55 protein-coding genes and 1 tRNA gene are annotated in these 57,671 nt (G+C 37.0%); 31 read left to right on the forward strand and 25 right to left on the reverse strand.

The features are described from left to right. Positions 1–512: 512 nt before the first annotated feature. Positions 513–1,184: a DUF4294 domain-containing protein gene (locus P1K33_RS13120; RefSeq protein ID WP_284653444.1), complete on the reverse strand. Its 672-nt coding sequence runs from the start codon at positions 1,182–1,184 to the stop codon at positions 513–515. An 82-nt stretch (positions 1,185–1,266) separates the two neighbouring features. Between P1K33_RS13120 and P1K33_RS13125 the strand changes: the two genes are divergently transcribed. Then, the gene (locus P1K33_RS13125) at positions 1,267–2,355 is read left to right on the forward strand and encodes a M42 family metallopeptidase (protein WP_284653445.1); all 1,089 of its coding nucleotides are present in this window, start codon (positions 1,267–1,269) and stop codon (positions 2,353–2,355) included. Positions 2,356–2,429: 74 nt separating this feature from the next. Here P1K33_RS13125 and P1K33_RS13130 read toward each other — a convergent pair whose 3' ends face one another. The 5 genes from P1K33_RS13130 to P1K33_RS13150 form a co-directional block, all read right to left on the reverse strand. After that, on the reverse strand, positions 2,430–2,915 hold the full coding sequence (locus P1K33_RS13130; RefSeq protein WP_284653446.1) for a hypothetical protein: 486 nt from the start codon (positions 2,913–2,915) through the stop codon (positions 2,430–2,432). Positions 2,916–3,151: 236 nt separating this feature from the next. Further along, positions 3,152–3,526, reverse strand: coding sequence for an ankyrin repeat domain-containing protein (locus P1K33_RS13135; protein ID WP_284653447.1), 375 nt, complete (start codon positions 3,524–3,526; stop codon positions 3,152–3,154). 149 nt (positions 3,527–3,675) lie between these two features. Further along, the gene (locus P1K33_RS13140; protein ID WP_284653448.1) at positions 3,676–4,623 is read right to left on the reverse strand and encodes a phosphoribosylaminoimidazolesuccinocarboxamide synthase; all 948 of its coding nucleotides are present in this window, start codon (positions 4,621–4,623) and stop codon (positions 3,676–3,678) included. A gap of 82 nt (positions 4,624–4,705) precedes the next feature. Beyond that, positions 4,706–5,524, reverse strand: a complete 819-nt coding sequence (locus P1K33_RS13145) for an SDR family NAD(P)-dependent oxidoreductase (RefSeq protein ID WP_284653449.1) — start codon at positions 5,522–5,524, stop codon at positions 4,706–4,708. A gap of 384 nt (positions 5,525–5,908) precedes the next feature. Then, a complete protein-coding gene (locus tag P1K33_RS13150) occupies positions 5,909–6,862 on the reverse strand; it encodes a PhoH family protein (RefSeq protein ID WP_284653450.1) in 954 nt (317 codons plus the stop codon). A gap of 123 nt (positions 6,863–6,985) precedes the next feature. On the opposite strand from P1K33_RS13150, the gene P1K33_RS13155 reads away from it, so the two are divergent. The 6 genes from P1K33_RS13155 (at position 6,986) to P1K33_RS13180 (ending at position 12,872) form a co-directional block, all read left to right on the forward strand. Then, positions 6,986–7,810, forward strand: coding sequence for an SAM hydrolase/SAM-dependent halogenase family protein (locus P1K33_RS13155; protein WP_284653451.1), 825 nt, complete (start codon positions 6,986–6,988; stop codon positions 7,808–7,810). A 254-nt stretch (positions 7,811–8,064) separates the two neighbouring features. Next, positions 8,065–8,361, forward strand: a complete 297-nt coding sequence (locus tag P1K33_RS13160; RefSeq protein ID WP_284653452.1) for a putative quinol monooxygenase — start codon at positions 8,065–8,067, stop codon at positions 8,359–8,361. A 123-nt stretch (positions 8,362–8,484) separates the two neighbouring features. After that, positions 8,485–9,210, forward strand: coding sequence for a gliding motility-associated ABC transporter permease subunit GldF (gene gldF, locus P1K33_RS13165; protein WP_284653453.1), 726 nt, complete (start codon positions 8,485–8,487; stop codon positions 9,208–9,210). Next, positions 9,210–10,892 carry a gliding motility-associated ABC transporter substrate-binding protein GldG gene (gldG, locus tag P1K33_RS13170; RefSeq protein WP_284653454.1) on the forward strand — a complete coding sequence of 561 codons (1,683 nt, stop codon included), beginning with the start codon at positions 9,210–9,212 and terminating at the stop codon, positions 10,890–10,892. Before gldF ends, gldG begins: the two co-directional genes overlap by 1 nt. A 62-nt stretch (positions 10,893–10,954) precedes the next feature. Beyond that, positions 10,955–12,073: a DNA polymerase III subunit beta gene (dnaN, locus tag P1K33_RS13175; protein ID WP_176305377.1), complete on the forward strand. Its 1,119-nt coding sequence runs from the start codon at positions 10,955–10,957 to the stop codon at positions 12,071–12,073. Positions 12,074–12,176: 103 nt separating this feature from the next. After that, positions 12,177–12,872, forward strand: a complete 696-nt coding sequence (locus tag P1K33_RS13180; protein WP_284653455.1) for a Lipl32 family lipoprotein — start codon at positions 12,177–12,179, stop codon at positions 12,870–12,872. 46 nt (positions 12,873–12,918) lie between these two features. On the opposite strand, the gene P1K33_RS13185 is transcribed toward P1K33_RS13180, so the two are convergent. Next, on the reverse strand, positions 12,919–13,749 hold the full coding sequence (locus P1K33_RS13185; protein WP_284653456.1) for a universal stress protein: 831 nt from the start codon (positions 13,747–13,749) through the stop codon (positions 12,919–12,921). Positions 13,750–13,928: 179 nt separating this feature from the next. Here P1K33_RS13185 and mnmE point away from each other — a divergent pair, with 179 nt between their 5' ends. From mnmE to P1K33_RS13200, 3 genes are all read left to right on the forward strand, one after another. Further along, positions 13,929–15,326, forward strand: a complete 1,398-nt coding sequence (gene mnmE / locus P1K33_RS13190) for a tRNA uridine-5-carboxymethylaminomethyl(34) synthesis GTPase MnmE (RefSeq protein ID WP_284653457.1) — start codon at positions 13,929–13,931, stop codon at positions 15,324–15,326. A gap of 3 nt (positions 15,327–15,329) precedes the next feature. Beyond that, positions 15,330–15,875 carry a 2'-5' RNA ligase family protein gene (locus P1K33_RS13195; protein ID WP_284653458.1) on the forward strand — a complete coding sequence of 182 codons (546 nt, stop codon included), beginning with the start codon at positions 15,330–15,332 and terminating at the stop codon, positions 15,873–15,875. Positions 15,876–16,002: 127 nt separating this feature from the next. After that, positions 16,003–17,970, forward strand: coding sequence for a PAS domain S-box protein (locus P1K33_RS13200; RefSeq protein ID WP_284653459.1), 1,968 nt, complete (start codon positions 16,003–16,005; stop codon positions 17,968–17,970). Positions 17,971–18,018: 48 nt separating this feature from the next. Here the strand turns inward: P1K33_RS13200 and P1K33_RS13205 are convergent, their stop codons facing one another. Next, the gene (locus P1K33_RS13205; protein ID WP_284653460.1) at positions 18,019–19,980 is read right to left on the reverse strand and encodes an endonuclease; all 1,962 of its coding nucleotides are present in this window, start codon (positions 19,978–19,980) and stop codon (positions 18,019–18,021) included. Positions 19,981–20,186: 206 nt separating this feature from the next. Between P1K33_RS13205 and P1K33_RS13210 the strand changes: the two genes are divergently transcribed. The 6 genes from P1K33_RS13210 (at position 20,187) to P1K33_RS13235 (ending at position 25,434) form a co-directional block, all read left to right on the forward strand. Then, positions 20,187–20,972 (forward strand): sulfite exporter TauE/SafE family protein, encoded by a 786-nt coding sequence (locus tag P1K33_RS13210; RefSeq protein WP_284653461.1) that lies wholly within the window; start codon positions 20,187–20,189, stop codon positions 20,970–20,972. Between the two features lie 63 nt (positions 20,973–21,035). After that, a complete protein-coding gene (locus P1K33_RS13215) occupies positions 21,036–22,448 on the forward strand; it encodes an MBL fold metallo-hydrolase (protein WP_284653462.1) in 1,413 nt (470 codons plus the stop codon). A gap of 82 nt (positions 22,449–22,530) precedes the next feature. Next, positions 22,531–23,283, forward strand: a complete 753-nt coding sequence (locus P1K33_RS13220; protein ID WP_284653463.1) for a DUF4369 domain-containing protein — start codon at positions 22,531–22,533, stop codon at positions 23,281–23,283. Positions 23,284–23,321: 38 nt separating this feature from the next. Then, complete coding sequence (locus tag P1K33_RS13225) at positions 23,322–23,693, forward strand: TlpA family protein disulfide reductase (RefSeq protein ID WP_350028984.1); 372 nt, start codon at positions 23,322–23,324, stop codon at positions 23,691–23,693. Positions 23,694–23,843: 150 nt separating this feature from the next. Next, positions 23,844–23,925: transfer RNA gene (locus tag P1K33_RS13230), tRNA-Tyr, on the forward strand. Positions 23,926–24,198: 273 nt separating this feature from the next. Further along, positions 24,199–25,434: a site-specific integrase gene (locus tag P1K33_RS13235; protein WP_284653464.1), complete on the forward strand. Its 1,236-nt coding sequence runs from the start codon at positions 24,199–24,201 to the stop codon at positions 25,432–25,434. 79 nt (positions 25,435–25,513) lie between these two features. On the opposite strand, the gene P1K33_RS13240 is transcribed toward P1K33_RS13235, so the two are convergent. From P1K33_RS13240 to P1K33_RS13280, 9 genes are all read right to left on the reverse strand, one after another. Next, complete coding sequence (locus P1K33_RS13240) at positions 25,514–26,437, reverse strand: type 1 glutamine amidotransferase domain-containing protein (RefSeq protein ID WP_284653465.1); 924 nt, start codon at positions 26,435–26,437, stop codon at positions 25,514–25,516. Positions 26,438–26,520: 83 nt separating this feature from the next. After that, positions 26,521–27,522 (reverse strand): bestrophin family protein, encoded by a 1,002-nt coding sequence (locus P1K33_RS13245; protein WP_284653466.1) that lies wholly within the window; start codon positions 27,520–27,522, stop codon positions 26,521–26,523. A 42-nt stretch (positions 27,523–27,564) separates the two neighbouring features. After that, a complete protein-coding gene (locus P1K33_RS13250) occupies positions 27,565–28,035 on the reverse strand; it encodes a nuclear transport factor 2 family protein (protein WP_284653467.1) in 471 nt (156 codons plus the stop codon). 20 nt (positions 28,036–28,055) lie between these two features. After that, entirely contained in the window at positions 28,056–28,895 is an 840-nt protein-coding gene (locus tag P1K33_RS13255) for an oxidoreductase (protein ID WP_284653468.1), read from the reverse strand. Positions 28,896–28,908: 13 nt separating this feature from the next. Further along, the gene (locus P1K33_RS13260) at positions 28,909–29,559 is read right to left on the reverse strand and encodes a putative quinol monooxygenase (protein ID WP_284653469.1); all 651 of its coding nucleotides are present in this window, start codon (positions 29,557–29,559) and stop codon (positions 28,909–28,911) included. Positions 29,560–29,571: 12 nt separating this feature from the next. After that, positions 29,572–30,216 (reverse strand): SDR family NAD(P)-dependent oxidoreductase, encoded by a 645-nt coding sequence (locus tag P1K33_RS13265; protein WP_284653470.1) that lies wholly within the window; start codon positions 30,214–30,216, stop codon positions 29,572–29,574. A gap of 210 nt (positions 30,217–30,426) precedes the next feature. Then, positions 30,427–31,353 (reverse strand): AraC family transcriptional regulator, encoded by a 927-nt coding sequence (locus P1K33_RS13270; protein ID WP_284653471.1) that lies wholly within the window; start codon positions 31,351–31,353, stop codon positions 30,427–30,429. 133 nt (positions 31,354–31,486) lie between these two features. Then, complete coding sequence (locus P1K33_RS13275) at positions 31,487–32,302, reverse strand: SDR family oxidoreductase (protein WP_284653472.1); 816 nt, start codon at positions 32,300–32,302, stop codon at positions 31,487–31,489. A gap of 46 nt (positions 32,303–32,348) precedes the next feature. Then, on the reverse strand, positions 32,349–32,741 hold the full coding sequence (locus P1K33_RS13280; protein ID WP_284653473.1) for a GlcG/HbpS family heme-binding protein: 393 nt from the start codon (positions 32,739–32,741) through the stop codon (positions 32,349–32,351). A gap of 351 nt (positions 32,742–33,092) precedes the next feature. Here P1K33_RS13280 and P1K33_RS13285 point away from each other — a divergent pair, with 351 nt between their 5' ends. From P1K33_RS13285 to P1K33_RS13295, 3 genes are read left to right on the forward strand one after another with little or no spacing between them, the layout of a single operon-like run. Beyond that, positions 33,093–33,899: an SDR family oxidoreductase gene (locus P1K33_RS13285; protein ID WP_284653474.1), complete on the forward strand. Its 807-nt coding sequence runs from the start codon at positions 33,093–33,095 to the stop codon at positions 33,897–33,899. A gap of 39 nt (positions 33,900–33,938) precedes the next feature. Further along, positions 33,939–34,853: a helix-turn-helix domain-containing protein gene (locus P1K33_RS13290; RefSeq protein WP_284653475.1), complete on the forward strand. Its 915-nt coding sequence runs from the start codon at positions 33,939–33,941 to the stop codon at positions 34,851–34,853. 44 nt (positions 34,854–34,897) lie between these two features. After that, positions 34,898–35,824, forward strand: coding sequence for an AraC family transcriptional regulator (locus P1K33_RS13295; protein ID WP_284653476.1), 927 nt, complete (start codon positions 34,898–34,900; stop codon positions 35,822–35,824). A 33-nt stretch (positions 35,825–35,857) separates the two neighbouring features. Here the strand turns inward: P1K33_RS13295 and P1K33_RS13300 are convergent, their stop codons facing one another. Both P1K33_RS13300 and P1K33_RS13305 read right to left on the reverse strand, forming a co-directional pair. After that, positions 35,858–37,054, reverse strand: a complete 1,197-nt coding sequence (locus P1K33_RS13300) for an MFS transporter (protein ID WP_284653477.1) — start codon at positions 37,052–37,054, stop codon at positions 35,858–35,860. 88 nt (positions 37,055–37,142) lie between these two features. After that, the gene (locus P1K33_RS13305; protein ID WP_284653478.1) at positions 37,143–37,682 is read right to left on the reverse strand and encodes a VOC family protein; all 540 of its coding nucleotides are present in this window, start codon (positions 37,680–37,682) and stop codon (positions 37,143–37,145) included. 208 nt (positions 37,683–37,890) lie between these two features. Here P1K33_RS13305 and P1K33_RS13310 point away from each other — a divergent pair, with 208 nt between their 5' ends. Then, positions 37,891–38,223, forward strand: a complete 333-nt coding sequence (locus P1K33_RS13310) for a nuclear transport factor 2 family protein (RefSeq protein WP_284653479.1) — start codon at positions 37,891–37,893, stop codon at positions 38,221–38,223. A gap of 165 nt (positions 38,224–38,388) precedes the next feature. Here P1K33_RS13310 and P1K33_RS13315 read toward each other — a convergent pair whose 3' ends face one another. Beyond that, the gene (locus P1K33_RS13315; protein WP_284653480.1) at positions 38,389–38,754 is read right to left on the reverse strand and encodes a winged helix-turn-helix transcriptional regulator; all 366 of its coding nucleotides are present in this window, start codon (positions 38,752–38,754) and stop codon (positions 38,389–38,391) included. 135 nt (positions 38,755–38,889) lie between these two features. Here P1K33_RS13315 and P1K33_RS13320 point away from each other — a divergent pair, with 135 nt between their 5' ends. From P1K33_RS13320 to P1K33_RS13340, 5 genes are all read left to right on the forward strand, one after another. Then, positions 38,890–39,672 (forward strand): SDR family oxidoreductase, encoded by a 783-nt coding sequence (locus P1K33_RS13320; RefSeq protein ID WP_284653481.1) that lies wholly within the window; start codon positions 38,890–38,892, stop codon positions 39,670–39,672. Positions 39,673–39,693: 21 nt separating this feature from the next. After that, positions 39,694–40,017 carry a nuclear transport factor 2 family protein gene (locus P1K33_RS13325; RefSeq protein ID WP_284653482.1) on the forward strand — a complete coding sequence of 108 codons (324 nt, stop codon included), beginning with the start codon at positions 39,694–39,696 and terminating at the stop codon, positions 40,015–40,017. Positions 40,018–40,210: 193 nt separating this feature from the next. Further along, positions 40,211–41,086, forward strand: coding sequence for a helix-turn-helix transcriptional regulator (locus P1K33_RS13330; protein ID WP_284653483.1), 876 nt, complete (start codon positions 40,211–40,213; stop codon positions 41,084–41,086). Between the two features lie 200 nt (positions 41,087–41,286). Continuing rightward, a complete protein-coding gene (locus tag P1K33_RS13335) occupies positions 41,287–42,789 on the forward strand; it encodes a MauE/DoxX family redox-associated membrane protein (RefSeq protein ID WP_284653484.1) in 1,503 nt (500 codons plus the stop codon). 76 nt (positions 42,790–42,865) lie between these two features. Beyond that, the gene (locus tag P1K33_RS13340; protein WP_284653485.1) at positions 42,866–43,141 is read left to right on the forward strand and encodes a DUF6520 family protein; all 276 of its coding nucleotides are present in this window, start codon (positions 42,866–42,868) and stop codon (positions 43,139–43,141) included. Between the two features lie 65 nt (positions 43,142–43,206). Here the strand turns inward: P1K33_RS13340 and P1K33_RS13345 are convergent, their stop codons facing one another. The 3 genes from P1K33_RS13345 to P1K33_RS13355 are packed head-to-tail and all read right to left on the reverse strand — an operon-like array spanning position 43,207 to position 50,301. After that, positions 43,207–45,828, reverse strand: a complete 2,622-nt coding sequence (locus tag P1K33_RS13345; RefSeq protein WP_284653486.1) for an alpha/beta hydrolase family protein — start codon at positions 45,826–45,828, stop codon at positions 43,207–43,209. Continuing rightward, positions 45,815–47,215 (reverse strand): RagB/SusD family nutrient uptake outer membrane protein, encoded by a 1,401-nt coding sequence (locus P1K33_RS13350; RefSeq protein ID WP_284653487.1) that lies wholly within the window; start codon positions 47,213–47,215, stop codon positions 45,815–45,817. Before P1K33_RS13350 ends, P1K33_RS13345 begins: the two co-directional genes overlap by 14 nt. Before the next feature lie 11 nt (positions 47,216–47,226). Further along, on the reverse strand, positions 47,227–50,301 hold the full coding sequence (locus tag P1K33_RS13355) for a SusC/RagA family TonB-linked outer membrane protein (protein WP_284653488.1): 3,075 nt from the start codon (positions 50,299–50,301) through the stop codon (positions 47,227–47,229). Between the two features lie 499 nt (positions 50,302–50,800). Between P1K33_RS13355 and P1K33_RS13360 the strand changes: the two genes are divergently transcribed. The 6 genes from P1K33_RS13360 (at position 50,801) to P1K33_RS13385 (ending at position 55,484) form a co-directional block, all read left to right on the forward strand. Next, a complete protein-coding gene (locus P1K33_RS13360) occupies positions 50,801–51,049 on the forward strand; it encodes a helix-turn-helix domain-containing protein (protein WP_284653489.1) in 249 nt (82 codons plus the stop codon). Positions 51,050–51,255: 206 nt separating this feature from the next. Beyond that, positions 51,256–52,116, forward strand: a complete 861-nt coding sequence (locus P1K33_RS13365; protein ID WP_284653490.1) for a DUF4238 domain-containing protein — start codon at positions 51,256–51,258, stop codon at positions 52,114–52,116. Positions 52,117–52,278: 162 nt separating this feature from the next. Beyond that, the gene (locus P1K33_RS13370) at positions 52,279–53,241 is read left to right on the forward strand and encodes a hypothetical protein (protein ID WP_284653491.1); all 963 of its coding nucleotides are present in this window, start codon (positions 52,279–52,281) and stop codon (positions 53,239–53,241) included. Then, a complete protein-coding gene (locus P1K33_RS13375) occupies positions 53,238–53,729 on the forward strand; it encodes a hypothetical protein (RefSeq protein WP_284653492.1) in 492 nt (163 codons plus the stop codon). The genes P1K33_RS13370 and P1K33_RS13375 overlap by 4 nt, the downstream gene beginning before the upstream one ends. A gap of 157 nt (positions 53,730–53,886) precedes the next feature. Then, positions 53,887–54,720, forward strand: coding sequence for a hypothetical protein (locus P1K33_RS13380; RefSeq protein WP_284653493.1), 834 nt, complete (start codon positions 53,887–53,889; stop codon positions 54,718–54,720). Positions 54,721–54,899: 179 nt separating this feature from the next. Then, positions 54,900–55,484: a hypothetical protein gene (locus P1K33_RS13385; RefSeq protein WP_284653494.1), complete on the forward strand. Its 585-nt coding sequence runs from the start codon at positions 54,900–54,902 to the stop codon at positions 55,482–55,484. A 162-nt stretch (positions 55,485–55,646) separates the two neighbouring features. On the opposite strand, the gene P1K33_RS13390 is transcribed toward P1K33_RS13385, so the two are convergent. Then, entirely contained in the window at positions 55,647–56,312 is a 666-nt protein-coding gene (locus tag P1K33_RS13390) for an RloB family protein (RefSeq protein ID WP_284653495.1), read from the reverse strand. Further along, positions 56,312–57,655: an AAA family ATPase gene (locus P1K33_RS13395; protein ID WP_284653496.1), complete on the reverse strand. Its 1,344-nt coding sequence runs from the start codon at positions 57,653–57,655 to the stop codon at positions 56,312–56,314. Before P1K33_RS13395 ends, P1K33_RS13390 begins: the two co-directional genes overlap by 1 nt. Positions 57,656–57,671: the final 16 nt, after the last annotated feature.

Raw genomic sequence — 57,671 nt, forward strand, 5'->3', positions numbered from 1 at the left:
TCTTTTATTTGTTTTAAATATCACTATTTAAAACGGCTGTCAATTCAATATGTCTATGAACGTATTCTTCTATTCTTTTCGCCAATCTTTCGGTTAGCGGGTGCAAAAGTAACTATTCTTTTTAAACCAACAAGTAATTTTTAAAATATTTTTAAATTTATTTTTTAAAGACTTGATTTTCAAAAAATCAGGGTTGCTAAGATAATTGCTTTTATCTAAACCCACAAATTTTTTATGGCTTATCGTTTATTTTTTTATCAACAAAACTTAAGAACTGCGCTTTAATGCGGGTGCAAAAGTAATACTCTTTTTGGCATTCGCAAATGTTTCACAACTCTTTTTTGGAAGTTTTTTGCAACTTGTTGGTTCTACGGTTTTTGCAACGGAAAGTTTTTTTGATGGTCATCAGGAGTTCAATACAAATCCTGTTTAGCCCCGATTAAAGCGGCACCAAGTAGAGCGGAAAGCGGGAAAATGACCAACTGAAGAAGCCCGAAGATTCGCTCTAAAAATTATTTTTTCAATGCCTTTTTTTCCCAATAATCGGTAAGTTCATCAATATCAACCGGATTGGCTGGTTTTTGACGAACCAGTCTACCTCGATTAAAAGCCCTTTCAAGAATAGATTCTATCAGGAAGTCTTCGTTAACCTCATAAGGAGCATATTTTGTTTTGAGGTTAATATCAAAAAGTTTTGCGGTGTTGTTAGACCAAAAAGCTTTCCAACCGCTTTTGTAATCTTTAATAAGGTCAAAAGTGGTGTGGCCGGTTTGTCTGTGGATGAGCTTGACTAAAATTTGCCCTTGTTTTCTGGAGAGTTTCTTTAATTGTCCTGTGAATTCATTTTCCATGTAGTCTTCGACAATCTTGAAGTATTTCTTTTTCTCCTTATTGGTTTTCATTTTATCCATGTTTTTATTCAGCAACGTCAATCTGTCGGCTGCTGTTTTGGCAAAAGGATATACTTTATAGACTCTGTTTTGAAGTAACAGAAATTGTTTTTTGTCTTCGGCGCTGAGCTTGTCTCTGTAAACAACAACCTCTTCAAGCAAAATAGGATCTTTTACTAAAGTATCGTTTTCATCATTTACAACTTCCTTTTTGGGAATGGAATCTGTGGTAATCTGTGCATTTAAACCAGTTGCAAACAGGAACACAAAAACTAAAAAAAACAACTTTCTCATAGACAATATTTATTAGGGTAAAAATAATAGAATATCCTTAACAACTGTAATGCCAAATTTATATTTTAGCAAAAAAATATTTATGGCAACTAAATCTATACTTACCAAGTCATCGCTTACGTTTTTAGAAAACTATTTGAATAATGCTTCTCCAACAGGATATGAATCTAGCGGACAAAAGCTTTGGATGGATTATCTAAAACCTTATGTGAATACTTTTATCACGGATACTTACGGTACGGCTGTTGGTGTTATTAATCCCGATGCACCTTATAAAGTAGTTATTGAAGGCCATTCGGATGAGATTTCCTGGTATGTGAATTATATTACTGACAATGGTCTTATCTATGTAATAAGAAATGGTGGTTCTGACCATCAGATAGCGCCATCCAAAAGAGTTAACATTCACACTAATAATGGAATAGTCAAAGGCGTATTTGGCTGGCCTGCCATTCATACCCGTAATCGCGGGAAGGAAGAATCAGCTACTTTGCACAATATATTTATTGATTGTGGCTGTTCGAACAAGAAAGAAGTAGAAGAATTGGGAATTCATGTAGGCTGTGTCATTACCTACCCTGATGAATTCATGATCTTGAACGGCAACAAATTTGTATGTCGTGCCATCGACAATCGAATGGGTGGCTTTATGATTGCTGAAGTGGCTCGATTATTAAAGGAAAACAAAAAGAAATTACCTTTCGGTTTATATATTACCAATTCAGTTCAAGAGGAAGTTGGTCTTCGCGGTGCCGAAATGATAACAAAAACCATCAAACCGAATGTGGCCATTGTCACTGATGTTTGCCACGATACAAGTACACCGATGATTGATAAAAAAATCGAAGGTGATCTGGAAATGGGCAAAGGACCTGTAATTGCTTATGCTCCGGCGGTTCACAATACCTTGAGAGATTTGATCGTCAATACGGCTCAGGATAAAAAGATTCCTTTTCAGCGTCATGCTACTTCAAGAGTAACCGGTACTGACACTGATGCCTTTGCCTATAGTAATGGTGGTGTGGCTTCGGCCTTGATTTCACTTCCGTTGCGCTATATGCATACCACTGTTGAAATGGTACATCGCGAAGATGTGGAAAATGTCATCAAACTGATTTATGAAAGTTTGCTGAAAATAGAAAACAACGATTCTTTCTCTTACTTCAAATAATAGTAACCAAAAAAAAGCATCCCGATTAAGGATGCTTTTTCATTTTACATTGCTGTAAAAAATTAACCTAAAACCTATAATTTTAAATCGATTGTAACTGCCATATTGTTGTTACAAGCTTTATTGTTTTGCACTGAACCATTGATTTTTTTGAAATCCAATGGATAGAATTCAGTATCAACACTGCTTTCAATTACCTGGTTGCTTTCGGCGATTCTGTCTTCCAAAGACATTTCCAATGAAATTGGCTGATATGCATCTTCGCCACAAGTTTCAGTAATTAACTTGTTTTCGTTAACCAAATCCTGTGCTGTTTTGGCGTAGTTTGATTGAATTACTGTATTCGGATTAAAAATAGCAGCCTCGTCTCCTGTGTTTTCAAAAGTGATTTTTGAAATTTCGTTTTTTACAAAAGTCAACTGACTTTGTTGCTGAGCGTTTTCTACACTTACTGTAGCTAAATCCTGTTGAACTAAATCCTGAGCGTTTAATTCGTTTCCTGCTTTACCATTTGTGAAATTTAAAACAGCTAGTCCTAAAAAAATGATTGTTGTTTTCATGATGATTGATTTTTTTTTGATGATGATTTTTGGTATTTTCTCCGCTGCGCTCCGAACAATTCGGCTAAAGCCTCGGGTTGTTATTAATATCCTATGCAAATATATGGCTAAAAACTAGTATCTTGTATTGCATAGTACTTAAATTTAACATAATTTTAACTTTTAAACTATTCTAATTGCTTGATTTGGAGGAAAAAGCGTCGTTTACAAAGCAAACGACGCTTTGTTTTTGTTTACTAAACTTGTTTTAGAAATGCTACTGCTTCATTTGCTTTTGAGATTTCAGCATATTTTAAAGCTGTAAAACCTCTGTCATCTTTAGTTTCAGGTCTTGCTCCTTTTTCTAATAAAAGTTTAATGATTTCAACTTTATTATAACGAGCGGCAAGCATTAGTGGTGTAGTTCCGTTTTTGGACTCATTTACATCCGCACCATACTCGATGAATTTTTTAACTGTTTCTAAATCTCCTTTGGCAATAGCGTTACAAAGAGGAGTTGTGTCATACGCTACAACTTCAGTAGGATAAGAAGTTGTTGAAACGTTAGTTGCCAAAGCAACGTTACCAAAAGCTACTAGAGCTAAGCCTGCAAAAATGATTGTTTTTTTCATGATGAATGATTTAAAAGTTATTGATTGCGTATATGACGCCTTAACCCTAACTTTCGTTGCACCAAAAAGTTAACTATAACAAAAATTTAACATTTGGCACAAAAAAACCACGCCTAAACGTGGTTCATAATCTTATGTTTACTGTTCATTTACGATTTCAAAAAACTCAGGACATTTTGCTCAATTCTCTCATTGATATTAGAGATATCGGCTTTTACAAATTTCTCTCCTATGATATTTTCATATAATTCAATATAACGTTCCGAAACCGATTCAATATATTCTTCAGTCATATCCGGTATCTGTTGTCCTTCTTTTCCCTGGAAACCATTCTCGATCAACCAGCGGCGTACAAATTCTTTTGACAACTGCTTTTGTTCTTCTCCTTTGTCTTGTCTTTCTTGATATCCATCAGCATAGAAATAACGCGAGGAATCCGGTGTGTGGATTTCATCAATCAAAACGATTACACCATCTTTGGTTTTGCCGAATTCATATTTGGTATCGACCAAAATCAAACCTCTGCCAGCGGCAATTTCTGTTCCGCGTTGGTACAACGCTCTGGTGTATTTTTCCAAAACCAAATAATCAGCCTCAGAAACAATTCCTTTTTCCAAAATAGCCTCTCGGGAAATATCTTCATCGTGCGAACCATTATCGGCTTTGGTTGTTGGCGTAATGATTGGCGTTGGGAATTTGTCATTTTCCTTTAAGCCTTCAGGCATTGCAACGCCACAAAGCGATCTTCTTCCGGCTGCATATTCACGGGCAGCATGTCCTGAAAGATAACCACGAATTACCATTTCCACTTTAAAAGGTTCGCACAAATGTCCGACAGCCACATTGGGATCCGGTGTGGCAATAAGCCAATTCGGAACAATGTCTGATGTCAGATGCATGAATTTGGTTGCGATTTGGTTTAGGATTTGTCCTTTGTATGGGATGCCTTTTGGCATAACAACGTCAAAAGCCGAAAGCCTGTCTGTAGCAATCATGACCAATAAATCGTCATTGATATTGTAGACTTCGCGTACTTTACCGTGGTAAACAGATTTTTGATTTGGAAAATGGAAATCAGTAGTAGTTAGTGTGTTCATCTTGTTTTTACGTCCTGAACGACTTTAAATAGTTAGTTGTGTGGCGCAAAAATAGTGTGTTTTGAACACAAATACAATTATTTTATTTGGTAAGAACTTTTCTCCTGATGACCACGTTAAACATGCGATACCCTAAAATTTTGTTCAGGTAGCGCATAAAGTTAGCATCAAAACCAATCGTATATTTCCTGAAATTTTTGGATGGATGCTCGGCAATACCATAGATTTTTTCCACTATGTCATTGGTCAGGCTTGAATTTTTGGACGTTTTCTTTTCCAGAATTTCAGAAATCTTATCCATCATATTATTGTAGGATTGTATCTCTGACGGTTTGCCTCTCATTACATTTTTCTGAAAATTGGTATTGGCATTCCCAAACTGAACGGTGCAGACACTGATATTAAACTCCATCAATTCATAGGACATGCACTCTGAAAAACTCTCTACGGCGTGTTTGGTAGAATGGTAAAAGCTGCCCAAAGGCAAATTAACCAATCCGGCAATCGAAGAAATATTGATAAACTGACCTTTCTTTTGTTTTCTGAAATGCGGAATAAAGGCACGACAGATTTTAACCACACCAAGCCAGTTGATGTTCACTATAGAATCAATCTCGGCATCCTCGGAGAGCTCAACAAAACTGCGGTAACCTACTCCGGCATTATTGACAATCACATCGATAGATTGATGATCGGCAAGAATAAGGTCTCTGGCGCTTTCTATGCTTTCCTGGGAAGTAACATCCAATTTATAACAATGAACATTGGGCACGTCATCAAAAACAGTTGTATGGGTATCACAAATCAAAGTGGCAATCACTTTCCAGCCTTTGGCAGAAAAATGTTTGGCGATAATGGAACCCAATCCGCCCGATGCTCCGGTTATAAGTATGGTTTTCAAATTCTTATGCTAAAAATTCATATTAAATGCGGCGCAAATAAACACAAAAATTTATAACAATTTCAAATTTTATTCATTCAATGCTATCTATCCTAAAAAAGATTGGAGCGAAAAGCAGGAATTACATTGCTGTAACCACCAAGCCATTCGCTCCAAATTATTGGTTTTGAAATTTTATTTCCTTTTGATACTCTTTTTAAATAGATAAATAAAAATCATAATTACTAAAACCGGGACTGCAATTACTAACGATATAAACCATACCGGATAAATGTTGGTATGCCAATCCGGAACAACAGAAAAAGCATAATCCCAATTCACAGAATAAATAAAGGCAATAATGATTGCTAAAATTATTCCTAAAACCAGTAGCAGTTTTCTCATCTAGTAATCGTTGTTCTCAATACTCTTATAGGCATCAATTACTTTTTTCACCAAACGGTGACGTACAATGTCTTTGTCATCCAGATAAATGATTCCGATGCCTTCAACATCTTTTAACACCAAAATGGCTTCCTTCAATCCTGAAATTGTACGACGCGGCAAATCTACCTGTCCGGGATCACCAGTGATGATGAACTTGGCATTTTTACCCATACGCGTCAGGAACATTTTCATTTGGGAATGCGTTGTATTCTGTGCTTCATCCAAAATCACAAAGGCATTATCCAACGTTCGCCCACGCATAAAAGCCAATGGCGCAATTTGTATGATGCCTTTCAGCAGATAATCTTCCAAAGTTTGTGGCGGAATCATATCGCGCAAAGCATCATATAAAGGCTGCATGTACGGATCGAGTTTTTCCTTCATATCGCCTGGCAGGAAACCCAGATTTTCACCGGCTTCCACTGCAGGACGTGTTAAAATGATTCTTTTTACTTGTTTTTCCTTCAGTGCTTTTACTGCCAAAGCTACACCAGTATAGGTTTTTCCTGTTCCAGCCGGACCAACGGCAAAAACCATGTCATTTTTATTGACATAATCTACCAGTTTTTGTTGATTAGGAGTCATCGCCTTAATCAGCTTTCCTCCAATACCGTGTACAAGGATTTTATCACTGTCGGGCATGCGTTGCTCTTCCTGCGAATTGCTATGTATGACACGATCAATGACATTGTCATCAATATTGTTATAACGTGTAAAATGCAACATTAATCGGTTAAAGCGGTTTTCGAACTCATCTAACTCTTCTTTCTCTCCGAAAGCTTTAAGTGTGGTGCCTCGGGCTACGATTTTGAGTTTAGGGTAATATCTTTTAATAGTTTCAAGATGGGCATCCTGAGCGCCCCAAAATTCTTTGGGTGCGATGTCGTGTAATTCAATGATACGTTCGTTCAAATGCGGTAGTATTAAATTAAAATAATTCGCTATATATTGTTAGCTTTGTATCCAAATTTAATCAAATAAAAGAATAGGTTTTATTATTTTTGAGCCCAATTTCAACCAAGTTATAAACAATCTATGTCAATAATTACCTTAACCACCGATTACGGATTAAAAGACCACTTTGTCGGTGCTTTAAAAGGTAAGTTATTATCGGAATTCCCTGAAGCAGTTATCATCGATATATCCCACAATATTGATGCCTTTAATATAGCTGAAGCAGCCTACATCATTGATGCCGCTTATGGAAGTTTCCCAAAAGGAACCGTTCACCTGATTGGTGTTGACATCGAATTGACTGCCGAAAACCAGCACATTGCGATGCAATGGAACGACCAATACTTTGTTTGTGCCGATAATGGCATCCTGAGCATGTTAATTCAAAAGATTGTTCCGCAAAAATTGGTCGCCATTAACATACACGACCGATTGCCAAGCGATGCTACTGATTTAGATGTGTTTGTCAAAGTGGCTTGTCATTTGGCCAAAGGCGGTCTGCTTAATGTTATAGGTAAAGAAATAAATGCCATTAAGGAAGTAACCGAAGTGCAGGCTGTTGTTAAGGACAACCAAATAAAAGGATATGTGATATACAGCGACCATTTTGGCAATGCGGTAACCAATATTTCCAAGAAATTATTTTTGGAAATGGGTAAAGGCCGTCCCTATGAGATTGTGTTCAAAGGCCAAACCATTAAAACGATTCTTCCTAAATACTCAGATATTGTGGTGTCTGAAAAATATTCCTGGAAAGATTATGAAGGTGAAAAACTGGCGATATTCAACGAAGCAGGATTTTTGGAGATTGCCATTTTCAGAAGTAATCCTGATACCGTAGGTTCGGCGAGTTCACTTTTAGGATTGCAATACCGAGATATTGTAACCATAGATTTTAAAAATTAGAAAAGACATGTTCATCAGAATAGTAAAAATGAGCTTTCACATTTGATATTAAGAGGAGGAAGCCCTGTGGGCTTCAGGTATTATGAGCTTTAGCTCATTCTTTAAAAAAACAATATATAAAAATGGCTGTATGTTCATCAGAATAGTAAAAATGAGCTTTCACATTTGATATTAAGAGGAGGAAGCCCTGTGGGCTTCAGGTATTATGAGCTTTAGCTCATTCTTTAAAAAAAACAATATATAAAAATGGCTGTATGTTCATCAGAATAGTAAAAATGAGCTTTCACGAAGAAAATATTCCGGCGTTCCTGGAAAATTTCGACAGCATCAAAGAAAAAATACGCGGTGCCGAAGGCAATCGTTTTCTGGAACTTTATCAGGACAAATACAATCCGTGCATTTTCTTTACGTATAGCTTTTGGGAAACCGAAGAAGATTTGGAGAATTACAGGCGTTCGGCTTTGTTTGATGATGTTTGGACCTTTACCAAAAAACTATTCAATGACAAACCCGAAGCGTGGAGTGTCGATAAGTTAGTTTCACTAACTTAAATTATGACCCGAGCACGAAGTGCGAATCGTATGGAGTGAAACGGAATAAATTATTAATTATGAATTATGAGTTGTAAGTTTGGCGTCAAATAACCAAATTACCGCATTAACAAATAAACACAAATGAAATCAATCGCATTACGAGAAATAAAATCCTTTTTTGGTTCGCCCATCGGATATTTGGTGATTGCCATTTTTCTTTTGCTCAATGGACTGTTCCTTTGGGTTTTCGACGGAGAATACAATATATTACAAAGCGGGTTTGCCGATTTGAGTCCGTTTTTCACTTTGGCACCATGGATATTGATTTTCCTGATTCCGGCGGTAACAATGCGCAGTTTTTCGGATGAGAAAAAACAAGGCACCATTGAACTTTTGCTGACCAAACCTTTATCCGTTTGGCAAATCGTAAGCGGTAAGTTCTTAGGCTCATTCCTACTGATTGTAATTGCATTGATTCCAACATTAGTTTATGTTTATGTAATCTCAAGCCTTGGTTCACCCGAAGGCAATATTGATATGGGAAGCACATTGGGTTCTTATTTTGGCCTATTGTTTTTAGTCGCTTCCTACACCGCTATCGGCATCTTTACTTCTACCCTTTCCGAAAACCAAATCGTAGCTTTCCTAGTTTCCGTATTTCTTTGTTTCTTATTCTATTACGGTTTTGATGGCGCTTCAGGATATGTAAAAGGTTTTGAAGATATTATCGCTAAAATCGGAATGGATTATCATTTCAAAAGCATGTCACGCGGCGTATTGGACACTCGTGATATCTTATATTTTGTGAGTGTGGCCTTTTTGTTTTTGTCGTTTACCGTGTATAAATTAAAATCCCTGAAATCGTAATGAGTGCACCAAAAAATAACTTCAAAAAAATAGCCCTTACCATTGCTTTTGTAGTGATGCTGAACTTTGCCGGTCATTTTGCTTTCAAACGATTTGACCTGACTGCCGACAAACGTTATACGCTTTCTGAAACTTCCTCAACCATTGTGAGCGAAGTCAAAGAACCCCTTTATATTGATGTGTTCCTGGAAGGAGAATTTCCGGGAGAATTCAAAAAACTGCAAACGGAAACCCAACAGTTATTGGAAGAATTCAAAGCCGAAAACCCTAATATCATCTTCCAGTTTGTCAATCCGTTGGAAGACGAAGAACAAAGAGACGCCACGCTGCAATCGTTTATCGAACGCGGTTTGACTCCGGTCAATGTAACTGTCAATGACAAAGGCCAGCAAACGCAGGAAGTGGTTTTCCCATGGGCTGTGGCGACTTGTGGCGACCGCTCGGTAAAAGTGCCATTGCTCAAAAATATGCTGGGCGCTTCCACTGCCGAGAAAGTCGTGAGTTCGGTGCAACATTTGGAATATGCTTTTGCCAATGCGATTAATACTGTGGCTAAAGCCAAACAAAAGAAAGTTGTAATTATGAACGGTAACGGCGAATTGGAAGATCGCTATATCGCTGATTTTATCCGTTCAGTAAAAGACAATTATTACATCGGCCCATTTACTTTGGATTCCGTTGCCAAAAGTCCGAATGAGACTTTGAAATACCTGAAAAAATACGATTTGGCAGTGATTGCGAAACCAACAGAAGCTTTTACCGATGCCGAAAAACAAGTGTTGGACCAGTTCATCATCAACGGCGGAAAAACCATTTGGCTGGTAGACCAGGTCAATATGGACATGGACAGTTTATACAACGAAACAGGTTCCTCTTTGGCGTTTCCAAGAGATTTAGGCTTGAACGATATGTTCTTCAAATATGGCGTTCGTTTGCGCCCTGATTTGATTTTTGATTTGCAAAACACACCTATTGCTTTGGCAACGGGCGAGCAAGGAAGCGCCACGCAATACACGCAATATCCTTGGTTTTATTCGCCAATGATTTATCCAACGCTAAACAATCCGATTGTGACCAATCTGGACGGAATCAAATTTGAATTTGCCAGCCCAATTGAGCCATTAGGCAACGACATTAAGAAAACAGTTTTACTCCATTCTTCCCAATACTCCAAACTCATCGGAACTCCGGCACAAGTGAGCCTGAACATGGTTTCGCTTCGTCCTGAACCCAAAGAATTTGTGACCAAAGGTGATTTCCCTGTAGCGGTTTTATTGGAAGGCCAATTCCATTCGATGTATGAAAACCGCGTATTGCCGTTTAAAGACAACACGTTCCAAAATACCGGAAAGAGTAATAAAATGATTGTTATTTCGGATGGTGATGTGATTAAAAACCAATTGGACAAAAACGGCCAACCGCTCGAATTGGGTTATGACAAATGGACCAATAATCTGTATGCCAATAAAGAGTTTATGATGAATTGCGTTAATTATTTGTTGGATGACAACGGACTTATTAACATTCGCAGCAAGGAAGTCGATTTGCCAATTTTGGACAAACAAAAAGTATATGACAACTACACCTATTCGCAGGTCGTAACTGTAGCAGTTCCAATCGTTATCCTATTGTTATTTGGTGTAGTCTTTACCATTTTGCGCAAGCGCAAATACAGCAAGTAATGTTAATAAAAAACTTTTTGAAATCTGTTAGTTTAAGATATATTTGTAAAAAATAAAACGAAATGAAGTTCATAGTATCGAGTTCATACTTATTAAAACAACTACAAGTTTTAGGTAGTGTTATCAACAGCAGCAATACCTTGCCTATTTTAGATAATTTCCTTTTTGAATTAGACAATAAAACCCTAACCGTTTCGGCTTCCGATTTAGAGACCACCATGTCGGCTACCTTGGAAATCGATTCTACCAGCAAAGGCAGCGTAGCTGTTCCTGCGAAATTGTTATTAGACATTCTGAAAACTTTCCCTGAACAACCGTTGACTTTCACCGTGGAGGAAAACAGCACCATTGAAATTAGTTCAAACTCAGGAAAATATGCGATTGCTTATGCTCCGGGTGAAGAATTTCCAAAATCGGTAAGCCTAGACAATCCTTCATCTACAGTAGTTCCTTCAGAAGTATTGGCCACTGCCATCAGCAAAACGATTTTTGCCGCCGGAAACGACGATTTGCGTCCGGTAATGAGTGGTGTGTTTTTTCAATTCTCTCCGGAAGGTTTGATTTTTGTAGCTACCGATGCCCACAAATTAGTGAAATACGCACGTACCGATGTGAAAGCCTCTCAGGTAGCGGATTTCATTATGCCAAAGAAACCTTTGAACATTTTAAAAAGTATTTTAGGAACGTCAGAATCTGATGTGACTATTGAATATAATGACTCTAACGCGACTTTCTCTTTTGACAGTTACGTATTGACTTGTCGTTTGATTGATGGAAAATACCCGAACTATGAAGCGGTAATTCCAAAAGAAAATCCAAACAAATTGATGATTAACAGAGTTTTATTATTGAACTCTGTGCGTCGTGTTGCGATTTTCTCTAACAAAACCACACACCAAATCCGTTTGAAAATTGCCGGTGCCGAATTGAACATTTCAGCCGAAGATATCGATTACTCAAACAAAGCCGAAGAACGTTTGACTTGTGATTACCAAGGTGACGATATGCAGATTGGTTTCAACTCAAGATTCTTATCGGAGATGTTGACCAACTTACAATCGGACGAAATCATGTTGGAAATGTCCATGCCAAACCGCGCCGGAATCTTAACACCAATTGATGGTTTAGATGAAGGAGAAACCGTTACCATGCTGGTGATGCCGGTGATGTTAAACAACTAATATAAACTAACCTTTATACCAAAAACCGTCTCGTTTTAAAAAACAGGCGGTTTTTTATTTTTTTATATATTTGTTTTAAACCAACCATTAAAACAATTATTTTATGAAAAAAAATGTACTCGCAGGATTAGTATGCCTTGCTTTAGGAATGTCGGCTACAGCCCAAAAACTGGATAAGTTTGGAGCCGATTTAGCAAAAAAATCAGTAATGGGAAAAGAAATCAGGGTTCCTTATACTGACATGACCAGTTATTTTGGATTTATCAAACCGGGATCAAAACCTGATGAAGTAAAAGGTGGTAAGAAAATGTATTACATCTATGTTTGGATTCCTGTAGCCGCTCCGGAAATTGGTATCCGAATGATTTCTCCCGTTCCGGACGGAAGTAAAGCAACAGATAAAGACTATGTTTCTGCCGATTATACTGCCAATGCTGCCGATACTAAAAGTTTCTTCGACACTTGGGTAACTTTTGAAAGAGCCGAAGGTATTTTCAAAATTGAAGATGTAGCTGCAAAAGCGAAAACTGCCACATGGACAAAAATTGAATCCAATGATGATTCGGGAGAAATGCCAGCGCAACCTTCGGGAAGCAAATACAATTCGCTGATGAGAATTACAAGCGATACTTCAAATCCGACAAAATCATTAGTGATGGGATTATACCGTATTGGATTCACAACTTACAAAACCGGTGAAGTTCAAGGAAGCTTCCTGGCACAAATGGGCGCTCCGATAAAATTACCGGGCGTTTCCGTAGCGGTTAAACCGGAAGACATTGTAGCCAATAAAAAATAATTACATTAGACTGATAATAAAAAAAGCCCTCAGTTGAGGGCTTTTTTTATTCGTGTAAAACCAACATCGGTGTTTTCAGGTGATAGGATAATTTTTGAGTCGTAGTCGTCGTAAATAATTCCGCAAAGAAGTTTCTTTTATAAGTCAGCAACGCCAACAAATCAATACTTTGGCTTACTAAGAAATCTTCAATCGTTGCTTTTACATCCTCATCAGGAATAATAAAAAACTCAATTTCTTCGTCTTCAAAATGGGATTGCCAACGTTTGATTGTTTCTTCTGTAACATCTGATGACATCGTTTTGACATACAGGCATTTTACTTTGGCCCGGAATTTTTTAGCATAAGACAATACTTTATTCAATGCTTCTATGTCTTTTTCTCTGAAACGGGTTGTAAAGGCTATGGTTTCAATTTTATCAAATTGGGCTTCAGCCGGAACGCTCAGCACCGGAACTCCCACATGGGTAATCACGGAACCGGTATTGGTTCCCAAAAAAGTATCAAACCAACCTTCAGCACCATTGGTTCCCATAACAACCATATTTACACCTTCTTCCGCTACAACTTTTTTGATGTTATACAACAAATCGCCATCCATCAAAAGATGATTCAATACGATATGATCCAGATTTCTTTCTATTGCAATGGCCCTCAACTGAGGCAATTTTTCTTTGAAATGATCAAAATTGGAGAGTTCAATAGTGTCATAAATAGTAGCGTAATTATAAGGTAAAGCCTGAGTGTCAACAACCGGCAAATCAAAAGTATGTAACAAGACCAATTCGGCCTTTAACAGCTTTGCCATTTCCAAGGCATAAACAAATGCATTATCTGAAGTCTCGGAAAAATCTAATGGAACCAGTATCTTTTTCATGATGATACATTTTAATATTTTATCAAATTTACAACTATAAATTTTGAATTAAAATGATAATGGTCAGATTATGAAATATTTAACCAAAGTTTTAAAAAAAATAATACTTGCTAAGTTTTCTTAACTTTGCCACCCGAGACCTTTAGGTCGAATTGTACAAAGTAAAAAAAAAAATTAAAATGATTTCACAGGAAACGATTGTTGCTTTAGCTTCGCCTTCGGGTGCCGGTGCCATAGCTGTAATCCGAATTTCAGGCGCAGCAGCCATTACCATAGCCGAACAGGTATTCCAATCCGTTTCCGGGAAAGCCATCAGCAAGCAAAAAACACATACCATTCATCTCGGGCATATCGTTGATGAAGGCAAGGTTTATGACCAGGTATTGCTTTCTATCTTTAAAAATCCAAATTCCTATACCGGTGAAGACGTGATTGAGATTTCCTGTCACGGCTCGACTTATATCCAACAACAGATTATTCAATTATTGCTGCGCAAAGGCTGCAGAATGGCCCAAGCCGGAGAATTTACCTTACGCGCGTTTTTGAATGGCAAACTCGATTTATCACAGGCCGAAGCGGTTGCCGATTTGATTTCGTCTGATAACGAAGCCAGCCACCAAATTGCGATGCAGCAAATGCGTGGCGGTTTTAGCAATGAAATAGCCAAACTGCGTGAGGAACTGTTGAATTTTGCTTCGCTCATCGAACTCGAATTGGACTTTGCGGAAGAAGATGTGGAATTTGCAGACCGTACGCAATTCAGGGAATTGTTGAGCCGAATTGAGTTTGTCTTAAAACGATTAATCGATTCTTTTGCCGTGGGCAATGTCATTAAAAACGGTATTCCTGTGGCGATTGTGGGCGAACCCAATGTGGGAAAATCAACTTTGTTGAATGCCTTATTAAACGAAGAACGCGCCATTGTTTCAGATATAGCCGGAACAACACGTGATACGATTGAAGACGAATTGGTCATCAACGGGATTGGCTTCCGGTTTATTGATACCGCCGGAATCCGCGAAACCAAAGATGTGGTGGAAAGCATAGGTATCAAAAAAACCTTTGAGAAAATCGAACAGGCACAAGTGGTAATTTATCTTATCGACAGTTCACAATTGACGCTCGACAATGAAAACATCAAAGCGATTCAAATCGAATTGGAGAAAATAAAAAATCAGTTTCCTTTGAAAGCGCTTATCGTTATTGGTAACAAAGCCGATAAACTTTCCGCGGCACAAACTTCAAATCTTAAAACCCAAATCCCGAATATCCTTTTGCTTTCTGCCAAAGAAAAAGAAGGCATTGACGATTTGAAAAACCAATTGTTGTCATTCGTCAATACCGGTGCGCTGCGCAATAACGAAACCATTGTGACCAACACGCGTCATTATGATTCGCTGTTAAAAGCCTTGGAGGAAATCCAAAAAGTACAGTTCGGATTACAGTCCGGTCTGTCTTCCGATTTGATGGCCATTGATATTAAACAGGCGTTGTATTACTTTGGTGAAATTACCGGTGAAGTGACCAATGATGAGCTTTTAGGAAATATCTTTGCCAACTTCTGTATTGGGAAATAAATCATGCCAAAGTATTCTGTAGCCATCGTTCCATCTGAAGAAATAGTGGTATTGGTTGCTCATATCAAACAGGAACTTTCGGAGAAAATCGGTTGGTTCAACAGTAAAAATTCACAGGCTCACATTACGATTCTGGAATTTGAAGCCAACGAAAAAGACATAGAAAAAATCACCAATCCCATCAAAACATTATGTGATACGCTAAAGCCGATAGAAGTAAGCTTTAACCATTATGATGCTTTTCCCAATGGCGCCTTCTTTATTGCGCCAACGGACAAATCCAGAATCGAATTGAAATCGATCATGAAACAGGTAGAAAGCGTAACCAAACACGTGAAAAACGCCTACAGAAGCCATGAGCCACATATCTCTATCGGTCGGAGACTGGATGAAGCCAAGTTAAAAACAGCCATCGAAACATTTACCGATATCAATTTCTCTTTCGAATGCGATGCAATTGCCCTCAGGGTTTTTAATGAAAACCGAAAGCAATTTGCTGTAATTGAAAAATTCCCTTTTAACGACAATCCGAATGAATCCTACGAATAGGAAAAGTTATTCTGACAACCTTATAATTATTTAAAATAGTAGGCTTATATTTGCAAATTAATAGTGCAAAATGCGAATTTTGGTGCTTTTACAGAACGCAACTCACACACATTCAAACGAATTCTTCATGAATTTCAATAGAAATTTGATAAAAATATCACGCTGGTTTTTGACCAGGCCAAACCTCACAGGCTTTCTGGTCTTTCTAATCCTGATTACCATCCTGAGTTTTGTAGTAAAACTGAGGTATGAAGTGATCAAAGAGAATGAGCATCGGGAAATGTCGAATATCATCAACGTTGTCAGGCAAAATTTTGAACAGGTTCTCAAAAACAGTTATACTACGACGCTGACTTTGGCTATGTCCATCAATGACAAAGGCGAACCTGAAAATTTCGAGAAAATCTCGGCACAATTACTCGACAAAAACACTTCGATAGACGCCGTTCAATTGGTTCCTAATGGTGTCATCAAATATGTTTATCCTTATGAGGAAAATAAGGCCGCACTCAATTTTGACATCCTGCATACGCCGGGCATAAAGGAAGAAGCGGAGAAATCGATTCAATCCAAATTAATCTATTTCGCCGGTCCGTTAAAGCTCAGACAAGGCGGCATTGGCGTAGTCGGAAGATTGCCGGTTTTTAAGGACAATAAGTTCTGGGGATTTTCAGCGGTTATCATTCGCATCGAAACTTTGATCAAAGCAAGCGGAATTAAGAGCATTGATGACTCGAAATACTACTTCCAGTTCTCAAAAATCAATCCGACGACCCAAAAGGAAGAATTTTTTCTTCCGGGTGAAACAGACCTAACAAACAAACATTTCCAGACGGTTACCATTATTGATGGCGATTGGAAACTGTATTTGGTTTCAAGGGACAAAAGCGATGTTTTCAAGCAGCTTTATACTTCAATGACCTTAGGCTTTTTATTGTGCCTGATTTCGGTGCTATGGGTTGTTTCAATAATGAAAAAACCGGCGAAACTGCAACTCCTAATTGATAAGCAAACCCAAAAAATTGTCAAACGCGAAACGGAATTCAGAGCCATTTTTAATCAGGCACCTGTTGGAATCGCCAAATTAGACACCAATACCGGTCATTTAATTACCGTCAATAAAGAATATGCGCGAATCGTTGGCTATACCGAAGAAGAACTTTTGAGTATGAATTTCCAATCGATAACACATCCCGATGATTTGCCTGCCGATTTGGAGAATTTGGAGAAACTTCAAAAAGGATTGTCGTCAGAGTTTTGGCTGGAGAAAAGATACATCCATAAATCGGGACACATTGTTTGGGTCAATCTGATTGTGGCTATCTTGGGAAAGATGGGCGATAAAATTGAAAACCACATCGCCATTGTGGAAGACATCACCGATAAAAAAAGAGCCGAAGAAGAATTGAAGCAATCCTTCGAATTGGTTTCAGAACAGAATAAAAGGTTATTGAATTTTTCATTCATTGTGTCACACAACCTCAGATCACACACCAGCAATATCGAATTGATTTCAACACTGCTCGAAACGGTAAAGACAAAAGAAGAACAAGACGAAATGGTTGATTTGCTGAAACAGGTTTCCAAATCACTCGATGAAACCTTGAGGAATCTGAATGAAGTGGTGAATATCCGAACCAATATCAACCTGACCATTGAGCAACTGAATCTCAGCCATTACATAGAAAAAATCAGGACACTCTTGAACCGACAAATCATCAATAAAGACGCAGTGATTGAAAATTTGGTTCCCGACCATATTGAGATTAATTACAATGCAGCTTATCTCGAAAGCATCATTTATAATTTTATGTCCAATGCCGTTCGTTACAGTCATCCCGACCGAAAACCAATCGTAACGATTTCCTATGATGAGCAGAGAAAAGCGATGATTATCTCAGACAACGGTATCGGCATTGACCTGAAAAGATATGGTGATAATTTATTCGGCATGTACAAAACGTTCAATAATAACCCGGATGCCAAAGGAATTGGATTGTTTATCACCAAAAATCAAATCGATGCGATGGGCGGCAAAATTGAAACCGAAAGTACGCTCAACGAAGGCACAACCTTTACCATTTACTTCAAATAAAAAAGCCAATCAATGACTTGACTGGCTTACTTTATATGTTGTTTTTAATTATCTGATCACAATCTTCTTGACCTCTGATTGACCATTGCTGGTGATTTTGGCCAAATAAATTCCGGAACCCACACTCGGAACAATATGAGTTTCGCCTACAAACTGTTGTTCAAAAACTTTCATTCCCAAAGTATTGTATAGCTCAATCTTCGCCTCATTTGCTACACCTGAAACCGTAAAGTATTCATTCGCCGGATTAGGGTAAATGCTATAATTCACTACTTGGTTTTGATTGTTGGACAAAGCTGCAAACCATTGTTCACCGGCATGGCTTCCCCAAATATAATCGGCTAACGCCGGATAATCAATAAATGGGTTTCGGTTCACCTGCCAGGTGTAGATATAGTTGTTTCGGTTCATTTCAAAATCATCTCTTGGATCGGTTTGGTTCCACGTCAATAACGACGCTAAATCTCCCAATTGCCCAACCGTTGTATCCGGAAGATCACCGTTTACGACACTCAGCGCGTTGTAACGAACCGCCATATAAAAAACAGCTCTGGCCACATCTCCTTTCCATGAACCTTGCGTTCCAACCGGGCCATTATAACCGGTTAAGCCGTAATCCCTGTTGCTTCTGGTGGTGTTTTCCGGTCCGTCTTCAGCACGGATATGGTGTGCATCGGCATGACCCGCTGTGATGTCATCTGCACTGGTCGGTAACCAAACATTAATTCCGTCAGGCGTATCCTCAGTAGCATCGGCAAATCCACCACGGGATTGCGGATAAATGTGTTCCCTGTTCCATAAACCTACACTGCTGGAAGTCGTTTGGAAATCCAATTTAGCTCTGGGCGTTTCCACATACATCAACCAAACCTGATTGCTGTTGAGCGGATTTTGATCGGCCACTTTCAAGATATCGGTAACGTCGCCATAATTATGGGCATGGACGACTGCCGGATTAGCGATAATGTTTTGCAACGCCTGCTTCAATGCCGCTCCGGATAATCCTTCCAACGAATCATAATAACCTACCGGAGCCGTACTGGTTACATTTCCAAAGGTAGGATTCAAAGGTGTGCCAAAAGGCAAGGTGGTAAAATCGTTATCCACAACCCTAATTTCGATATTGTCATTTCTTCTGTTATAACCCGATGGCAAACTGCCAAATTTTATTTTCAGGATTTCATCACCTTCATTCAATACATCATCAACCAAAGTAATCGTTGTGCTAAAGGTATTCGTTCCCGAAGGAATAAAAACGGTAGTGTTACCGGTAAAATCGGCTGTATTAAATGAACTATTGTTTAAAGTAAATGTGAAAGTCAAATCACTCGTCACATTGGTTTGCGTGGTGAAAGTAATTGGAAAACTAGTGCCTTCGTTTTTGTGTGCGGTATTGACTGTGATGGTAATGCCGTTAAAAACAAAACCGCTTCCGTCATTATTGGCTCCGGGCGTTGGTGCTTTTACTTCCCAGTTACCATCTGCTTTTCTTTGGATCGATTGTGTTGTCCCAAGACTGTTTACATTCTCATTTTCCTGCGATGTTAAGCCCAATAAGGTTTGCAGAGAAGTAGCTGGTGTTGCATTGTTTGAATGAACCAAAGCGTCAATCAGATTGGTTGTTGTGGCCACAGTTCCAACAGGAAAATCAGCCGTTGAACCTAAATACAGACCAACACCATCGGGTCCGTTTTGGATAATGCTATTGGTGAAAATTTTCTCAGGAACCGGTGATACCAGATTATTCCCAATCAGAACTATCCCATTGACATCGGTGGTCAAACCATTGAGGCTAATGTTGTAATAACTTTTATCGACAGCAGAACCTGATCCGTTGAAGAAAACCAATACATAGCCATTAAGGGAGAAATTAGGGGTTGCCGATTTTAATTCGATAAATTCTTTATCATCAGTACTTGGTGTATCAGAATCGAACTCATTGATAAGCACCTGAGATTGCACTATTGATGTGGACGCCATCAACAGACAGAAAAATAATTTTTTGAGCATTAATTGAAATTTTGACCAAATTTATTGATATGCAGCTTATTAAAATTACAATTCAATTTATTTATGATTGTTTAACCAACTTTGAAATGAATTTTAAGGAAAAACCTTTAAATACCACGTCTTAATTAAAGAATTTTAGCACATAAAAAATGTAGTTTCAATTTGACATAAATGCACTATTTTTACCCTAATTATCATTTTAAATAATGCTCGAAATTTTAGGATTTGTTGGTGCCTTATTTATCGGCATCGTTTTGGGAATTACCGGTGGCGGTGGTTCAATATTAACCGTACCGGTTTTGGTCTATTTAATGCATTTGGATTTTGTCATCGCCAGTGCTTATTCCTTATTCATCGTTGGAACAACCTCTGCTTTTGGAAGTTTTCAGAATTTCAAAAAAGGTTCCGTCGATTTTAAAACGGCACTGAAATTTGCCATTCCGTCCGTGATTGGTGTTTACATCGCCCGAAAATTCATTGTTCCGAATATTCCCGATCCGATATTTTATTTTGCTTCACTGCAATTGACAAAAGGGACCTTTTTGATGTTGATTTTTGCCGTAGTCATGTTGCTGGCGGCCATTTCGATGCTGAAGGAAGGCAAAGTCATCGTAAAAGTGGAACCTCAGAATAAATTTTGGCTAATCCTGCAATTGTTTTTCGTTGGCGTACTCATTGGAACAATTGGTGCCGGTGGCGGTTTCCTGATTATTCCGGCCTTGATGAAATTGGCCAAATTACCCATCCGAAAAGCCATTGGCACTTCGTTATTGATCATCACCATTAATTCACTGATTGGTTTCTTAGGAGATGTTGAAACCACTTTAATGGATTGGCCTTTCCTGTTGTCATTTACAGCATTATCGGTTATTGGAATTTTTATCGGGCTTTATATCCAAAAATACATCAACGAAAAAAGACTTAAGAAAATATTTGGCTTCTTTGTTTTAGCCATGGCCATATTCATCATTTACAAGGAGGTATTTTCATAAAGAATTCTAAATTCAGGTTGATTCTACCATCTAATCTTTAAATTTGCACAAACCAATTCAATTATGAAAATCGAACAAATATATACCGGATGCATTGCCCAGGCAGCTTATTATCTTGAGAGCAATGGTGAAGCAGCTATTTTTGATCCGCTTCGCGAAGTTCAGCCTTACTTAGACAAAGCGGCTAAAGACAACGCCAAAATCAAATACATATTTGAAACCCATTTCCACGCTGATTTTGTTTCAGGACATTTGGATTTGGCTCAAAAAAGCGGCGGAAAAATTGTATATGGTCCAACAGCCGCACCTGAATTTGACGCCATTATTGCCGAAGACAATCAGGAGTTTAAAGTGGGGAACTATACTATAAAAGCCATTCACACACCAGGTCATACTTTAGAGAGCACTTGTTATCTTTTGACCGATGAAAACGGAAAACAACACGGCATAATCACTGGTGACACTTTGTTCATTGGTGATGTTGGCCGTCCTGATTTGGCACAGGCTTTGACAGAAGAATTGACTCAGGAAAAACTGGCGGCTTATCTATATGATTCGTTGCGCAACAAAATCATGCCGTTGAGTGATGATTTGATAGTCTATCCAAGTCATGGTGCCGGAAGTGCCTGTGGTAAAAACATGAGCAAAGAAACTACCGATACTTTGGGCAACCAAAAACGAACCAATTATGCTTTGAGAGCTAATATGACCAAGGAAGAATTCACCAAGGAATTATTGGATGGTTTGGGACTTCCACCCGCTTATTTTCCTCAGAATGTAATGATGAATATCAAAGGTTATGAAAGCCTTGATACCGTGATTGAAAAAAGCAACATTGCGCTTTCGCCTAAGGAATTTGAAGCGGTTGCCAATCAGGGTGATGTTGTCGTTTTAGATGTACGTCACGAAAATGATTTTGTAAGCGCCCATATTCCGAATTCTATCTTTATCGGGATTCAGGGAAATTTTGCACCATGGGTAGGTTCCTTATTAAGAGATGTCAATCAGAAACTATTATTGGTCATTCCACAAGGAAGAGAAGAAGAAACCATCACCCGATTATCACGCGTTGGCTTTGACCACGTTTTGGGGTATCTGAATGGCGGTATCGAAGCCTGGACAAATGCCGGTTTTGAAACTGACAGCATTAAATCAATCTCACCGGAAGAATTTTCAAAACAGTTGACTTCAGACAGCATCGTTGTTGATTCCAGAAAACTGGGTGAATACCAAGCTGAGCATGTAGAAAATGCCCTTAACATTCCTTTGGACACCGTGAATGAAAATTTTCAAAGTGTACCCAAAGGTGCTGAGTTCTTTTTGCATTGCGCCGGCGGTTATCGTTCTGTTATCATGGCATCTATATTAAAATCAAGAGGCATCCACAACCTCATCAATGTGGAAAAAGGAATGAACGGAATTAAGCAAACCAATGTCACTTGTACCCAATTTGTTTGTCCTTCAACCAAAAAATAATTAGATAAAAAAAACAAAAAATTCACAGTATCCTATTGCAATTTAAATACATTTGCAATCGTTAAAAATTTAAACCAAAAAAATGAAAAAAGTAATTCTTTTAGTAGCCGTAGCAGTAGTGTTGTTCGCTTGTAATAACCTGGCTGAAGGCGAATATGTTATCACAGGTCACATCAAAGGCATGAAAACCGGGTTGGTTTTCTTAGAAAAACAAAGCCCAATGGGAATGGGGAATATGGCCATTGACACTGTAAAAATTGAAGACGGAAAATTTGAAATCAAAGGAAAAACAGGTGAACCTGAAATCCACTTCATCCAAATTGACAAAGTAAACGGTAAAATTCCTTTAATCTTAGAAGGTGGAGAAATTGCTGTTGAAGTAGATAAAGACACGCTGTTCAAATCAAAAATAACAGGAACTTACAGTAACGATGAGTTTACCAAGTTCAATGAAGAGTCAAATAAGATTCAGAAAAAAATGCAGAAGGAAGCTATGGCTTTCCAGGTAAAAAACAAAGCCATCATTGAGCAGGCACAAAAAACTAAAGATACAGCAACTTTCAGCAAATTGAGAGCTGAATATGATATCATTCAAAAACCACTTAATGATTTTACTTTTGCTTATCCAAAAACACATCCAAAATCATTTATCAGCGTATTGATTACCCAAATGATGATGGGCAATCCTAAATTCACGCCAAAAGAAATTGAGGACACTTACAATTCTTTGGATGAATCATTGAAAAAAACAAAGCCGGCTAAGACCATCAAAGAAAACATTGATGCCTTAAAAAAAAAGCCAGCGACCAACCAGCCCTCAGAGTTAATCAAATAGCACCTAATTTTAGCGCCTCAACTCCCGAAGGGAAAAAGGTGTCTTTAAAAGAAAGCTTAGGCAAAGTAACACTGATTGATTTTTGGGCATCGTGGTGTCCGCCATGCCGAAAAGCCAATCCGGAAGTAGTAGCACTCTACAAAGAGTTTCACGGCAAAGGATTTAATATTATAAGCTTTTCATTAGACACCGATGCAGCGAAATGGAAGGAAGCCATTGCCAAAGACCAATTAACCTGGACACAGGTTTCTAATTTGGCCGAAATGGAAGAAGATCCTGTTGTAAAACAATATGGCGTAAAATTGATTCCGACGACTTATTTGCTGGATGCTTCAGGCAAAATTGTGGGCATAGATTTACCTCACGAGGAAATGAAAGCCAAAATCAGCGCCCTTTTAAACGCAAAATAAGCCAAACACCCATAAAAACAAAAGAATCTCCTTCGGGAGATTTTTTTATTTCATTTAAAACCAACCCCTTAAAAAAAGGTACTGAATTAAGTGTCTTTTTTATTTGTGAACCTCAAAAGTGTTTTTATATTTGCAATCGCTAAAGGCAATGGGGAGATACTCAAGCGGCCAACGAGGGCGGACTGTAAATCCGCTGATTACATCTTCGCAGGTTCGAATCCTGCTCTCCCCACAAAATAAAAAGCAAAAAGTCTCAAAACCCTGCAAATCTTAGGATGTGCAGGGTTTTTGTTTTTCTGTTACCTCCAAATTATTCATTCAATCTTAAATCTTAAGGGGCAAAATCGAGACCCTAAAAAATATCCAAACCTAGGGTCTCGCTAAATCTTCTTAAGACTTGCAAACACTGTACTTTCAGCCAGTTCAACAACCCGTTCAAAAGCTGTACATCTTGTTTGTTATTACTCAGGAATTTAAATTGAATAATAATTAAAAGGTCACCAACATGAAAACAAAAATCACTTTACACTTCTATGCCAAAAGCACCAAAATGAACTCTGACGGCAAACTACCAATCTATGTCAGGCTAACTGTCAATGGTCAAAGATTAGAATTTAGCTCGAAAAAATTCATAGAAAAATCTAAATGGTCACCAGAACTCGCCAAAATGAAAGGGCAAACCGATGAGGCTCGTTCAATAAATAGCTATCTCGATATGATGAGATCAAAAGTTTTGGGAGCGGAACTCCAACTGATACATAAGCATGAAGAACTTTCTATCGAAAATTTCCAATCAATACTACTTGATAAGGACAATAAAGCAAGGATGCTAATTCCAATCTTTCAGGACCATAATAACAGGATGAAAGAATTACTTGGCAAGCAGTACGCTCCTGGAACATTACAACGTTTTGAAGTAACACTGAACCACATAAAAAACTTCTTAATTTGGAAGCATAACATTTCAGACATACGGATCGATAAGTTTGATTTTGCCATGGTTACTGATTTCGAATTTTACCTCCGAAGCGTTAAAAACTGCTCAAACAATACAGCCGTGAAGTATGTTCGAAACTTCCGCAAAATCATCAATATCTGTCTGAACAATGATTGGATAGAAAAGAACCCTTTTAGTAAATACGAAGGCAAAGTTTATGAAGTTGATAAAGAGTTTTTAACCGAAGAAGAAATCCAAAAAATTTATGTTAAAAAGTTCATGAACGCTCGTTTAGAACAAGTAAGAGACATCTTCATTTTCTGCTGCTTTACCGGCTTAGCATATATTGATGTTCAACAACTCCGAAAAGACCATTTAGGAATTGGCATTGATGGCAACAAATGGATTTTCAAAAATCGACAAAAAACAGATACACGTTCAAAGATTCCTTTACTTCCTATTGCAGAGGAATTAATTCAAAAATATGCAGAACATCCAAAATGCTTAAATGAAGATAGAATACTTCCTGTTCTTAGCAATCAAAAAATGAATAGCTACCTAAAGGAAATCGGAGATGTCTGTGGCATCAATAAAGAAATTACATTCCATATGGCACGGCACACATTTGCAACCTCTGTGACACTAACTAATGGAGTTCCGATTGAGAGTGTCAGCAAAATGCTTGGCCATAAAAGTTTAAGGACTACACAGCACTATGCGAAAATTGTTGATAAGAGGGTAAGCGATGATATGGCAATTCTTAAGGAAAAATTATCCAACAATTTGCTCGCCAAAAGTTCCTAAAACCCAAACATCAAATAAAAAAGCATTGCGGAATAAACCTGCAATGCTTTCATTATGAAAAGTGTTTTTTTATATGGGCTCACTTTTTAGAAGCTGTCAATGCTTCTACTAACGCTTCTGCCAATGCGTGATCAGAAGCCGGATTCTGTCCTGTAATTAGCTCTCTGTCTTTTACAACAAACGGCTTCCAGTTTTCTTTTCCATGCGTTGTTTTCCCACCAGCCAATTTCAAAGCGTCGGCAACATAAAACTGTAATTTGGCATCACTGTCTTTTAAAGCATCGTCTTCTTCAGAATTGGAGAAAATGGTCATATTATAACCTGAATAAATCCAGTTTTTCCCTAAGCTTTCAATTTCCGCTTTATTATTTGATATCAAAGCTTTTTTGTAAGCGGCTGAATCGTCAAGGGCAGCAATCAAAGCAACTGGACCATGACAAAGCAAGGCAGTAATAATGTTTTGCTCATGGGCATATCTAAGAATTTTTCCTAGATCTTCACTTTGCATCAAGTCTGTCATTGGTGCTCTTCCTCCTGGAACAAATACAGCACTATACTTTTTAAGATCTGAATTTGCCACATCAGCAAGTTTCAAAGGTTTGTTTAAACTTTCATGTGTACGGACAAATTCTAATGATTTGTCAAGTTTAGCCTTGTCATCCTGAAAAAATGCTGCACTATTGGAACTTTCATCCATTGTAGGCACTACTCCACCTGGAGTCGCTACTTCTATTTTGTAACCTGCTGCTATCAGGGCTTGGGCCGGAACCGCCAACTCATCTAGGAAGTATCCCGTTTTGATAGTCGTTTTGTTGCTCATTTCAAGCTCATTTTTTGCTGAAAGAACAACAAGAACTACTTTCTCGTCTTTTGATTGCAGTGAATCTGTTTCCGTTTCGTCTTTGGAGTTTTCTGTCGATTCAGAATTTTTGCAACCAAATACAACCGTTAATGCTAAAAAAAGCATTGATTGTGTGTAGTGTTTTAATTTTAAAGTTTTCATAATTAGATTTTTTAATTGTTTTTTTTTTTTGAGATTTATATAATGACCTGCTTTTATTAAAATACAGATTCGGATTTCTAAGACTACATTAAGATATTGTTGACTGGTTGTAATGGTGGAGGAATATCTTTCTCCTCAAGCATTTCTCTCAAATCTATTTCAATAGTCCTGCTCATGGCAGTTATCGGTATGTCATTAGCGCCACCTTCAAATGGATTCTCGGTGCTTTCTCCAACATTTTCAAGTACAAGGAAAATCCAGCCTATTATCACGCTAAAAGGAATTGTCAACCAAATACCGTAGGTCCCAAGATTATTAAATTCCTTTAATATCCCCAGTGGTGTCATAATGATGAAAAGGTGGATAAAAAACACGCTGATACTAGCAAATTGTCGTGGGTATGGAAAATTTTTAATCCTTTCATTACGCCCTTGCTGATCGTAAAATTCTTTTAACACGGTAACCATTTCAACATATTTTATAGTTTCAATACTGTTTTCGGCATTCAGTCTTCCGATGTGTTCCGATTGTAAACGAATAATCTGGGCAGCAGGATTGGCCACCTTGGCAATTTGGGATAGTTCATCGGCAGGCAATAATCCTTCTAGATTATACTGTAGTGTTTCATCCCACTCCTGAACATTGTATTTCTTTGCATACTCTTTATAATTTGCCCGTACACGCACATTTTCCCATGCTCTTTGTTGACGCAGCTGAAAGCGTAAGGCTGTTAGCCATGCAATATGTCTGTATATTAAAGTCTTTTGTATGCTATGCGAATTCACAGCATCTTTCTTTATAAAATCTTTAGCCATGATACCCCAGGAACGACTGCTATTTACAATTGCTCCCCAAATTTGCCTTGCTTCCCAGGATCTTGCATAGGTTGCGTTATTTCGAAAGCCTGTTATAAATACTGCCGCTGTACCAATTAGGGTTACAGGTGCCCACGGAATATACAACCAGTCCAATCCGCACAATTTGTAAAGCAATACAGGAATTGAGGCAACTATAAAGAGATAATAAATACTGCGTCTTGACCAAATAAGAAATTCGGATAAAGAGTAACGTCTTCCAGCGTGCATAATCTTAAGTTTTTAGTTAGTTGTATATCAAATTCTGAGAAATTAATTTCCCGAAAGTCGCTGCATTACATCTGCAAACTGGATTCCATCAAGGAATGCATCAACCTTAACAATTTTTCCATTCTTCATTTGCATGAACCATGCATAGGACATGTTATATGGCTTGCCGTCTTTTGCTGTAGCCTTTCCGTCTATAAGGGCAATTACTACATCATTTTCTGCATACAAGGCTCTAACAGTTGGAACGATTTTTTGCGAAAGCCTTTCATTAAGAGGATTGATAACTTCATCCAGGAACTGTTTTTTACCATTGTAAGTTTTTGATAGTGGTGCACTTCCATTGATGGTCCATACCATATCATCTGTAAGAAGTTCGAAGAAGCTTCCTTCTGCCTTAGCCCAGCGATCAAAACCTGCCTTAATGATTCTTTTATTTTCAGCCTGTGTCTGTGCAGTTACATTCATTCCGAAGCTTGCCAATAAAGCAAAAACTGCCATTTTAATTGTTTTCATAATAATAGATTTTCTAATAGTTAATTGTTTGAAAAGCCTGTTAGTAAAGTGATGTATTTCATTTTCTCAATTTCCGCCTGCATATCAGCGAGCTTCTTCGTAACCCTGTTATAAGCATCCTGACCAAGCAATAGTCGAAGTGGTGGATTTTCCATTTCACTGATTTCCAAAATGATTTGTGCAGCTCGTTCAGGATCACCTGGCTGATTGCCGTTATTCCCTTTTAATATATTCTTAAAGTTGCCCGCCGTGGCATCGTAGTCAGTGATGCTTTTTTTCGCTACGGCCAGCGAGCTATCTAAAAAATTAGTTCTAAACGCCCCCGGCTCGATAATCGTAACCTTGATGCCAAGATCTTTTACTTCATGGTATAAGGCTTCTGAAAAACCTTCAACCGCATATTTAGCGGCATTGTAGATTCCAAAACCTGCAGAACTTACCAAACCTGAAGCTGATGATAGATTTATAATATGACCGCTTCCGGCTTTACGCATTACAGGTAACACATAACGCGTCATTCTGATGGTAGCTTCAACGTTAATCGACAGTACTTTAGCAATTTCATCTTCAGATGCCTCTTCAATTGCACCAACAAATCCAAATCCTGCATTGTTGATAAGTATATCAATTGTGCCATACTTTTCAGAAACATAACTTACCGCTTTCTCTACGTTTTCTTCATTCGTCAAATCAAGGCTGATTACTTCCAACAAAGGGTTTTTGATAACATTTTTATCAAATGTGTCAGCATCTCTCGTGGTGGCAATAACAGTTTGATTTTTTGAGAGAAGATATCTCACGGCTGCAAAACCAATACCTTGCGATGCACCGGTAATAAGCCATACTTTATTGTTTTTCATAATATGTTTTTATTTAATGTTCTTTGCTTATGTCAGTAGCGAACAGAATGGAATCTAAAACAGTTCCTTTAAGTAACGATCCAACCTTGTTTACTAGTTCAATTGTGGTTTGCTGCGTATTATGATGATCTAAATCTTCTTGCTTTTCCCAACGTTCGTATAGTACAAATAGATTATCATCACCTATAACTTTGTGGAAATGAAACTCCACGTTGCCACGCTCTTGTCTAACTATTGGAACAAATTTTTCAAATAATTCAACTAGTTTTTCACCATTCCCAGGGCTCACCTCAAATGGTACGATAAGTGTGGTCAATGCTCTATGTTCCTGCTTTTTCAAGTCTTCTTTTAAAGGCCATAAATCAACTAGGTAATTCATTTCAATAGGATCGGTCAGATCATTTGCCTGAAGGTCAAAAGCGGCAGTTGTATAAGGTTGCTTGAAATGATTTTCTAAAGATGCTTGATCCTGCCAGCGCTCAAATAAGTAGAAAGAATTCGGCTGATTATTTGCCTCATAAAGCTCCATTTTTAAATTTCCACTTTCCGTCCAAGCTCCATGAACATCATCAAGCAATGCTGATTTCGCTTTATCCTGGCTTTCTGCTTTTGCGGCAACTTTTACAAATAGTGTTACCGAATTGTGTTTATTTTGTGTTTCCATGATATTGATTTTTTATTGATGAAATTCTACTGATGTTCTCTCACTATATAGTTTCCAAAATAAGTCTGCAAGAATTAGAGGTGAATGGGTTTCACTGTCAGACAAAATAAATCCTGCTACAGTAAGTAGTCCTACATAAATATCGTCTTGTTTCAGACGGTCATGTAATTGCAATGCCAGACTTCTGATTCCGGCCTTACCTATTGATAGAGAACCGTACTCAGCACTTGGTGTGATTGCCAAGCCACCACCAGTTAATAGGAAAGCACCTTTTTTCTGTTTTAGTCCTTCACGTGTAAGTTGTAACGAATGCAATGCATTGGCAACATTGATCGTAAATTCCTGCGTAAGGCTTTCAGAGGTTTCTTCTAAAATATCTTTTGCTTTTAAAACAGCCGCATTGTAGAAAACTGCATCAAACCCCGAATTGATTTCGGATAATGATGTAATAGCACTAGTAAGCTGTTCTGCACTACCTGCGTCGGCTGTCGCGTAATTCACTTCAATACCTTGATGATTCAATTCCGATTTTATTTTTTCAAGATTTTCTTGATTTCTGCTGATGAGATTAATTGTAAATTCCTTTGAAGCAAATTTTTTAGCAACTCCAAGACTTAAACCTGGACCTGCTCCGATTATTAAAATTGACTTTTTCATTTTTTTAGTATTTTATGTTTATCAATAAGATTTAACTATCCTATTTTGTTGATACAAAGTTCCATACAAAGCAGTCCTCAACTTTTACGAATTGCAAAGCCAGTATTATGAATATCAAAGATTTCGATAGATTCCGTTAATTTTCAGTAGGGAGCAAAAAAAATCCCCTGTCTGCGACAGGGGGATTTTTTATAATAAAGAGTAAAGCATTTAAAAGCTTCTCCTGAATTCTGCAGGTGTAAAACCTGTATTTTTTTTAAAGAATTGACTAAAGTTCGGTTGTTCAGCAAACCCAATACTGTAACTGATATCCTGAAGGCTCCAGTCAGTCTGTACCAAAAGGGCTTTCGCTTCATCAAGTATTCGGTTACGGATATGTGTGCTAGCATTTTGGCCTGTGTGTTTTTTCAAAACAGCATTCAGGTAATTGGGGTGCATTTGAAGGTCATTGGCAAATTCCTTCGCTGTTTTGATCCTTATAGGAGTCGTATAATTGATACCGGAAGTTTCCTTTTCCAGAAGATTGAAAAAATGATGTATGTGTGAGTAATCTTCTGTTACCTCATCTGGTTTTGGATATCGTGCAACCTTCATGCTCTCCACCATCAGCAATTGCAAAAAAGCCTGCATGGCATCTTCTTTATAATCGCCATTATCAGTATCCAATTCTTCTGCCTGCATCCTTTCAAAATACTGACTGATACGAGGCACTTCGTCTTCAGTCAGGCGGATGACGCTTTTGGATTTGTCGGAAAACAGTCCAAATTTATCAATGATTGCCTTGAGTTGTAAATGATGATTAATGAATGATTTTTTGAATAACACATAAAAGCCGCCCGATTCAGCCTCTGAAAGGTTCTTCCATGAAATAATATCATTAGGATGAATAAACAGCAATGTTGGTTCCTCTATATAGTAAGTATTAAGGCCCATAGTAAACACCCCTTGTCCCTTTGTAATCAACATAGCTTTATAAAACTCCCTGCGATTTGGCGACAGATAACTTCGGCATTCATGTTGCTCACGGTTAAAAACCCTAATGTTCCAGTCTTCAAAAAATCCACGAAAAACAGGAATCATATCAGGTAAATCCCTGAGCGTATTAATTTCTTTGCTATCGAGTGTTTCTGTAATCATTCTCATTTTTGTTTGGTTTTGTAAAGTTAGAAAAAGAAATTATATTTTAAAATAGATAGGACTTGAATATAAAATCATACGGACGACTTTAAAAATCGCCCGTATTGATTGTCACGGTTAAACCAAATCTGGATTAAATTCTGTTTTCCCAAGCTTTCAATTGGTGCTCTTTCAACATGTCTTCTACAAACTGCGGAACTACATTTCTAAATTTCCCTTCGTCTGATGGTACAATTTCAATAATGGCATCAATCATTTCCTGTGGATCCAATCTTCCTTCCGGTGTGCCTAATAGTGAATCGAAATTGGCTTTCATGTCAGCACGTTTAGTGAAGTTTACTTCGTCATCCAACCAACGGAAGGCATTTTCGGCCATAGTTTCATTGAAACCGGTTAAATAAGCACCCGGGTTAACAGTTTGGATTTTGATTCCGTATGGATTTAATTCATCTGCCAAAGCTTCTGCTACCGCTTCTAAAGCATGTTTGGTTGAAACGTAGATTCCGTAACCTGATGGAGTGAATAATCCACCCATTGAAGAGGTAAATACGATTTTCCCTTTTTTACCTTCTCTGATCCATTTGGCTGCAAATAATTGCGACATATGCAATGGTGCAAACAAGTTAGTTTCAAAGTTGGCACGAACTAGGTCAAGAGGAATTTCGAATGCCGGCCCACTTTCGCCAATACCCGCATTACTAAAGAAAATGTCAATGTCGCGTTTCACTGCGTTGGCCACATCATACTTGTCAAGGATGTCAAGCTTTACAACCTCAATGTTGTCCTGTAAGCCTGCAGCTTCTACTTTTTTGCGCATTTCAGTCAACTGCGGAGCAATCTGCACACCGGCAATAATTTTGTGTCCTAGTCTAGCTAAACCAAAGGCTGCTCCTTCACCAAATCCGGAAGCTGCTCCGGTAATTAAAATTGTTTTTTTTGTTGTACTCATGATTTCTAATTTTTAATTGTTTTTAAAATGATATTTAGTTAAATTGTTATACTTCACTTCCTGCGGTTGCGATTTCAAAATCCTGGTCAGGACTTCCTCCTGATACACCTATGTACGCGACAATTTCATCTCCTGATTTTACAGGAACACCACCTTTAAATCCTACAAGTCCTCCATTGGTATTTACCATTCCGTACGTCTTGTTTTCAGGGTTAAGGAATTCGCCTACGGCTTCAGAATTCATACGGAACAGCATCGCTGTTTTAGCTTTTCCCATTGCAATATCAATAGACCCCAGGTATGCATCATCCATTCTTACGAATGCTTTAATATGACCTGCTGTGTCAAGAACTGTAATATTGGCATTTACGCCAATTTCATTTGCTTTACTAATCGCTTGATCTAAGGATTTGAAAGCTTGTTTTTGTGTAATTTCCATGATGATTATTTTTTTAAGATTACTATTTGATAAATGTTATTGTTTTTATCTGAAGCAAAGTTGCGACGAAACCAAGAGGTAGGTTGTAGTAATAACAAAGGCATGATTATGAAAATCAAAGATTAGAACATAAAAACATATATGTTATTGATTATCAATCTGGTAAATTTTCAAAATTTTAATCCACTGGTCGTTGAAAAGAAAAAACCAACGTTATAGCTCTGAAAATCATCAAAATATTTTTATCCGACTCACAGTCGAATCGTCATTTTGGTTACAATCAAACTCAATACGGCAACCTGAAACTTGATAATTAACTTCAAATTTGTAGTATCATTAAACAGAATAAAAATGCAAAAGACAGTTTTCATCACAGGAGCATCAGCAGGGCTGGGAAAAGCAACTGCCAAATTATTTCAAGCAAAAGGCTGGAATGTGATTGCAACTATGAGAAATCCGGATAAAGAAACCGAACTGAACCAGCTTCAAAATGTAACCTTATTACAATTGGACGTTTCCAATACTAATCAGATAGACCAAGTTGTTAATGATACCTTACACAATCATTCTGTAGATGTTGTTGTAAATAATGCAGGATATGGGCTAATTGGTGTGCTTGAAGCATTGTCGGATGACCAAATTATTCGGCAGGTCAATACCAATTTATTAGGAGTGATTAGGGTCACTAAAGCATTCATACCCTATTTCCGTGAAAAGCAGAATGGTGTTTTCATTAATATTTCCTCTATGCTGGGCTTATGGGGCTATCCAACTTGTTCTGTTTATTCTGCTACTAAATTTGCCATAGATGGTTTTTCAGAAAGTTTAGCCTATGAACTTGCTGCCTTTGGAATTCAGGTAAAGATCATTGCACCTGGAGGGATAAAAACTGATTTTGCAGGTCGCTCCTTAGAGGGTGCCGAGCACAACGCCTACTCTAAATTGGAAAAAAAGGTAATGGAAGGTTACACACCTGAAATGATCGAAAAATTCGCCTCGCCTGAAAGCATTGCAACTGTAATATATAATGCTGCGGTAGATGGAAATAGTCGACTTCGTTACGTTGTAGGAAAGGATGCAGAACCTGAATTTCAGGAAATAGAAGAATTGGGAGGTGAAGCACATTTCAATAAGCTAAAAAATAGATTCATTCTCTAAAATTTTCATTGCAAAAATGAAAAGGATAATTTTGTAACTATGAAAAAAGATACTAAAATAGCAAGGTTTGACTCCTTATCTGAACTAAATAAAGTGCTTGGGCTCCCAAAGCCTCTGCATCCTTTAGTTAATTTAGCAAACTATGCCGATATAACTACCCCTTTTGACGAGCAGCCTGAAACATTTCAGCTCAACTTTTATAAAATATCGTACAAATTCAATCTCAGCGGCAAAATAGGATACGGACAGAACAGTTATGATTTTGCCGAAGGTAGAATGGCCTTTATAGCTCCAAATCAAATATTGTCGCGAGGAAGTGCCGATCAGGATGTGTCTGGGCATACCTTATTAATCCATCCCGATTTTATCCGCAATTATCCTTTGGGGAAAAAAATCAAAACTTTCGGATTCTTTTCCTATTCGGCTAATGAGGCGCTGTACATTTCCGAAAAAGAGAAGCAGACTATCTTCTCTGTTTTTGAAAACATCAAAGCAGAATTAAGCAACAATATTGACGATTTTAGCCAAGATGTTTTGATTGCCCATTTTGAGGTTTTGCTCCATTATAGTAATAGGTTTTATAAGCGCCAGTTCATTACCCGTAAAGCAGTGAACCATGATTTGCTTACAAAAATGGAATCGCTTTTAGACACTCATTTTGAACACGAAACATCATCGCAGGAAGGATTGCCAACGGTTGAATTGCTGGCAGACCATCTGAACGTGTCACCTAGATATCTAAGCGACATGCTTCGGTCGCTTACCGGTCAAAATGCGCAACAGCACATTCATGACAAATTGATTGAAAAAGCAAAAGAATATTTATCGACAACCAGTTGGTCCGTTTCAGAAATTGCATACCGTTTAGGTTTTGAACATTCCCAATCGTTCAGCAGGCTTTTTAAGAAGAAAACCAAACTCACCCCAATTGAATTTAAAAACTCATTAAATTAATTATGAGCCTATTGCAGTGATTGTTAAACTAATAAAGATGGCTTATGAGAAGCAATAATGCGAGCAAAAAAATTGAGATGCTGAGTGATATTCAGGATATTGTACCTGTGTTGCAGGTTGGCTTCGATAATTGCCCTGTTAAAGTAGTTGACCGTCAAAAATTCCCATGTAAAAACTACCTATCTCCAAACCGGCGACAATTTTATATGATTATTATGTTTACTGGTAGCAAAGGAATATTTACCCTTGGTCTCAATACATATTACATAGACAAATCAATGATCTTTTTCGTTCACCCAAATGATATAATTTCCTGGCAAAATATGCAGGAAACACAATCTGGATATTACGTATTGTTTAAAAAAGACTACATCGAAAAACACCCTACCTTTAAATCTACCATCGAAAAGTTGGGTGTATACAGTGATAAAACGAAAAGGGGAATAATTGTAGAAGACGAATATTTGCCTCGGCTTAATAGTATTTGGAAAGATTTAGAAGAGGAAGAATCGCGCGAAGTAAGTTTTGCTAATGAATCCATTCAAGCGTATCTGCAATTAATAGTAATTGAAAGTTGCCGCATTGCAAAATTTTCTGAACCTGATGCCGTTACCGAAGATTTTACGCATATCCATCGTTTCTTTAATCTATTGGAAGAAGAAACAGCCAATATTAATTATGAAAATCCCATTAGATTAAAGACCGCAAAAGAATTTGCCCACTCCTTAGCAGTGCATCCCAATCACCTAAATAGCTTGGTTAAAAAACATACAGGACAAAACCTTAGCACGCACATAAAAAATCGCATTCTTGAAGAATCTAAAGTGATGTTATTGCAGACGATGTGGTCATTACAGGAAATCAGTTACGCTGTTGGATTTGCCGATCAGCCGAACTTCAATTTCTTTTTTAAGAAGAATACGGGGATTACGCCTCATGAATTCAGAAGGGCAAATTCATCCGTCAATTAAAAATGAATTGATGTTATTAATTATTTCAGATGTTTACTTTTCAAACTTTCGAGAGTTATTGAATTTGTAAACGAATAACATAATAACAAATGAAGCCAAAACCAAAAACAGGTAACTTATACTTAAATTCCTTTCATCTTTGGCTGGTATGAAATATACCATCATATAAGACAGGAAGGAAACAATTACAAACACCACTCCGCCTACCAGCCCGCCGGCTATACCCGCATTTTGGGGAAACTGCCCGAGGTTAAAGGTAAAGTAATTGTTAAAAGTATAACCCGCACAAACATGTACTATAAATGCAAAGAATATCAGACTGTATACTGTCTCTACAAAGGTAATACTAACCAACATAATAACCACAAAAAGTAATTGTATGATTAGATTGATGATTATCTTTTTGAGGAAAGGCCTGTTGATGGTCAGCTTTCCCAAAAGGCCACCCAACATCCAGGCAAAGCCGAGAATCAAGGAACAGTATCCTATAATCACAGGAGAGAAATTAAAATGATGTTCAATTATAAACGGTCCGGTAAGGTTGTAAACCATCACCATCGAATAAGCTAAGCCAAGCATAATCAAACCTAATGTAAAACTTGCGGTGGTTAACATCCGATAGTACACGCCCGCAATTTTCCGTAAATTAAATTCTGCAGCGACCGGTAGTGTTTCACCACTGAAAATGTATTCTAAAATGGCGAGTGCACCCGCAATTGCTGCCAAAAAATAAAAGTTGAAGTTCCAGCCAAAACCAGTTTGCAGGAAACCTCCAATAAAAGGCGCTATGATTGGTCCTGCCGACCAGATTATGGTAAAAATACTAAGATAATTTCGCAGTTGTTCACCTTCATATAAATCTACAAAGTAGGCACGTTTTGCTACAACGATTGTGGCTACGGTGAGACCGTGAATCGCGCGCATCAAGAAGATAACATAGATGTTTTGTGTAGTGGCAACCACAACGCAAGAAATAGCAAACAGAACCAGCGCGGCCAATCCAATTTTGAATCGTCCAAAGCTGTCAAGGATAGCGCCGATAAAAAGTTGGGAAAGCCCATAACTAATCAGAAATATCGTAAGGGTCATTTGAACCTGTAAGCTTGTAACGTTCAGGTCTGCTCCCATTTGAGGAAGAGAAGGAATATAAATGTCGGTGGCAAAACCCGATAAAGGGATAATGGCAAATGCCAGGAATCTTGCAATATTTTGCTTAGTCTGTGGGCTCATAGAATTCAAAATTAGTATTTATAACTGTAGTATTTTGAAAAAGTAAAGCCCTTGGCGATACCAAGAGCTTTGAAACTTTAATGTGAAATTATTTTTTTACCACTTCAGAAAGCTCAATCATATTTCCCCAAGGGTCTTGAAAGAATGCCAGCTTACGTCCAATTGCAGGAAGATAAAATGTTTCACCAATAATGGTTACGCCTCTTTTTTTCAATTCAGCAACTGTTTTATCTACACTTGCCACATCCATACAAATATGGTGAAATCCGGCTTTTTCAAGGCTTTTGCCTAAGTCATCAAATACAATTGGTTCACTTAGTTTTCCACCTGCCAGAATCTCAACCCAAAAGTCGTTGGTATTGGCTGGTGCCAAATAGGCCAGCTTTTCATCAGCATATGGCCATTCGTGAATAATACGAAAATCCAATTTTTCTGTATACCATTTAATGGCAGCATCATAATCTGGTACTCTGATACCAACATGGTTTCCGTTCAATTCAGCCAAAGGGCTTTTAGGGTTTAACGCCGGCATTTTAAATCCAGTGTCGTGTTTGTGGTTTTGTGCGCTTGCTGCAACAGCAAAAAATAAACCTAATGCGATGATTGTGTTTTTGAATAAATTTTTCATGATTTCTAAAATTTTAAATTAGTAATTGATTTTGATAGGACAAAATTCCGCCGAAACACAATCTTTTTTTATACGAATACCACAGTCTTCATTATGAAAATCAAAGATTGGGCATAATTTGTCATTTTGGATACAGACAAACTCACTTCAGCAACATCATTTCCACAGGTAAAAACTAAGTTTGTATCAAAATAATACATACTTATAAATGGATATAAAATCATTTTTGGCGGATTGGTTGGAACTAAGTAATAATTATAATACAGAGAAGTACCTGGAAAAATACCATGAAGATGCAGTCCTTGATGATCCCTCAGTAGGTAAAACCTTTGCCGGGCATGAAGGAATTCGCGATTACTATACTACCTATTTTATAGAATATAAAACACATACCAAATTACTAGCATTAACTATCTCAGGCGAGACTGCCGATATGGAGGTCGAATTTACTGGTGATTTTCCCGGAGGACAGATTGGTGGAACTTTTAGTTTTACGTTTGAAAATGGCAAGATTTCAAAAGTAGTTGCTGAATTGAAATAATTCTTAAAGATTTACTTAAATAAAATCAGCAAAGTTTCCAGAAAACAATTTCGGGAACTGTTGCTATCTTATTGTGTAAAAAGAAAAATTTTCATTACGATTGGGCTGGGCAGAAAGTTTGTTGAACAGAATGACGATAAAAAAGTGATAACTAGTTCTTACATATCAAGGATTCGATTCTATACGTTTTAAGATAACCGACCTTAAACGCGCTTCATGCTCATCTCCCCAACCACCGATGGCTGCAATTACCGGAATCAGCGTTTTACCAAAATCCGTCAGGCTATACTCCACTTTAGGAGGCACAACCGGGTAAATTACCTTTGAAACCAATTCATGGTCTTCCAGTTCCTTCAATTGAATATTTAAAACCCTGCGGGAAGCATCCGGTATTTTGCGTTGCAATTCGCTTGGTCTTTGAAATCCTTCATTAATAAACCAAAGCAAACGTATCTTCCATTTGCCATAGAGCACTTCACCTATTAGATCAAGGCCACAATTTAAGTTCGGTTTTGTTTTTCTCTCATACATACTACAAAAGTAAACCTATCTACCAATCCCTGCAATAGGGGAAAAATTTATCCCTATGTGAATCGTAACTCCTTACTTGTGAGAAACTTACATACTTCAGAAATTTGTACCTAACAATTTTAAAACGAATACGAGATGGATTATCAAAACGAATTATCAGGCAAAATTGCCTTAGTAACAGGAGGTACAAAAGGAGCTGGAAAGGCAATTGCAGAAAGACTATTACAGGCTGGAGCAACGGTTATTATTACCGCAAGGAATGCCCCAGAAAAAGAAAACAGCAAACTGCATTTCATTCCGGCCGACTTGAGTAAGGCAGAAGGAACACAAAAAGTAATCAGCGAAGTGCTATCGGCTTACGGAAGGCTTGACATTTTGGTGAACAATCTTGGTTCTTCAACAACACCTGCCGGTGGCTTTACTGCATTATCTGATGAAGATTGGGAATCGACCTTACAGGTTAATTTACTTGCTCCAGTACGATTGGACAGAGGATTTTTACCGCAAATGTTAGATCGAAAAAGCGGTGTCATTATTCACATCGCTTCTATCCAGGGTATATTACCATTGTACGACTCTACTTTGCCTTATGCAGCTGCAAAAGCAGGATTGAGAAATTACAGTAAAAGTTTATCAAATGAAGTTACGCCCAAAGGCATCCGCGTGCTAACTGTTTCTCCAGGATGGATCAATACTGGAGCATCAAAAGCCTGGTTGGCTGAGATTGCAAGAAACGCCAATAATACTGTAGAAGAGGCACAACAAGGTGTAATGGATGCATTAGGCGGAATACCTTACGGCAGACCTGCTGAGCCGGAAGAAGTAGCTGAATTGGTTGGTTTTCTTGTTTCTCCGAGAGCCAATTATTTATCAGGAACTGAATATGTAATCGATGGCGGTACAGTACCAACAATTTAATAATCTTTAAAAATAATAACAATGAACTTACCAAAAGTATTAACAGACTTGATTAAAGCACAGAACGAATTTGATGCTGTGACCTATGCCAATTTGTTTTCAGAAACTGCCGTAGTCTTTGACGAAGGTAAAACGCATAAGGGAAGACTTGAAATAGAGCGCTGGATTGATCACTCAAACAAGAATTATCAAGCTGTCATGAAACCATTGGAATATACCGAAAACGGCAGAACAAGCGTTTTATTAGCAGAATGCTCGGGCACATTTCCCGGAAGCCCAATTACATTAAAATTTCACTTTGATATCGTTGATGGACAAATTCAGCATTTAAAAATAACAGGATAAAAAATTAAGTAATATTCTTTACATAAAAAGCATTGCAAGTAAATTGCAGTGCTTTTTTTATTAAAAAAACTTCTAAAATCAGAGTGTTTAATTCCCGAATCACACACTACACTGTTTGATTCGGGAATTCTTCTTATATAGTTTTGCTGCTTTATTCTTTCACTGCATGCAAAGCCAATCCTACCCACAACGGATGAAAAACATTTACCAGATGCTATTCGAATTAGCAACTGGTAACTTAGCATACAGAATAGAACCAACAGAAAAGGATGATGAAATCGATGAACTAAGCAGCGTACTTAATATCCTGGGGTTGACACTTCAAAATACTATTGAAAAATCAGGCTATGTTATCCCCTACTACAATTATCAAAGCGTTATCCAAAATACATTTATACTGAGCAAGGATTATAATATCAAAAGCTTTAATGCATCAGTCATTTCAAATCTCGGTTACAGTACGGACACTTTAAAAGAAAAGACGTTTGATGAATTAATAACACCTCAATCATCAGATATTTGGCAAAGCATAAAACAAGAAATTCTAAACTATAAAGAATATCATTCCACAGCACAATTAGTTTTAATAACCGGCAATAAAAAGCTGCTCCCATTACACTTCACAATATCTAAATTACTTCAGAGTGATGAAATTCTGATAACTTCAGTTACAACCGTACTTCAGGATTCACTCGTTGATAGTTTTAGTTCAAACAATAAACCAACACCACGTCCAAAGGATTCAGTCATCATCCAAAATGTGTATAACTACATCATTAACAATCTTGAAGAGCCACTTCCCTCTGTCAAAGCTTTAGCCAAAATGTTTGGGTCAAACGAATTCAAATTAAAAGAAGGATTCCGACATTTTTTCAATACAAGCATTTACCAGCTCTACAACGAAGAACGCCTTAAAAAAGCGCACAATCTAATTCAACAAACTGATTTATCCTTAAAAGAAATCGCCTTCATGAGCGGTTTCAACTCCTACCTCAACTTTTACAAAGCCTTCAAAAAAAGATACAATTACGCTCCCAGCGAACTCAGCAGGGTAATCGTTTTAGAATAGCCAAATTACTGATTTGCATATTGTTAACATTTTATATTATAGAATTTTACCCTTGTAATAAAACTAGAGCTCCCCTCCTGTTTTAGGAGGGGTGTCCCGATAAATGGGTACGAGGTTGTCAAACTCAGCTTCTCAGTCACTCAGCCTCTAAAAACAAAACCTTAGTGCCTTAGCACCTCAAAACCTTAGCGCCTTTAATTATGAAACTATCATCTGCCTTCAAAAAAAATCTCATTTACACAGTTGCATTATTGCACATCCTATTGTTCTCCTACGCAGCATTCAGTAAATTATCCGATTATGAAACTTTCACTATCCAACTGGGACAATCTCCTTTACTTAGCGCTTTCGCCGGTTGGGTTTCTTGGTTCATTCCATTATTGGAAATTCTGCTTGCAATTTTATTAATGTTCAATCGAACTCGCTTTTTTGCTTTAGTAAGTTCGTTCGGACTGATGATGATGTTCTCAGCCTATATCTATATAATCTTGCATTACAGCGAATTTGTTCCCTGCTCTTGCGGAGGCATTCTGGAAAAAATGACTTGGAATGAACATCTGGTATTTAATCTTTGCTTTTGCTTCTTATCTGCTTTCGCAATCATTGTGTCTTTAGCACAATTACCTCAACAGAATAAAGTTTGGAAAACAAGATATAAGATAATCTTGTTACTCTCAACAAGCGTTTTCGCCATTGGTATTGTACTATTGCTATTCCTAAAATCAGAACAGATCATCCATCAGGAAAACAATTTTGTCCGTCGTTATCCACCACACCTTTATAATAAATCAGGACAACTAAATTTAAAATATGACGGCTACTATTTTGCCGGTAGGGTAAATGATACAATCTATCTTGGAAACTATACAGCACCGCTTTCAATAGTGGCCATAAACAACAACTTGAAAATTATTGGTAATTACAAAATTCAACTCGACAATTATGAGTTGCCTTATCGAGCCGCTTTGATTCGCATTTCTCCACCATACTTCTTTCTAACCGATGGCACTGTTCCATGCATTTTCAGAGGTAGAATATCCAATTGGAGAGCAAATGAAATTCCGGGTATAAAAACGCACTTCTCAGTCTTTGAAACCATTGACTCCACGACAGCGGCTATCAGAAGTCGAAACCCAAAAAACAACGAAAGTATTCTCGGCCAACTAAAATTTTCTGCCGACACAACGATAGCATTTTGGAACCATACACTTTTACAAAAACAAATCGATGGTGTTTTTGATTCTGACGGAATGCTAAGGTATAACCCCGAGAATCAAAAACTGGTCTACTCCTACTTTTATCGAAATCAATTTATAGTAGCAGATAAGAATCTACAACTTTCTTATCGTGGTAATACGATCGACACCACTAAAACAGCTAAAATCAAAATAGCCACATTAAGCAATGGCGATAGGAAACTAGCAGGATCTCCTTTAATGGTCAATAAACTAATTAGCACTTCGGAAAATAATTTATTTGTCTATTCAAATCTTAAAGGACGCTATGAATCCAACAAACTATGGAGGCAAACCTCTGTAATTGATGTCTATGACCTAAAAACAAAAAATTACAACTATAGCTTCTATGTCTATCACATCAACGGTAAAAAACCTCAGGAGATGTTCGCTACTAAGAACAAAGTGTATTTCATATTTGATAATACTATAGTAGCATATCAAATAGATCGTTCAGTTAGACGATAGCTTAAAAGAATCAGGAATAAGATCGAACACCTGTAGAAAAAAGTAGATCAAAATAAAAACTTTAAATTTTGAACGTATGAAAAATTTAAAAATGGTTTTGTCTGTAGTACTTTTTGGTGCTGCGGCATTCGGAGCCTTTGCCACTACTGCATCTAATAATGCAGCAAAGTCAAAAGCGGTAGCAACAGTACCGGGCTACATCAAACAAGGACCAACTTGTGTGTTTAAAAACAACTGTTCTGATGTGCAAACATTGGTACTTTGCACAGAAACACAAACGGGTGGTGCGCAAATTTTCGGTATGACCGATGCTACGCATTGTGCTATCGAATTGTGGAGACGTGCTAACTAAAAAGTAAAGCAGTCAAAAAAAGCAGTTCTCTTTTAAGGGAACTGCTTTTCATTAAAAACGGTCTACTACTCCATGCCCTTCTTAATCCATTGTGGTGCAGGAATATCTTTTAAATAAGAAGCAAGCCACTCTTCATACCTATGGGTAAAATCTATATTGCTATTCCTTTTGCTTAAAGCATGTCCACTCTCAGGATAAACAAGCATAATAACCTTTTTCTCTAAACGACGCAGGGCATTATAAAATCCTATCGTCTGGTAATAATGAACTTGTCTGTCTAACTCACCAGTCCAAATTAGCAATGGTGAAGTAATATTTTGTGCATGTATCACAGGAGAATTTCTCAAATAGGCATCCATATCTTCATATAGCGATTTGCCCATTCTCCATTGCTGGTCTTCATACCTCCAAATTTCAGGCCTGCCACTATTCCATCCAATAGAAAGATAACTTCCAATTAAATCAGAAACTCCCGCTCCGGCTACTATAGTAGCAAAGAAATTTTTAGTCTGCGTAGCTATGTAACTGACTTGATAACCTGCAAAAGAGTGACCTGTTAAAGCTATTTTATCAGGTTGAACTAATCCTATATCAATAACCACATTTGTAGCCGACACTACACAATCTGCAGCACTCATTCCCACGTTACCTAATTCAAAAGACAAATCCGGTTGTAAAACAAAATAACCTTGTGTAGTGAGATTACTGATATTAAAGCCGGCACCATTAAGTAAACTTGGATTAACATAACGGTGTACTTGGTCACTCAATCTTTCATAAATGTAAACCACCATAGGATATTTTTTCAAAGGGTCATAATTAGCAGGATAATATAACGCCGCTTGGAGATTTTTGTTTTTTGAATTCCTGTAACTGATAAGTATTGACTTACCCCAATGATAGTTCTTTTGGTGTGTATTGCTCATGACAACCAAATTGGTTTGCCCATTTTCTTTTCCCATGGCCATAATACTAGGCGGAGAATTATAATCTTGCTCCATATAGTACAAGGTTTTACTTTCATTAGTAAATGCAAGTGAAGTAATACTCTTATCACTAAAAACCAAAGGTTTTTCTTTTCCATCCCAGTAATAATATCCTGATTCCTTTGTTAGTTTTCCGGAAGCTTTCAAATAAACTCCTTTTTCCATAGCAAGTTCCGGAAACGTAAACCCATCAAAATTCATAAACCTGTCCGGTTGTCCCGATTGGTTAGCAATACGAAACACTATCTGTTTCTCTCGGCCTTTAGTCAGTCGTTTGGCTTGCAGATTTTTAAGGTTAACAGACCATAAATCATATTCATCATAAATAATAACTGTATCGTCATTAGTCGTCCATCCGGCTATGCCAAAAGCAGGTTTTGCTCCTGCATAATCATACGCTTCATCATAAATCAAGTGCGGAATATTGACACTTATATTAACATGCTTTCCGGTGGCCAATTCATATACCCACCAATGTTCTGCATTACGATAGACAATATACTTACCTCCATAGGAAGCTGAGATTTCCTCCATATCACAGATATAATTCTTTAAAAACAGCGTCCGTTTACCGGTATTCAAATTGGTACAATACCAATCTGTTTTACTCAACATGGTAAACTGTGGTTTTTGTCCCATCGGATTATAAGTAATCGCATACTGTTGGTCACCACTCAGCAATAGCTTTGGTTGGTCATTAGAAGTTAGTTGTCTAACCTCTCCAGTCTTGGGATACCATACAGCACATTTAGCCTGCAAGTCCCAACGACCCGATAATTGAACCTGAGGATAAGTCCAGGCATCATTTCCATTCCATTGTTGTACTATAGGTTTTTCGGCAGTATTTGGGGTACTTTCAGTTAGGTAAAAGAATACCCGCTGCCCATCATCCGATATCGTAAACCGAGTCCAAATCGGTGGCTCAATATTGCTTCCTTTGTCAATAGAAGCTACAGTATTAGCATCAAAACTGTAAATATTATTCTGTTTTAATTGATACAAATGCAAATTCTTACCATTACGACTATCAAGTGTGTCTTTATATTTTTTCACAAAGGCAAAAGCCTGTCCTTTCCGTTGCCAAACAATATTTTCGAAGGTAGCTTCACCATCAGTAACTAGCTTCTGAAAATGCTCCCGCTTCCCGTCAAAGGGACAGTAATACAAAGAGGCCTTTTCCTTAGCTATAGTATAAACCATACCGGTACTCGATGGATTAAGAAAAAATCCGGTTACATTATCAATGGTTTCTGTTGCAGAACCATCAAGACGCTCAATAGAAAGTTGATGAGAATCAGTCAGTGTAATCAAGGTTAATCCATCACTCGAAAAAGCATATTGAGTTGCTCCTCTCATTTGTCTCTTCAAACCGGTTTTAAGATTCACTACTTCCAATACATTTTCCGGTATCATACAAGCAAACCATGAATCCTTAGCAAACTTACCATCATAACCCTTTGGAAAAGAATGAGTCTTAGTAGCATTTTTATTCCTAACAAATAAAGTATCATTTCCACTCTCATAAGCTAAGTGATAACTCACCCAATCCCCTTTCGCAGATACCGCTTGCATTTCCATAGTACTCCACAAATGGTAATCAGCTTCAGTAAGATTCTTTTGGTTCGTAACCTGCCCCATTACGGAGCAGGAAACAACCAAAAAAAATAAAATAAATGAATTCTTTATTCTAGTAACCGGCATTTTGTGGGGCAAGATTAGGGTTAATCAATAATTCCGATTGAGGCACCGGCCAGTATTGGTCAGTACTGTTCCATCCCGGTTTCACCGTTGATAAAGTAGCATCCAATTTTCCGGTGCGCTGCAAATCAAAAAACCGAAATCCGGTTTCAGTAAACAATTCAAATCGACGCTCATGAAGCACAGCATCAACTATTTCAGAACCGGTAACAGCCGTAGTATTTCCTAGTCCGGCATTGTTCCTTATAAAATTCAAATCCTCTTTGGCACCTATCAAGTCACCCTGTCTGGCTCTCGCTTCCGCTCTAATCAAATATTGCTCAACCAGTCGCAGCATTACCGAATATTCACTGGTTGCACTCGAACCATTATCCTGCTTGTATTTATAAGCATGATACCAGGTAGTAGTGCCATCGGTGATAGAATTGATCCAATGAGTTCTGCGTTGGTCTCCAACTTCAAAGCTATTGTACAAGTTTGGACTAAGCGCAACACTTGGCGGTGGTCCGGCAGTAAAAATAAATAGTGCGCCTTCCTGAGCATTAGCATAGCCACCACCGGCAGAAAACTGCCAAATAGTACTACTGCAATCCTTTAAAAATACCTTGTCTAAATCGGCTTCCCACACATATACTCCGGTTTGGTTCAATACAGCCGATGCGGCATTACTTGCTTCCGCCCATTGCTCAGTATACAAATACAGTCGCGCCAATAATGCCATCGCCGCAAATTGATTCGGTCTTATCCTTTCATAACTAACATAACTCTCTGGCAACAAAGTAGAAGCTTCCTCCAAATCAATAATACATTTTTCATAAACTGCTGTTATAGACAATCTATTCACAGTACTGTTTTGCTGATAGTCAGTGGTAGTTATATAAGGACAGCCACCATAAACACCTACCAAGTAGGAATGCAATAACGCACGAACAAACAACGCCTCGCCAATAAGTTGATTCTTTTGAGCCGTGGTAAGCGCTGTCGAATTAGTCACGCCTTTAATCACAGCATTAGCAGCATAAATTTGATTATAAGTCGTTGTCCACAACTCCAGCACATAGCCATTGGTAGCGGTCAAACCATTATTATAAAAAGGTTCCGCCGTATAAGCTCCGGTTTCATAACAAACCAATTCGTCACTGTATTGCCCCAGTAAATTAGTTAACCCAAGAGGCTTTCCAGTCAACAAACCGGCATCTCTCATTTTAGCATAAATATTCTTCATTGCAGCCGTAGCTGTCGTGTTGCTTTCAAACACAGCATCACTGGTCAGTTGCGAATTAGGTTCGTCAACATCCACAAAATTGTCGCATGATGATGCAATGCACAACAATAAGCTCCACACAGTCAGTGGCCATACAAATCGGATAGTATTTCGTTTATTTTTCATGTCTTTCTTTTTTAAAATTTAAACTCGGCTCCAAAGCTGATGATACGCAACGGAGGCAGATAATTAAAACTTCTGAATTCGGGATCACCATCTTTATACGGCGTAATGGTCAATAGGTTTTGAGCCTGTAAAGTCAGTTTACATTGCAAACCTTTCACATAGTTGGGCACCATATAGGAAAGCGCAATATTCTTAAGCCTGATATAAGAAGCATCACTCACAGCGGCATCGCTATTGGCATACCTTCCATAAGCATTCACAGCATCACCGTTTAATCCGGTCGTGTAAATTTGAGTGGTAGCATTATCACCGGCTTGTTCCCAACCTCCAATAACAGAGGCAGGCTGATTACCAAAAGCACCCGGAGCAGAATACTGCGTAGCGGCATTCCAATTCAATTGCTTTACAAATTGGAAAAGAAAGTCCAGTTGAAAGTTTTTATAACGCACTTGGTTTTGAAGCCCTCCATAATATTCCGGACTAAAATCCCTTACCGTTTGGGCATCATCTGCAAAAGACAATTCACCATCGCCATTAACATCCTCAAACTCATAAATACCCGTCTGCGGATTCACACCGGTAAAATGATACAGCTTTTGAATGTTGATAGACTCCCCTATCACATATTGATTTTGATAGGTACTCGTAGCAAGCCCCGGAAAAGCAACCAACTTGTTTTTTGGCAAAGTGATATTAAAATTAGTAGTCCAACCAAACGAGTCCTTTTGAACATTCACGGTGCGTAAAGTAAACTCCAATCCTGTGTTTTGAACCGTAGCAGCTAAGTTCGATTGCATCGAAGTAAATCCGGTGGTAGCTGGTAACGGCATCCCTATTAACTGATTCGAAGAACGATTGCGGTACCAACTCACAGTAGTAAATATTCTGTCTTTCAAAAAACCTAACTCCACAGCCGCCTCAATCTTGCGGTTGCTTTCCCAACTGAAATTAGGATTAAACAATCTAATCGGTGTCAACCCCACAGTACCATCATAAACACCGGTGGAAGATTGATAGGTGTCTAAGTATTGGTAGTCCCCTATTTGGTCATTACCGGTTACACCATAACTACCTCGCAGCTTCCCAAAGCTAAGAAACTTGGTATTTTCCTTAATTCCCTTTTCTTCACTGAATAACCAAGCAGCACCCACAGCACCAAAATTGGCAAACTGCTTTCCTGGTCCAAATCGACTCGAGCCATCACGACGACCGGTCAGATTAACAAAATACTTATCCTGCCATGATAGATTAACTCTCCCAAAGAAAGCCTGATAACGATACTCCGTTTCATCATCATAAAACGTTCTGCTATAACTGGCCGAAGCCAAGTTATACAGCAAACTGTTACTCGTAAAACCCGACCCATATTGCAGCATCCTGTCACTCACTTGATTTTGAAAAGTACTGCCAACCAATACATCAATCTTGCCTTTATTAAACTGGCGTTGCCAGTTCAACTGTGGCTCCACTATCCAAGACTGTCTGCTCGAAGTAGTAAAAAAGATAGCCGAATACTCTGCTCCGGCTTCATATATCGGGTCATAAATAGTCGAAGGATCACTTCGGCTTTCATTATGTCGCAAATCAGTAAAGCCAAGACTAGTCTTAGCAGTAAACCCGTAAGGCAATCGATAAGAGAATGTACTATTGGCAACTAAACTATTCGTTTTAGTCAAAGCCTCAGCATTCAAAGCCGCTAACGGATTTTCCCAAGTACTGTTTTCCCAGTTCAGATTACCCTCAGCATCATACAATGCCGGAGCATTTGGCGCTAGGTTTCGCGAAATACGCGTCAAGTCCGAAGCCGGTTGGTAGTTGTCTTGAACATCATAACTACCCGAGAACACAACTTTAAATCGCTTATCCTCACTTTCATGGTCCAAACTCACATGGGCACTCCCTTTCTTATAATCAAAGTCTCCCGGAAAAACAGTACTTTGGGTATAAGTATTCCCACTCACCAGAAAGTGTGTCTGTGCAGAGCCTCCCGAAACCGAGGCTTGCATAGTCCTAATTTCTGCAGTACCACCGGTTAGTTTTTCCTGCCAATCAGTATAGCGATTTGCATCCCATGTACCATTAACATCAAAGGCATTAAAAGGGTAATCAGTAATACCATCATTAGCAAACGCTTGTTGGCGTATGGCTATATATTGTTGAGTATTCAGTAAATCAAGCTTTCGGGTGATTTGTCCCGTTCCGGTACTGGCACTCGCAGTAAATTGGGTTTTCCCGGCCTTGCCTTTTTTAGTGGTAATCAGCACAACCCCATTAGCGCCACGCGAACCATAAATAGCCGTGGCATCAGCATCTTTTAATATCTCTATGCTTTCAATATCACTCGGATTTATAGTGTTCAGCGGACTCGTAGCAGTAGGCAAAGTAGTCGATGTCTGTCTATCACCTATAACATCCGAAGCAAAAGGCACGCCATCTATAACATATAATGGTGCATTTCCGGCACTGCGTAAACTGTTCAGCCCTCTGATTCTGATGTCAAATCCACCACCCGGCACACCCGTAGTTTGGGTAATATCCACTCCGGCCATTCGGCCTTGCATCGCAGCAAGCACATTAGCTACAGGCTGCTTCTCAATGTCTTTTGAAGTAATCTTAGCAATACTTCCGGTACGCTCCTTGTCTTTCACGGTATAATACCCTGCATTTACAGTTACTTCTTTTAAGGTAGTAGCATCTTCTTGCATAGTTACATTAATAACAGAGCGACTATCCACTACGACTGTGAATTCTTTATAACCGATGTAACTAAAAACAAGGGTATCACCTACCTCAGCAGCTATACTAAACTGCCCTTTCTCATCTGTAAATACTGTGTCACCCTGAGCCTGTCGAAGGGCTCTTCTAACAGAAACAGTCACTCCCGGAAGCACGCCATTAGCATCACTCACGATACCGGTTATTTGTTGTTGTTGTTGTTTTGTTGAGCTAATTGCTAAAAGCTGACTGCTGACAGCCCTCTTGCTTCTTGTCTCTTGGTTCTTGCTTCCATAAGAATAAGCAAGTTGTATACAAAGGCAGAAAAGTAGAATACACCACCTTCCTTTGCCAATACGATTTTTATTCATAATATTGGTTTGGTTAAATGAAACATTAGTTTTGTTTGCTTTGGCTTCCTAATTAGTTTGGCGACGAGGTAGGAAGTCTTTTTTGTTTGTTCTTGAAGTGTAGTTTAGTTGGTTATGTCATAGGCATACGCGTTTAGTAGTTAGTAACTATTGCGAGGCCAATTAATAATGAGCAGTGCTAAGAAAATAAAGATGAGATAACCTAAATACAGGGTACAAAAAAGGCATGGAACTCAGCTTACTGCACCGTAGGTACTGGTATACCCTGCAACAATAAGTGAGCCCACGCCAATAGACGTGAGCATCTTACTTATCATCTCGTTGCTAAAATTACCAGTTTTACGATGCGAGATTCAAAGCGAATGCTTCAAATATTTTTATATGAAGTATCGCAAATTTATAATAATTCAGCGAATATAAGAAAATATATCAATTGTAGGTAACTTAACCTACATTATTTTTTACAAATGTGTTGAAATTGCTTCAACAAAATGAAGTAATGGCTAAGAAACTAAGCAAGACGGAATTTCAAGTAGCATTTGGCAAACAAATTGAAAAACTAAGAACTCAACAAAATTTGAGCTATAGACAATTAGCGCAAAGATGTGATGTAGATTTCAGTAATATTAGCAAAATTGAAAAAGGTGAAATTAATATCCAGCTAGGAACAATATTGGAACTTGCAAAGGGTTTGAATGTTCATCCAAAAGAACTTTTTGATTTTAAATTTGATTTAGATAAGGAATAATTATTTTCGGTTAATTTAATTTTCCACTTCAATACCACAATATAAAGATGCTAAGAGGCATCTTTTTTATTTACCTTTTTCTTTTATGAAATGATCAAATCTTCATACATTCGTAAAGGATGAAGATTATCCACCATCTTCTCAGTATAGAGCCATTGGTGTGATTTTGTCAGACCTATAAATTAGTTGGCATTAATTACCCGGACGTGACGAATAGATCTAGAAGACATCATTATATTCCAAAATTCTTAACTAAAGGTTTTGGAGATGAAAAAGGACTTCTTTTCGTCTATAATAAAGTTAATGACGAAATTTTGAAGGTTCGTAAATCTCCTAAAGGTATATTTTTTGAATTTGAAAGAAATACAATTGAAGGGAAAGACCAAGAAAATGATTCTTCGATAGAAGATGTTTTTTTCAAAGAATTAGACGATAAGTCGGCTACAGTTGTTCAAAAATTCCAAGATGGAAAAATTAACGATGAATTGTTTTCGGAACATAACCTTGCTGATTTACAATTTTTCATAATCAATTTATTTTGGCGAATTCCCAAGACAGATTATGCCGCTAAAGATTTAGTAGAAAGAGCGGAAATAAAAATAAATGGGGAAAATATAAGTGATGAAATCAGAAATCATCCAAGCTTTGTCAAATTAAACAGAGTTCGATTTTTTAAAGAAACAATAGAACAATTTGACAGCCAGTTGAATAAACCGAAAAGGTATTACATTCAAGTTTCAGAATTTGAAGAAAATTTATTTTTGATTGGCGATTATCCGATCATTTATAGAAATTATATGAGCCAATTTACTGATTTAGTCCAATCTGAATTTAAAATGGCAATATCTTCTAAAAGAATAATTTCATTTGCTTTAGAACAAATTCCAAATTTTAAAAAAAGTTTATTTTTAAGATACAACGCAACAATTATTGATCAATCACAAACCTATGTAGCATCAGGTGATATTAAATTACTTCAGGCTTCAATTGAATATTATAAGGCGCTGAAAGAAAAAGGATGGAATTATGTTGCGAAAGAATTATTATTTCGTGAAAATACTAAGTAACTACTGCCAACAGCCGTTTGGCGCAATGGTTGGTTTTGCATTTCTTAGCCGGAAATTGCTAAGTTGAAATTTTGCTTATCTTTAGAATAAATTTTAAAAAAGTCGCCATTGACGCCAAGTGGCAGAACGTTATCGAAAATTATACATCAACAATTCATTATTATGGCAACAGAAATAATAAGATTTCACTTCTATTCAATTAAATTTACACCATACACAGAAGTTGCTAAAGACCACAGTAGCAATTCAATTCTACGAGGTTCTATCGATTATCTAATGAACGAACTTGTTAATGGAAAAGGTCATTTAATTGATAGAAATAGAAATCGTCAAAATGAAGGTCCAAGAGAGCTATTTCTAACAAGCGCATCTTACATGGCAAGGGAAAAAAGAATTCGTTGCTCAATTGCGTTGCTTCGTTCAGGTCGAATTCCACAGATTAAACCAATAGACGAATTTAAATTAATTCCTATAACTAATTTAGGTTCAATCGCTGAAGAAACTCATTTTTATATCGATTATAATCGCCCTTATGGAGTCATATGTGTTGAGTACAATTACAATGGACCAAGAATATCTGATATAGAGTATTATTTGAGGAATGTTGCTAGAAATGTTTTGAGATTGTCAAAAACGACTGATGTCAATTTGTATATGAGCAATACAATTGATAAAACACTTGCTAGTTTAAAAAATGTACTTAACCTAGACATTAAATTACAACCGAGAAAATTAGCGCAAATGGACACTGATTTGGTTGGAAAATATTTCACTGGCCTGAATTCAATTGGAAATTCTTTGAAGCCAAAATTTTTAAAATTAGAAGCCATGTTCCAAGCTCCTGGAAAAGGAGTTGAAAGTTCTGAATTGAATAAAGAAGCAAATTCTATGGTTATGGAACTTATTCGAAAATTTAAAACACGACCATTTAACATAGACGTATTTGAAAATTTTGTTGTTAAGTACGAAGATAAAGTAGGAAATCAAGAACTATTTGATTTATTAAAGGGTAAAGTTGAAATTATCAAAGAAGTTGAGATGCAAACGCTAACCAATAGAAGAAAATGGTATGAGTTAATTGAAGAAGATTTTAATGAGTTTATGATTAACTTTGGTAAACTATGATTTTAGATTATTACTTTAGAAAACCAATTTTCTGGGATTACACAATTGCAATAATTGTTGTATCAATTTTATTATACATAGATTATCTCGACAAACTTATATTTCCATCGATTGATAGGTCATTATCTATTACATCCGACTTATCAAACGTAGGGCTAACATTAGCTGGTTTCATTTTAACGCTTTTAACTGTACTTATAACTTTTAAAAGTGCATCGAAAATTTCTAAAGAACAATATTCGGAAGACGACACAATATTTGATTTATTTTTTGTCTCTGATCTATATTTCATTACCGTTAGAATTTTAAAAAATTGTATCAAATCACTTATAGTTATTTCTGTAGTTGGCTACGCTGTAAAATTATCATTACCCCAAGAATGTTTTAAGATTACATTTTTCTATAACATATTTGCATTAATAGTTTTGGCTTTATCAGTTTGGAGATGTTTACTGATTTTATCAAAAATTTTGCATTTACAAAAATAACTGCCTATAACTTCATCTAGCGTCAATGGCTAGGTCAGAGCTATCAGGTAAGTAAGTTGATGTAATAAAATTTTGGTTACATTTGTTTGGACCTTGCTAATAGTCGCCACGAACGCTAGATGAGGAACCTACTAGGCAATTTTAAACTTATCTTACAATGAAATTTTCCCCGAAATTAAAATCTTTATTCAAGACTATAGATGATTTAAATTTTACTGACTTTTTAAAATCAAATGATTTTCATAGGATGTGTGTTCGTCTAGAAATTGAGACTTTTTGGAATTCTGTTTATACTGATGCAGAAAAAAATAGAACATTTTATTCTGTTGGAATGGATACAGAAGGATATGATTCTAATGAAGCTTTAAAAATGTCGTTGAATTTAATTTTTGAAAAATATTATGATCAATTTTTTGACTTTATGATTGAATTTTTAAACGCTTTTACTAATTGGCAAAAGCAAGATTTAAACATTGTAGAGTTAAAAGAAGATTTTAAAATATTAAATGCTCCTAAAGAAGTTATCATTCAGCTTGAAAGTTTAGGAAGGAAATATTCTGCACCAATACCTAAAACAATAATACCTGAATCTGTTTGGAATTCTGAAAAGGTTGAGGAGATTTTAAACAAGATGGATACTTCAATAAAAGAAGGCGATTATAATTTGACACTGACATACGCATATACTTGTTTAGAAGGATTATTCAAATCATTTATAGCAGAAAAAATTCCTGAAAAAAAAGAAGTTGATAAGTTAAATTTACTTTCGACTTTAGTTAGAGATTATATTAAAACTCAGTTAGTAAACGAAAATAGGCATTATCCAGAGCATGTATTAAACTTAATACCTACTGTAACAAATGCAATTTCAAATGCAAGAAATGAATTTAGTGATTCACACTTTGATAATAATTCGGAAAAATGGTTAGCAGAATTTTCCCGTGATTGTGTAAACTCAATCGCAAGATTGATAATAAAGTTTATTAAATAAAAACTGTCTGTAACAGCGGTTGTCAGCTATAGCTGGTTTTCGTGAATGCAACTTATTTTTTTACGTAAAAACTTTATCTTAGCAGAAAGTACGCAGCTCGCTTGATTCGCTACTGACTAATAGTTGCGAAACGTTATAAGCAAGCGCTCACGACTACTATTCTAATTAAAAAAGACTTTATGACAACTACAGAAATAGCATTGCTTTCCACTTGTATAGGAGCAAGCGCAGGTATTTTTTCTCAAGTAATTGCGAATGTCCTAAGAGATAAAACAGATAAACGAAAATTAATAATAGATTGCGTTTCAGAGGAAAGAAAGTTAGCGCATATATTATTTATTCATGTAAGGCGTTTAGAAAGTGCTTTAATCAATACAGAATATTATTTTCAGTTATCCATAATTGAAATAAATGAGAAAGAAAGAGAAAAGCATTCTGAAAGATATCACAATGAACTTAAATATTGTGGCGACAGTTCTCGTGAGTATAATGCTTTACTTGGTGATTACTGCAAGAATATATACAAGTTATTAATGCTTACTAGTGACTCTAAGAAAATAGAAAATATTTTAGCAAAAATTATGAGTCAACCTATTGATAACGCTATTGATATTTTTGAAAAATATGAAACATATCCGGAACTTTATCAAGTTTACCGTCAAACTATCGAAATGGGTGAAGTGAAATTAGAACCGTACAAGCAACTATTCAATGATATTTATAAAGAGATTCAACAAATTGTCGAAAATAGTGATGATAATTAAACGTGCCAGCTTATAACAGCGGTTTGTGGTAATTGCGAGGCTTGGGATTATCCCGAGTTTTTCCTTACTGACAGTCGCCTTCGGCTCTAGTCTCTGAAAACTCAAAAAGGAATTTTAATTTTGGAAGCAACAGTAATCAATCATCGCAAGTGTTGCAAGCCGCTAGGGATAATTTTTGGCACTTGCAATTATAGACTGTACTAATTTATAAACCCTTGTACCTAAATATTCTGGCCATCTTGTCTGGGGATTTATATCTAATTTTATAGCATTATCTATAGCGGTTTGAACTAATGGAATAAAACGATCAGCATCATATTTAGCTTCATTAAAACCTCCCAATAAGTTTGAAAGCATTTTTTTTGAATATGTTTTGTTACGATTTACTTTAGCATTCCTAAATAAATCAGTTGAAACTTTAGCTGAAACTAATGTACAATCAACTAAGTGAAGTATTAACCACAATTCAAAAGCAGGATTACTAACTGCTAGATAGTAACCTCTTTTCTGATTACAAATTTGAGCTACAGAACGCATCATTGATACATCCCAAGATTGATAATCTCTATCAATAACCATCCATAATTCATCTTCTTGATCGAGATTATATTCATCGCAAAATGCATTCAATTGATTCAAAACCTCCTCAGGACTCGAATTATCATCAAGCTTTTCAATTACTTCAACATGAACTTTTGTAGAATCAAAACCATTAGCAAGTGCCTCAAAATAAATTCTTTCCGTTTTTCTACCTTCGGTTGCTATTACGATTAACTTTGCGCTTCTTTTATTTTCCGGTCTCTTAAAATCTCTTTTAATTCTTCCCATTACCACGATAAATCTTTAGGGTTAGATAGAAAAGGAATAGCCCCGTATCGTCCATTTAGATATCCTCTTTTAATATCATTATCAGCTCTTGGAGTGAATTCTAAAAGAGAATAAAATTTTGAACTACCTAACTTATTTTTCTCAACAAACCAAATTTCATCCTTTCTAAACAATTCCAAATCCAATAAATTTGATTCATGAGTAGTAACTATTAATTGACTATTACTATTATTAAATTGGTTAACAAAATATTCTAAAATACCTTTTGTTAAAATTGGATGCATACTACGGTCAATTTCATCTATTAAATAAACAGAATCGTTTTTGATAATATCAACAAGCATAGGAATAAAATCAATAAGCCTTCTTGTTCCGTCAGATTCTTCATCCATTTCAAATAAAACTCCTTCCCCATTTTTATTCAAGTGAGTAGTTACAAGTTTAAATGCTTTTAATTTCCCTTTTTTATCTTTTTCAAAGGCATAACTTACTCTATTATCCTCAGAACCTATAACTGTTCTCTTTCCTTCTTCTAATTCAGAAATAATTTCATTAATTGCCTCTTTAGGCAATTCTTTTATATCTCTTTCATAATCAACTTCTTTAGTAATAAGCTCCGAAACACCTGTATTAAAATAATTTAAAAACTTAGACATTGATTTAGATAAGTCTTTGTTATTATCTAAATGGAACTCTAATCCTCTAAATCTAGTTTTAGGGAAAAACACTTTTAGTTTATTATCAAACCAATCATACACTTCATTAACTTCATTAATAAAATCAAGATTTCTTTCAATACATTCCTTTAAGAAAGTTTTGTTATCTGGTGTGCCCCTTGCCACAAAATGTGCAAAGAGTTCATCATCTTTACTTTTAAACTTTACGCTTTCAAATTCGATACTAGTAACCTTTTTATTTGTTTTTCTTTCAAATATTTTTTTCTCGCTTTTTTTATTGATTAAATACAACCATTCTTCAGCAATTACTTTTTTATTAAATATTACACCATAGGCATAATTATTATTGCCAATTTTAATTTCAATTTCAATTTTAGAATTTGTTTTTGACTTTTCACCTAATTTAAAAATTTCTACTGGAATATCTTTGTTAGAAACTAAACTTCTAGTAGCCATAGATTTAATTAAAGCAACAACTTTAATTAGATTTGATTTTCCAGATGCATTCGCTCCATACAAAATACCAGTCTTAAGAACTGGTATATCATCTCTTTTTTCTGAACGAACAATATGATCTCCTTTAACACTTCCCTTGCCTGGAATTAAGCTAAATTCAATTTCAGAATCAAACGAAAGTATGTTAGATGCAAACACTCTAATAAGCATAATAATAAATTTTATG

The sequence above is a fragment of the Flavobacterium terrisoli genome (assembly GCF_030167905.1).
GTDB lineage: Bacteria > Bacteroidota > Bacteroidia > Flavobacteriales > Flavobacteriaceae > Flavobacterium > Flavobacterium terrisoli.

Bases quoted from the DNA above. Each gene is read 5' to 3' on its own strand.
- P1K33_RS13120 (WP_284653444.1), bottom strand. From the start codon at position 1,184: ATGAGAAAGTTGTTTTTTTTAGTTTTTGTGTTCCTGTTTGCAACTGGT.
- P1K33_RS13125 (WP_284653445.1), top strand. From the start codon at position 1,267: ATGGCAACTAAATCTATACTTACCAAGTCATCGCTTACGTTTTTAGAA.
- P1K33_RS13130 (WP_284653446.1), bottom strand. From the start codon at position 2,915: ATGAAAACAACAATCATTTTTTTAGGACTAGCTGTTTTAAATTTCACA.
- P1K33_RS13135 (WP_284653447.1), bottom strand. From the start codon at position 3,526: ATGAAAAAAACAATCATTTTTGCAGGCTTAGCTCTAGTAGCTTTTGGT.
- P1K33_RS13140 (WP_284653448.1), bottom strand. From the start codon at position 4,623: ATGAACACACTAACTACTACTGATTTCCATTTTCCAAATCAAAAATCT.
- P1K33_RS13155 (WP_284653451.1), top strand. From the start codon at position 6,986: ATGTCAATAATTACCTTAACCACCGATTACGGATTAAAAGACCACTTT.
- P1K33_RS13160 (WP_284653452.1), top strand. From the start codon at position 8,065: ATGTTCATCAGAATAGTAAAAATGAGCTTTCACGAAGAAAATATTCCG.
- gldF (WP_284653453.1), top strand. From the start codon at position 8,485: ATGAAATCAATCGCATTACGAGAAATAAAATCCTTTTTTGGTTCGCCC.
- gldG (WP_284653454.1), top strand. From the start codon at position 9,210: ATGAGTGCACCAAAAAATAACTTCAAAAAAATAGCCCTTACCATTGCT.
- dnaN (WP_176305377.1), top strand. From the start codon at position 10,955: ATGAAGTTCATAGTATCGAGTTCATACTTATTAAAACAACTACAAGTT.
- P1K33_RS13180 (WP_284653455.1), top strand. From the start codon at position 12,177: ATGAAAAAAAATGTACTCGCAGGATTAGTATGCCTTGCTTTAGGAATG.
- P1K33_RS13185 (WP_284653456.1), bottom strand. From the start codon at position 13,749: ATGAAAAAGATACTGGTTCCATTAGATTTTTCCGAGACTTCAGATAAT.
- mnmE (WP_284653457.1), top strand. From the start codon at position 13,929: ATGATTTCACAGGAAACGATTGTTGCTTTAGCTTCGCCTTCGGGTGCC.
- P1K33_RS13195 (WP_284653458.1), top strand. From the start codon at position 15,330: ATGCCAAAGTATTCTGTAGCCATCGTTCCATCTGAAGAAATAGTGGTA.
- P1K33_RS13200 (WP_284653459.1), top strand. From the start codon at position 16,003: ATGAATTTCAATAGAAATTTGATAAAAATATCACGCTGGTTTTTGACC.
- P1K33_RS13205 (WP_284653460.1), bottom strand. From the start codon at position 19,980: ATGCTCAAAAAATTATTTTTCTGTCTGTTGATGGCGTCCACATCAATA.
- P1K33_RS13210 (WP_284653461.1), top strand. From the start codon at position 20,187: ATGCTCGAAATTTTAGGATTTGTTGGTGCCTTATTTATCGGCATCGTT.
- P1K33_RS13215 (WP_284653462.1), top strand. From the start codon at position 21,036: ATGAAAATCGAACAAATATATACCGGATGCATTGCCCAGGCAGCTTAT.
- P1K33_RS13220 (WP_284653463.1), top strand. From the start codon at position 22,531: ATGAAAAAAGTAATTCTTTTAGTAGCCGTAGCAGTAGTGTTGTTCGCT.
- P1K33_RS13235 (WP_284653464.1), top strand. From the start codon at position 24,199: ATGAAAACAAAAATCACTTTACACTTCTATGCCAAAAGCACCAAAATG.
- P1K33_RS13240 (WP_284653465.1), bottom strand. From the start codon at position 26,437: ATGAAAACTTTAAAATTAAAACACTACACACAATCAATGCTTTTTTTA.
- P1K33_RS13245 (WP_284653466.1), bottom strand. From the start codon at position 27,522: ATGCACGCTGGAAGACGTTACTCTTTATCCGAATTTCTTATTTGGTCA.
- P1K33_RS13250 (WP_284653467.1), bottom strand. From the start codon at position 28,035: ATGAAAACAATTAAAATGGCAGTTTTTGCTTTATTGGCAAGCTTCGGA.
- P1K33_RS13255 (WP_284653468.1), bottom strand. From the start codon at position 28,895: ATGAAAAACAATAAAGTATGGCTTATTACCGGTGCATCGCAAGGTATT.
- P1K33_RS13260 (WP_284653469.1), bottom strand. From the start codon at position 29,559: ATGGAAACACAAAATAAACACAATTCGGTAACACTATTTGTAAAAGTT.
- P1K33_RS13265 (WP_284653470.1), bottom strand. From the start codon at position 30,216: ATGAAAAAGTCAATTTTAATAATCGGAGCAGGTCCAGGTTTAAGTCTT.
- P1K33_RS13270 (WP_284653471.1), bottom strand. From the start codon at position 31,353: ATGATTACAGAAACACTCGATAGCAAAGAAATTAATACGCTCAGGGAT.
- P1K33_RS13275 (WP_284653472.1), bottom strand. From the start codon at position 32,302: ATGAGTACAACAAAAAAAACAATTTTAATTACCGGAGCAGCTTCCGGA.
- P1K33_RS13280 (WP_284653473.1), bottom strand. From the start codon at position 32,741: ATGGAAATTACACAAAAACAAGCTTTCAAATCCTTAGATCAAGCGATT.
- P1K33_RS13285 (WP_284653474.1), top strand. From the start codon at position 33,093: ATGCAAAAGACAGTTTTCATCACAGGAGCATCAGCAGGGCTGGGAAAA.
- P1K33_RS13290 (WP_284653475.1), top strand. From the start codon at position 33,939: ATGAAAAAAGATACTAAAATAGCAAGGTTTGACTCCTTATCTGAACTA.
- P1K33_RS13295 (WP_284653476.1), top strand. From the start codon at position 34,898: ATGAGAAGCAATAATGCGAGCAAAAAAATTGAGATGCTGAGTGATATT.
- P1K33_RS13300 (WP_284653477.1), bottom strand. From the start codon at position 37,054: ATGAGCCCACAGACTAAGCAAAATATTGCAAGATTCCTGGCATTTGCC.
- P1K33_RS13305 (WP_284653478.1), bottom strand. From the start codon at position 37,682: ATGAAAAATTTATTCAAAAACACAATCATCGCATTAGGTTTATTTTTT.
- P1K33_RS13310 (WP_284653479.1), top strand. From the start codon at position 37,891: ATGGATATAAAATCATTTTTGGCGGATTGGTTGGAACTAAGTAATAAT.
- P1K33_RS13315 (WP_284653480.1), bottom strand. From the start codon at position 38,754: ATGTATGAGAGAAAAACAAAACCGAACTTAAATTGTGGCCTTGATCTA.
- P1K33_RS13320 (WP_284653481.1), top strand. From the start codon at position 38,890: ATGGATTATCAAAACGAATTATCAGGCAAAATTGCCTTAGTAACAGGA.
- P1K33_RS13325 (WP_284653482.1), top strand. From the start codon at position 39,694: ATGAACTTACCAAAAGTATTAACAGACTTGATTAAAGCACAGAACGAA.
- P1K33_RS13330 (WP_284653483.1), top strand. From the start codon at position 40,211: ATGAAAAACATTTACCAGATGCTATTCGAATTAGCAACTGGTAACTTA.
- P1K33_RS13335 (WP_284653484.1), top strand. From the start codon at position 41,287: ATGAAACTATCATCTGCCTTCAAAAAAAATCTCATTTACACAGTTGCA.
- P1K33_RS13340 (WP_284653485.1), top strand. From the start codon at position 42,866: ATGAAAAATTTAAAAATGGTTTTGTCTGTAGTACTTTTTGGTGCTGCG.
- P1K33_RS13345 (WP_284653486.1), bottom strand. From the start codon at position 45,828: ATGCCGGTTACTAGAATAAAGAATTCATTTATTTTATTTTTTTTGGTT.
- P1K33_RS13350 (WP_284653487.1), bottom strand. From the start codon at position 47,215: ATGAAAAATAAACGAAATACTATCCGATTTGTATGGCCACTGACTGTG.
- P1K33_RS13355 (WP_284653488.1), bottom strand. From the start codon at position 50,301: ATGAATAAAAATCGTATTGGCAAAGGAAGGTGGTGTATTCTACTTTTC.
- P1K33_RS13360 (WP_284653489.1), top strand. From the start codon at position 50,801: ATGGCTAAGAAACTAAGCAAGACGGAATTTCAAGTAGCATTTGGCAAA.
- P1K33_RS13370 (WP_284653491.1), top strand. From the start codon at position 52,279: ATGGCAACAGAAATAATAAGATTTCACTTCTATTCAATTAAATTTACA.
- P1K33_RS13375 (WP_284653492.1), top strand. From the start codon at position 53,238: ATGATTTTAGATTATTACTTTAGAAAACCAATTTTCTGGGATTACACA.
- P1K33_RS13380 (WP_284653493.1), top strand. From the start codon at position 53,887: ATGAAATTTTCCCCGAAATTAAAATCTTTATTCAAGACTATAGATGAT.
- P1K33_RS13385 (WP_284653494.1), top strand. From the start codon at position 54,900: ATGACAACTACAGAAATAGCATTGCTTTCCACTTGTATAGGAGCAAGC.
- P1K33_RS13390 (WP_284653495.1), bottom strand. From the start codon at position 56,312: ATGGGAAGAATTAAAAGAGATTTTAAGAGACCGGAAAATAAAAGAAGC.
- P1K33_RS13395 (WP_284653496.1), bottom strand. From the start codon at position 57,655: ATGCTTATTAGAGTGTTTGCATCTAACATACTTTCGTTTGATTCTGAA.